At 68.4% G+C, this 57,671-nt stretch carries 46 protein-coding genes and 2 pseudogenes (1 of these 48 running past the window's edge); 29 read left to right on the forward strand and 19 right to left on the reverse strand.

All coding sequences use genetic code 11. From position 1 onward, the window contains the following. Window positions 1–75 precede the first annotated feature (75 nt). Together AB0F61_RS29615 and AB0F61_RS29620 are read right to left on the reverse strand one after the other, a co-directional pair. On the reverse strand, window positions 76–537 hold the full coding sequence (locus AB0F61_RS29615) for an SRPBCC family protein (RefSeq protein WP_357816305.1): 462 nt from the start codon (window positions 535–537) through the stop codon (window positions 76–78). A 35-nt stretch (window positions 538–572) separates the two neighbouring features. After that, the gene (locus AB0F61_RS29620) at window positions 573–1,400 is read right to left on the reverse strand and encodes an NAD(P)H-binding protein (protein ID WP_357816307.1); all 828 of its coding nucleotides are present in this window, start codon (window positions 1,398–1,400) and stop codon (window positions 573–575) included. A gap of 95 nt (window positions 1,401–1,495) precedes the next feature. Here AB0F61_RS29620 and AB0F61_RS29625 point away from each other — a divergent pair, with 95 nt between their 5' ends. Continuing rightward, window positions 1,496–1,900: a helix-turn-helix domain-containing protein gene (locus AB0F61_RS29625; RefSeq protein ID WP_357816310.1), complete on the forward strand. Its 405-nt coding sequence runs from the start codon at window positions 1,496–1,498 to the stop codon at window positions 1,898–1,900. An 81-nt stretch (window positions 1,901–1,981) separates the two neighbouring features. Further along, window positions 1,982–3,496: a cellulose binding domain-containing protein gene (locus AB0F61_RS29630; protein WP_357816312.1), complete on the forward strand. Its 1,515-nt coding sequence runs from the start codon at window positions 1,982–1,984 to the stop codon at window positions 3,494–3,496. Window positions 3,497–3,557: 61 nt separating this feature from the next. Here AB0F61_RS29630 and AB0F61_RS29635 read toward each other — a convergent pair whose 3' ends face one another. The 4 genes from AB0F61_RS29635 to AB0F61_RS29650 form a co-directional block, all read right to left on the reverse strand. Beyond that, window positions 3,558–5,999, reverse strand: a complete 2,442-nt coding sequence (locus AB0F61_RS29635; protein WP_357816315.1) for an XRE family transcriptional regulator — start codon at window positions 5,997–5,999, stop codon at window positions 3,558–3,560. Window positions 6,000–6,252: 253 nt separating this feature from the next. Then, a complete protein-coding gene (locus AB0F61_RS29640) occupies window positions 6,253–7,140 on the reverse strand; it encodes an SDR family oxidoreductase (RefSeq protein ID WP_357816318.1) in 888 nt (295 codons plus the stop codon). Between the two features lie 40 nt (window positions 7,141–7,180). Next, the gene (locus AB0F61_RS29645) at window positions 7,181–8,188 is read right to left on the reverse strand and encodes an alcohol dehydrogenase catalytic domain-containing protein (RefSeq protein ID WP_357816321.1); all 1,008 of its coding nucleotides are present in this window, start codon (window positions 8,186–8,188) and stop codon (window positions 7,181–7,183) included. Between the two features lie 163 nt (window positions 8,189–8,351). After that, window positions 8,352–9,188, reverse strand: a complete 837-nt coding sequence (locus AB0F61_RS29650; RefSeq protein ID WP_357816323.1) for an alpha/beta hydrolase — start codon at window positions 9,186–9,188, stop codon at window positions 8,352–8,354. Window positions 9,189–9,694: 506 nt separating this feature from the next. Here AB0F61_RS29650 and AB0F61_RS29655 point away from each other — a divergent pair. Further along, window positions 9,695–10,204, forward strand: a complete 510-nt coding sequence (locus AB0F61_RS29655; protein ID WP_357816325.1) for an SRPBCC family protein — start codon at window positions 9,695–9,697, stop codon at window positions 10,202–10,204. Window positions 10,205–10,234: 30 nt separating this feature from the next. On the opposite strand, the gene AB0F61_RS29660 is transcribed toward AB0F61_RS29655, so the two are convergent. Together AB0F61_RS29660 and AB0F61_RS29665 are read right to left on the reverse strand one after the other, a co-directional pair. Further along, window positions 10,235–13,030: an AAA family ATPase gene (locus AB0F61_RS29660; protein WP_357816327.1), complete on the reverse strand. Its 2,796-nt coding sequence runs from the start codon at window positions 13,028–13,030 to the stop codon at window positions 10,235–10,237. 410 nt (window positions 13,031–13,440) lie between these two features. After that, window positions 13,441–14,415, reverse strand: coding sequence for a helix-turn-helix domain-containing protein (locus AB0F61_RS29665; protein ID WP_357816330.1), 975 nt, complete (start codon window positions 14,413–14,415; stop codon window positions 13,441–13,443). A 146-nt stretch (window positions 14,416–14,561) separates the two neighbouring features. Between AB0F61_RS29665 and AB0F61_RS29670 the strand changes: the two genes are divergently transcribed. Continuing rightward, a complete protein-coding gene (locus AB0F61_RS29670; RefSeq protein ID WP_357816333.1) occupies window positions 14,562–15,200 on the forward strand; it encodes an HD domain-containing protein in 639 nt (212 codons plus the stop codon). A gap of 171 nt (window positions 15,201–15,371) precedes the next feature. Here the strand turns inward: AB0F61_RS29670 and AB0F61_RS29675 are convergent, their stop codons facing one another. After that, entirely contained in the window at window positions 15,372–15,734 is a 363-nt protein-coding gene (locus tag AB0F61_RS29675) for a helix-turn-helix domain-containing protein (protein ID WP_357816335.1), read from the reverse strand. 95 nt (window positions 15,735–15,829) lie between these two features. Here AB0F61_RS29675 and AB0F61_RS29680 point away from each other — a divergent pair, with 95 nt between their 5' ends. After that, window positions 15,830–16,645, forward strand: coding sequence for an alpha/beta hydrolase (locus AB0F61_RS29680; protein ID WP_357816338.1), 816 nt, complete (start codon window positions 15,830–15,832; stop codon window positions 16,643–16,645). 162 nt (window positions 16,646–16,807) lie between these two features. Here the strand turns inward: AB0F61_RS29680 and AB0F61_RS29685 are convergent, their stop codons facing one another. Then, window positions 16,808–18,172: a BNR repeat-containing protein gene (locus tag AB0F61_RS29685; protein ID WP_357816341.1), complete on the reverse strand. Its 1,365-nt coding sequence runs from the start codon at window positions 18,170–18,172 to the stop codon at window positions 16,808–16,810. Window positions 18,173–18,929: 757 nt separating this feature from the next. Between AB0F61_RS29685 and AB0F61_RS29690 the strand changes: the two genes are divergently transcribed. The 4 genes from AB0F61_RS29690 to AB0F61_RS29705 all read left to right on the forward strand — a co-directional run bounded on the left by AB0F61_RS29690 (window position 18,930) and on the right by AB0F61_RS29705 (window position 29,627). After that, complete coding sequence (locus AB0F61_RS29690) at window positions 18,930–21,629, forward strand: RICIN domain-containing protein (RefSeq protein WP_357816344.1); 2,700 nt, start codon at window positions 18,930–18,932, stop codon at window positions 21,627–21,629. A gap of 135 nt (window positions 21,630–21,764) precedes the next feature. After that, on the forward strand, window positions 21,765–24,650 hold the full coding sequence (locus AB0F61_RS29695) for a glycoside hydrolase N-terminal domain-containing protein (protein WP_357816347.1): 2,886 nt from the start codon (window positions 21,765–21,767) through the stop codon (window positions 24,648–24,650). Between the two features lie 451 nt (window positions 24,651–25,101). Then, window positions 25,102–27,960 (forward strand): glycoside hydrolase N-terminal domain-containing protein, encoded by a 2,859-nt coding sequence (locus AB0F61_RS29700; protein WP_357816349.1) that lies wholly within the window; start codon window positions 25,102–25,104, stop codon window positions 27,958–27,960. Window positions 27,961–28,499: 539 nt separating this feature from the next. Beyond that, entirely contained in the window at window positions 28,500–29,627 is a 1,128-nt protein-coding gene (locus tag AB0F61_RS29705) for a hypothetical protein (protein ID WP_357816351.1), read from the forward strand. A gap of 25 nt (window positions 29,628–29,652) precedes the next feature. On the opposite strand, the gene AB0F61_RS29710 is transcribed toward AB0F61_RS29705, so the two are convergent. The 3 genes from AB0F61_RS29710 to AB0F61_RS29720 form a co-directional block, all read right to left on the reverse strand. After that, window positions 29,653–30,828 (reverse strand): zinc-dependent alcohol dehydrogenase, encoded by a 1,176-nt coding sequence (locus tag AB0F61_RS29710; protein ID WP_357816354.1) that lies wholly within the window; start codon window positions 30,826–30,828, stop codon window positions 29,653–29,655. Next, window positions 30,825–31,181: a hypothetical protein gene (locus AB0F61_RS29715; RefSeq protein WP_357816357.1), complete on the reverse strand. Its 357-nt coding sequence runs from the start codon at window positions 31,179–31,181 to the stop codon at window positions 30,825–30,827. Before AB0F61_RS29715 ends, AB0F61_RS29710 begins: the two co-directional genes overlap by 4 nt. 287 nt (window positions 31,182–31,468) lie before the next feature. Next, window positions 31,469–32,311 carry an aldo/keto reductase gene (locus AB0F61_RS29720; RefSeq protein WP_357816359.1) on the reverse strand — a complete coding sequence of 281 codons (843 nt, stop codon included), beginning with the start codon at window positions 32,309–32,311 and terminating at the stop codon, window positions 31,469–31,471. Window positions 32,312–32,546: 235 nt separating this feature from the next. Here AB0F61_RS29720 and AB0F61_RS29725 point away from each other — a divergent pair, with 235 nt between their 5' ends. The 5 genes from AB0F61_RS29725 (at window position 32,547) to AB0F61_RS29745 (ending at window position 36,913) form a co-directional block, all read left to right on the forward strand. Continuing rightward, window positions 32,547–33,128 carry a type 1 glutamine amidotransferase domain-containing protein gene (locus AB0F61_RS29725; protein WP_357816362.1) on the forward strand — a complete coding sequence of 194 codons (582 nt, stop codon included), beginning with the start codon at window positions 32,547–32,549 and terminating at the stop codon, window positions 33,126–33,128. Window positions 33,129–33,437: 309 nt separating this feature from the next. Then, window positions 33,438–34,436: an SRPBCC family protein gene (locus tag AB0F61_RS29730; protein ID WP_357816365.1), complete on the forward strand. Its 999-nt coding sequence runs from the start codon at window positions 33,438–33,440 to the stop codon at window positions 34,434–34,436. Then, window positions 34,433–35,608 carry a zinc-dependent alcohol dehydrogenase gene (locus tag AB0F61_RS29735; protein WP_357816367.1) on the forward strand — a complete coding sequence of 392 codons (1,176 nt, stop codon included), beginning with the start codon at window positions 34,433–34,435 and terminating at the stop codon, window positions 35,606–35,608. The genes AB0F61_RS29730 and AB0F61_RS29735 overlap by 4 nt, the downstream gene beginning before the upstream one ends. Before the next feature lie 193 nt (window positions 35,609–35,801). Then, window positions 35,802–36,431 (forward strand): TMEM175 family protein, encoded by a 630-nt coding sequence (locus AB0F61_RS29740; protein WP_357816370.1) that lies wholly within the window; start codon window positions 35,802–35,804, stop codon window positions 36,429–36,431. A 74-nt stretch (window positions 36,432–36,505) separates the two neighbouring features. Further along, the gene (locus AB0F61_RS29745; protein WP_357816373.1) at window positions 36,506–36,913 is read left to right on the forward strand and encodes a DUF2267 domain-containing protein; all 408 of its coding nucleotides are present in this window, start codon (window positions 36,506–36,508) and stop codon (window positions 36,911–36,913) included. A gap of 218 nt (window positions 36,914–37,131) precedes the next feature. Here AB0F61_RS29745 and AB0F61_RS29750 read toward each other — a convergent pair whose 3' ends face one another. After that, a complete protein-coding gene (locus tag AB0F61_RS29750; protein ID WP_357816376.1) occupies window positions 37,132–38,142 on the reverse strand; it encodes a mechanosensitive ion channel domain-containing protein in 1,011 nt (336 codons plus the stop codon). Between the two features lie 537 nt (window positions 38,143–38,679). Next, window positions 38,680–39,336, reverse strand: coding sequence for a TetR/AcrR family transcriptional regulator (locus AB0F61_RS29755; protein ID WP_357816379.1), 657 nt, complete (start codon window positions 39,334–39,336; stop codon window positions 38,680–38,682). A 537-nt stretch (window positions 39,337–39,873) separates the two neighbouring features. Between AB0F61_RS29755 and AB0F61_RS29760 the strand changes: the two are divergent. Next, window positions 39,874–40,010, forward strand: a pseudogene (locus tag AB0F61_RS29760) (oxidoreductase); the annotation flags it as partial. 100 nt (window positions 40,011–40,110) lie between these two features. Then, complete coding sequence (locus AB0F61_RS29765; RefSeq protein ID WP_357816382.1) at window positions 40,111–40,521, forward strand: GNAT family N-acetyltransferase; 411 nt, start codon at window positions 40,111–40,113, stop codon at window positions 40,519–40,521. A gap of 288 nt (window positions 40,522–40,809) precedes the next feature. On the opposite strand, the gene AB0F61_RS29770 is transcribed toward AB0F61_RS29765, so the two are convergent. Further along, on the reverse strand, window positions 40,810–41,727 hold the full coding sequence (locus AB0F61_RS29770; RefSeq protein WP_357816385.1) for an NADP-dependent oxidoreductase: 918 nt from the start codon (window positions 41,725–41,727) through the stop codon (window positions 40,810–40,812). 137 nt (window positions 41,728–41,864) lie between these two features. On the opposite strand from AB0F61_RS29770, the gene AB0F61_RS29775 reads away from it, so the two are divergent. From AB0F61_RS29775 to AB0F61_RS29785, 3 genes are all read left to right on the forward strand, one after another. Then, complete coding sequence (locus AB0F61_RS29775; protein ID WP_357816387.1) at window positions 41,865–42,233, forward strand: peptide-methionine (R)-S-oxide reductase; 369 nt, start codon at window positions 41,865–41,867, stop codon at window positions 42,231–42,233. A 9-nt stretch (window positions 42,234–42,242) separates the two neighbouring features. Beyond that, window positions 42,243–42,749, forward strand: coding sequence for a peptide-methionine (S)-S-oxide reductase MsrA (gene msrA, locus AB0F61_RS29780; RefSeq protein WP_357816390.1), 507 nt, complete (start codon window positions 42,243–42,245; stop codon window positions 42,747–42,749). Window positions 42,750–43,053: 304 nt separating this feature from the next. Beyond that, a complete protein-coding gene (locus AB0F61_RS29785) occupies window positions 43,054–43,647 on the forward strand; it encodes a hypothetical protein (protein WP_357816393.1) in 594 nt (197 codons plus the stop codon). A gap of 79 nt (window positions 43,648–43,726) precedes the next feature. On the opposite strand, the gene AB0F61_RS29790 is transcribed toward AB0F61_RS29785, so the two are convergent. Then, window positions 43,727–44,239 carry an LURP-one-related family protein gene (locus tag AB0F61_RS29790; protein ID WP_357816395.1) on the reverse strand — a complete coding sequence of 171 codons (513 nt, stop codon included), beginning with the start codon at window positions 44,237–44,239 and terminating at the stop codon, window positions 43,727–43,729. Between the two features lie 106 nt (window positions 44,240–44,345). Between AB0F61_RS29790 and AB0F61_RS29795 the strand changes: the two genes are divergently transcribed. From AB0F61_RS29795 to AB0F61_RS29830, 8 genes and pseudogenes are all read left to right on the forward strand, one after another. Beyond that, window positions 44,346–45,425: an alpha/beta hydrolase gene (locus tag AB0F61_RS29795; RefSeq protein ID WP_357816398.1), complete on the forward strand. Its 1,080-nt coding sequence runs from the start codon at window positions 44,346–44,348 to the stop codon at window positions 45,423–45,425. An 86-nt stretch (window positions 45,426–45,511) separates the two neighbouring features. Continuing rightward, window positions 45,512–45,595: pseudogene (locus AB0F61_RS29800) on the forward strand (site-specific integrase); the annotation flags it as partial. A gap of 345 nt (window positions 45,596–45,940) precedes the next feature. Further along, entirely contained in the window at window positions 45,941–47,164 is a 1,224-nt protein-coding gene (locus AB0F61_RS29805; RefSeq protein ID WP_357816401.1) for a condensation domain-containing protein, read from the forward strand. Then, entirely contained in the window at window positions 47,161–48,426 is a 1,266-nt protein-coding gene (locus AB0F61_RS29810; RefSeq protein WP_357816404.1) for an MFS transporter, read from the forward strand. Before AB0F61_RS29805 ends, AB0F61_RS29810 begins: the two co-directional genes overlap by 4 nt. A 1-nt stretch (window position 48,427) precedes the next feature. Next, on the forward strand, window positions 48,428–49,516 hold the full coding sequence (locus tag AB0F61_RS29815) for a condensation domain-containing protein (protein ID WP_357816407.1): 1,089 nt from the start codon (window positions 48,428–48,430) through the stop codon (window positions 49,514–49,516). Further along, on the forward strand, window positions 49,500–49,730 hold the full coding sequence (locus AB0F61_RS29820; protein WP_357816410.1) for a phosphopantetheine-binding protein: 231 nt from the start codon (window positions 49,500–49,502) through the stop codon (window positions 49,728–49,730). Before AB0F61_RS29815 ends, AB0F61_RS29820 begins: the two co-directional genes overlap by 17 nt. Beyond that, window positions 49,727–50,938: a cytochrome P450 gene (locus AB0F61_RS29825; protein WP_357816415.1), complete on the forward strand. Its 1,212-nt coding sequence runs from the start codon at window positions 49,727–49,729 to the stop codon at window positions 50,936–50,938. Before AB0F61_RS29820 ends, AB0F61_RS29825 begins: the two co-directional genes overlap by 4 nt. Beyond that, on the forward strand, window positions 50,935–52,260 hold the full coding sequence (locus tag AB0F61_RS29830; RefSeq protein WP_357816417.1) for an amino acid adenylation domain-containing protein: 1,326 nt from the start codon (window positions 50,935–50,937) through the stop codon (window positions 52,258–52,260). The genes AB0F61_RS29825 and AB0F61_RS29830 overlap by 4 nt, the downstream gene beginning before the upstream one ends. Before the next feature lie 8 nt (window positions 52,261–52,268). On the opposite strand, the gene AB0F61_RS29835 is transcribed toward AB0F61_RS29830, so the two are convergent. Both AB0F61_RS29835 and AB0F61_RS29840 read right to left on the reverse strand, forming a co-directional pair. Continuing rightward, on the reverse strand, window positions 52,269–54,938 hold the full coding sequence (locus AB0F61_RS29835; RefSeq protein WP_357816420.1) for an NB-ARC domain-containing protein: 2,670 nt from the start codon (window positions 54,936–54,938) through the stop codon (window positions 52,269–52,271). A gap of 564 nt (window positions 54,939–55,502) precedes the next feature. Next, window positions 55,503–55,817, reverse strand: a complete 315-nt coding sequence (locus AB0F61_RS29840) for a hypothetical protein (protein ID WP_357816423.1) — start codon at window positions 55,815–55,817, stop codon at window positions 55,503–55,505. A 169-nt stretch (window positions 55,818–55,986) separates the two neighbouring features. Between AB0F61_RS29840 and AB0F61_RS29845 the strand changes: the two genes are divergently transcribed. Together AB0F61_RS29845 and AB0F61_RS29850 are read left to right on the forward strand one after the other, a co-directional pair. Continuing rightward, entirely contained in the window at window positions 55,987–57,072 is a 1,086-nt protein-coding gene (locus tag AB0F61_RS29845) for a sensor histidine kinase (RefSeq protein ID WP_357816426.1), read from the forward strand. Next, a protein-coding gene (locus tag AB0F61_RS29850) for a response regulator transcription factor (protein ID WP_357816429.1) crosses the window boundary here: on the forward strand, window positions 57,069–57,671 show its 5' portion. It continues 54 nt past the right edge of the window; 603 of the gene's 657 nt are visible here — the first part of the coding sequence; its start codon is at window positions 57,069–57,071; its stop codon lies off the right edge, out of view. Before AB0F61_RS29845 ends, AB0F61_RS29850 begins: the two co-directional genes overlap by 4 nt.

The raw sequence follows: 57,671 nt of genomic DNA on the forward strand, positions 1-57,671 counted from the left end.
CACCACGATGACCTGGCCGTTGATGTTGGTCTGCTCCCGCAGCAGCATCCGCACCACGCACTCCCGAACGGACGCTCACGTCTCGAGGTGGGCTGCGAGGTTGGCCAGCGAGGAGTTCAGACCGGCAGCGTGGTCGGCGGCGGAGATGCCGGCTGGGACGTTCTCCGCTCGGAACTCCACGCGTGTGCCGTGCTCCACGGCCGTGACCTCCCACGTCATCGTCATGGTGCCGGCCTGGGCCGGGTCGTCGGAGACGAAGGTGACGGCCTGTACCACCCGGGCATTGGGGACGACGTCAACGAACGCGGCCTCGACGACGTCCGAGTCTGCTGTGGTCTTGCCGCGCCCGGTCGACGCGTCGGCGTAGGTGAGCACAAGCCGGTAGGACCCACCCGGACGCGCGTCGAACCACTCGAATCGGCCGCTCATGCCGTCGGGTGGCAACCACGTTGTCAGCGCCTCGGGCTCGACGAAGGCCGCATAGACGCGGTCGAGCGGAGCCGCGATCACCCGGGAAGCCGTGTCAGTCCGAGCCATGGGCGGATTTTACAAGTGCGCACCCGTTACTCGGACTACTTGAAGGCCGATGCGTTGCGTACGGCCCATGCGGCGAAGGTGCGCGGCGCACGACCGAGAATCCGTTCCACGTGCGGGCTCACCTCTTGCTCGCCGATTCTCGGCGTGCCCAGAATGTTCAAGGTGTTCTCCACGACCGGCTCGGGCATGAACCGCAGCATCTGTGCCCGAGCCTCTGCGCGGCTCTGCTCGACGAACTGCACCGGTTCACCGAGCGCGTCGGCGATCGCCGACGCCTGCTGCCGGGGTGAGATCGGTGCGGGACCGGTAAGCACGTAGGCCTTGCCGATGTGCGTGGTGTCCCGCAACACCGCGGCGGCCACCTCGGCGATGTCGGTGGGGTCGATGGTCGGCAGGGCGACATCGCCGAACGGGGCGGCGATCATCCGTTGGCTCCGGACCATTTCCGCCCACGCGAACGTGTTCGAGTGAAAGCCTCCTGGCCGCAGCAGCGTCCATTCCAGATCCGACTGCACGACGGGGTCCTCCAGAGCGGGGGGATGGCTTCCCGTCGCGACGCCCTGGGAGGAGAGCAGGACAACGCGGCGGATCCCCCCTGCGCGCGCGGCGTCGAGAACGTCGCTGACCTTGCCTTCGGCCGACACGAAGTCGCCCGAGGTCAGAAGGAACAGCGCTTCGGCTCCGTCGAACGCGGACGGGAGACTCCCCGGATCGGCCAGGTCGGCCTGCTGATGCCGCACCCCCGCCGGTACGTCCAGCGCGGAAACCCTCCGCGACACCGCCGTCACGTGTTCGCCGGCCTCGGCGAGCGCCCGCACGAGCGGCCGTCCAACATTGCCGGTCGCCCCGGTCACCACGATCATGTCTGCCCCCTGCTGTCGAGTTCTTCGGCTCGACGGAAGCTATCAACGCCGTGATAGTAGGTACCTACAGGAAAGTATTGGGAGAGAGGCCAATTGTGACCCACGACATGGACCCGGCGGCTCGTACCGAGGTCGCCCCGGAGCAGGCGTGCCCGATCGCCCCGGTGGTCGACATCGTCTTCAGTCGGTGGACCACCCCGATCCTGTGGGCCCTCAACGAATACGGGCGTCATCGATTCGTGGAACTGGAGCGCCGCATCACCACCATCACACCGAAGGTGCTGACCCAGCGGCTACGGCAACTGGAACGCGACGGGCTCGTCACGCGCACCTATCACCCAGAAGTTCCACCCCGCGTGGAGTACGAAATCAGCGAGCTGGGACGCAGCCTGGCACCGCTGTTCGCCACCCTCGCCCACTGGTCGGGCAACCTGGACAAGGTCGAGCAGGCCCGGCGGCACTACGACGCCAGGCAACGAGTCGGCAGCCGCCGGAGCTGAGCCGGCAGGACCGCCGGCATGTTGACTCCTGCCGGGCGTCCTGCCTGTCTCCGGGCAGCGGACGTTGCTTGACTCAGCGGCATGACATCAATTCGGAAAGCGATCACCTGTACGGTGGTCGTCGGGGCACTGGTCGGCGCGACGGCGCTCACCAGTCCCGCCTCCGCTGACGCGGAGTCCGGCCAAGCGGGGGCCGCCGGGGCCGCCAAGTCCCTCCTCGACATCATCCCGGCACCGACCCTGGACCGGATGGTCGCCCAGGCCCCACTTGTCGACGCGGCCAATGTCATCCGCACCGCTGTGGACCGCGCGCCGGCACGCGGCTATGCCGGCATCGGCCTGGTCGACGACCACGTCACCCTGTGGTGGAAGGGTGCGCCGCCCACCGACATCGCCGCAGCCGTCACCGCCGCCCGCCGCACCGCGCCGGTCCAGGTGGCCAAGGCCACCTACTCCCGCGCCGACCTGAGCAAGGCGGCCGCCGCCCTCACCCCGGTGGTGAAGGCCAACCCGGCCGACGCCAGCCACTCGGTGCGGCTGCGCACCGACGGCACCGGCATCGACATCGGCGTGGACTACACCGCGGGCGCCAAGCTGCCGAAGCTGCCGGCCACCGGCGTCCGTACCAGCTTCGTCAGGAGCGACCGGATGGTGGAACGGTCGCGGGCCAACGACGCCGCGCCGTTCGACGGCGGGGCGGGCATCGGCTTCACCACGCCCGGATGCACCGCCGGCTTCGGCGTCCGCAACGCGGACACCAACGCCGGTTACGTCCTCACCGCCGAACACTGCGGAGCCATCGGCTCGCCCTGGCACGTCGGCTGGAACACCACCACCGGCACCGGCACCCTGGTCGGCTACGCGGTCGACAGCAACGACGACCACGACACGATGATCATTTCGACGGCCACCCCCGGCGAGCACCTCTACGTCGGCGGTCAGCAGGACGAGGTCCGCGCCCAGGTGGTCGGCTGGACCGAGGTCTTCCCCGGCCAGCTGCTGTGCCAGTCCGGGTACACCTCCGCGGGTGCGATCGGCGGCCCGGTCTGCAACCTGCGGGTCGACTTCCACTACGACGACATCGAGGACCTCGTCGAGGCAACCCAGCTCGACGGCCAGGAGGCCGCACGGGGCGGCGACAGCGGCGGCCCGGTCTACGCCGTCAACGCCAACGGCACCGTGCTCGCCGCCGGCACCACCACCCGATCGGCCGGTAAGGGCTTCGGCTTCCAGGACTTCGCCACCGCCCGCGACGACTACGGCAACATCGTGCCGGCAACGCCGATCGCCAGTACCTGCCGGGTCTCCTTCGTCGTCACCAACTCGTGGGGCACCGGCTACAGCGCCAGCGTCACCGTCTACAACGACGGCCCGGCCACCAACGGCTGGTCGCTGGGCTGGGCCTTCCCCGGCGGGCAACTCGTTGAGGGCCACTGGAACGGCGTCTTCCAACACACCGGCTCGGCGGTGACAGTCACCAACGAGAGCCACAACGCCAGCATCCCGACCGGCGGGGCCGTCAACTTCGGCTTCACCGCGGCCGGCTCCCCCGCCACCCCGGTCCCGTTCACCCTCAACGGCACCACCTGCAACTGACCCCTGTCCATGCACACCGGGCCCCGCCGCGTCGTCGGCGGGGCCCGGTACGTGTCCGGGATCAGGACTCGGCCAGTTCGCGTCGCAGGGTGGCGCGCAGGCTCCGTACCTCCGGGGCGTCCAGTTCGCCGCACCTGTCGAGCGCCCGCTGGCGCAGCAGGCGGGCGTCGGCGGCCCGGCCCGGAGCCGAACCGGCCAGCTCCGCGAGCGCGGACAGCGTCTGCGCCTCCCACCACGGGCAGGACAGCGCGGCATACATGGCCAGCGCCGCCCGCAGCGCCTCGGCCGCCGCGTCGGCCTCGCCCAACGCCTGAAGCGCGAGCCCGTAGCGATGGACGGCGGTGGCCTCGCTGAACGTCGCGCCGCACCTGTTGAACACCCGCCGGGCGCGGGCGTACTCGTCAGCGGCGTTCCGCCAACGGCCCATCCCGGCCAGGTCCGCGCCGAGGCTCATCATCGCGCCGGCCCGGGCCACCGCCGCGCCGGTACGGCTGAGACCGTTGCCCTGGACGTAGAACGCCAGCACCTCGCGGTGCAACTCGGCCGCCTCGGAGAACCGGCCGAGCGCGGCCAGCGCTCCGCCCAGCGCGCTCGCCGCGCTGTGCTCGCCGAGGGCGTACCCGATCTCGCGGAACAGGCCCACGGCCCGGCGGCAATTGTCGATGGCCGACCCGCCGCGGCCGGTCCGGATGAGGATGGCGGCGGTGTAGGTCAGCGCCCACGCCTCCTCCCGGCGGTCCCCGATCCGCCGGGCCAGTTCCAGTGCCCGGGCCAGGGCGGCCAGCCCGTCGGTGTTGCGGTCCCGGCAGAAGTACCGCGCCCAGCCCAGGAAGTTCAGCAGTACGGCCTCGTCGCGGGGGCTACCGGCAGCCCGGGCCGCGGCCGCTCCCAGCGAGAAGATCTCGTCCCAGGAGTGCCGGTGACTGTTGGCGTCCGAGTACCAGTGCAGAGCCCTGGTGACCGCGACCACGTCGGCGTGCCGACCGCGCCGGGCCGCGTCGCGCAGCGCAGCCAGCCAGTTGCCGGACTCCCGATCCAACCAGTACGCCGCCGCTGCATCGTCGTCGAACGGGGAGTCGACCCGGCAGGCGACCGGTTCGAACATCAAGCCGGCCTCCCGGGTACGCCGCAGCAGCCAGCCGACCATCTGATCGTGCGCCCCCGCCCGGCAGGCCTGTTGTTCCTCGGCGTCGAGGCGTTCCTGGGCGTAGAGCCGGACCAGGTCGTGGAACTGGTACCGGTCCCCCACGGTGAGGAGGACACCGGCCTCGACCAACTCCTCCAGGGCCGCCGCCGCGGTCTCCTCGCCGGTGCCGGCCACGGCGGCGACCAGCGCGGGTTCGAAGTCGGTGCCGGGAATCAGCGACGCCCGCCGGAACACCCGCGCGGCCATCGGGTCCAGTTGCCGGTAGGAGACCTCGAACGCGGATCGGACGCCCAGGTCTCCGGCGGTCAGCACGGTCAGCCGCTGACGCTGGTCGCGGAGCAGGTCAACCAGCCAACCGACCGACCACTGCGGTCGGCTGGCGAGGCGGTTGCCGGCGATCCGGACGGCCAGCGGCAGCCGACCGCAGAGTTTGACGAGTTGGTCGGCAGCGGCCGGCTCGGCGTCGATCCGGTCGGCACCGACGATCGCCGCCAGCAGCAGTCGAGCGGCTGCCGGGGCGAGCAGGTCGAGCGGCAGGCGGACCGCACCGGCAAGACCCGTCAGTGGACGCCGGCAGGTGACCAGCGCGAGGCATCCCCGCCCGGCCGGCAGCAGGGGGCGTACCTGTGCCTCGCTTGCGGCGTTGTCCAGGACCACCAGCAGCGGCCGGTCCCGGGTGAGGGTGCGGAACAGACCACCACGCTCGGCCGGCGACACCGGCACCCGGCTGTCCGGCACCCCGAGCGACCGCAGCAATCCGGCCAGCGCCTCGGCCGGGTCGAGCGGGCCGTCCGGCGAGGCGCCCTGCAGGTCGACGAAGAGCTGTCCGCCGGCGAAGGCCGGGCTGAGTCGATGTCCGGCGGCGACGGCGAGGCTCGTCTTGCCGATCCCCGGCGGCCCGTGCAGCACCACCACCGAGGCGGTGTCCGGCCGCCCTGCGGTGACGTCGGCGGCCAGTGTCGAGAGCCGTTCCAGGATCTCCGCCCGACCGGCCAGGTCCGGAACGGCGGCGGGCAGTTCCCCGGGTACGACCACCGCCGGGCGATCGTCCGGCAGGCGATCGCCCGGCACCTCCACGCGGTCGTCCGGCACCTCCGCGCGGTCGTGCGGCTGCCGCTCGACCCGGGCCAGGGCGACGAAACGGTCGCGGTCCGCCCCGGCCAGCCGCAGGGCGTCGGCGAGCAGCACCACCGTCCGTCGTTGCGGGCTGCGCACCCGGCCGCGCTCCATCTCCCGGATGCCGCGGACACTGGAGCCGGCCGCTTCGGCAAGCTCCTCCTGGGTCAGCCGCCGCTCCAAGCGGAGGGTCCTGAGGAGGCCCCCGAACTGGTCACGCCGCACCTGACTCTTGGGCATGCTCCCCCAACCACCCAACGTCCGCACTTACGTAACGTGCATCGATGCTCCCATGTGCGTGACGAGTTACGGCCCACTGTGCACCGAGTGTGAGTATCGCCATGGCGAGTCCTCGACTCGGCGGACGCACCCGGAATGGGGATGATCAGTTCACCTGGGCGCAGCGACCGGCGCGCCGCCGCGTCGGTCGCCGCCGCCGATGAGCCGTTCATTGGATCGGGGATGTGTTTGTCACAGCCATTCGGGTCGTCCGTCAGTTGTGCGGGTGGAGCAGGTCGTCGAGGCCGATGCGCGTGAGGAACTCGGCTCGGATCCGGTCGGCGACCACACTCACCACCTCGGAGCCGTCGTCGACGGGGTCGACGTGGACCCGGAACGGCCGCTTGCCGTGCGGCGTCTCCACGACTCGCACGACCGCCGCGGCCACCTCGGCGACGTCGGCGTCCGGCGGCGCGAGTTCCGCCAGCCGCTGTGAGACCTGCGCCATGAGGCCCCCGTACCGTTCCTCGTACGCGTCGACGGTCGCCTGGTCCGCCGGGCGGCCGCTGTGGGCGAAGTGGTTCGTGCCCTGGGTGAAGGAGCCCGGCACGACGATGCTGGTCTCGATGTTGAAGCGGGCCAGCTCGCCGGCGTAGCTGATCGCCAGGGCGTCCATGCCGGCCTTGGCCGCGAAGTACGGGCCGAGGTACGGCGGGGTGCCGCCCCGGGTGCTGCTCGAACCGATCCAGACCACGAGGCCGTTGCCACGGGCACGCATGCTCGGCAGCGCGGCCCGGTTCACCCGCTGGGTGCCGAGCACGTTGATGTCGTAGACGTCGGCGATCTCCTCGGGCGTGAACGCCTCGGTCGGCCCGGTGACCATGTGCCCGGCGTTGTGGACCAGGACGTCGAGCACACCGTGCTCGGCGACGATTTCCGCGACGGCGGCGTCGGCGGACTCCTGCGACTGCACGTCGAGTTCGATGGTGCGCAGGTCGACGTTGTTGTCGCGGGCGAAGGCGGCGGTCGCCGAGACCGCCGCCGCGTTGCGGCCGGTGGTGGCACGCATGCTGGCGTAGACGGTGTGGCCGGCGCGGGCGAGCGCCTGGGCGGTGAGCGCCCCGAAGCCGCTGGAGGCACCGGTGATCAGTACGACGGACATGAGGTGTCTTCCCTTCAATGATCGATGCTGACCGTGGTGGTCAGAAGACGATGACGCTGCGGCCGTGCGCGGTCCCCGACGCCATGGCCGCCAGCGTCGCCGGCGCCTCGTCGAGGGAGATGCGGGTGATCTCGGGGAGGATCCCGTGCGCGGCGGAGAAGGCGAGGGTGTCGCGGAGGTCGTGTGGCGACCCGGACGGGTTGGCCATCACGTGCAGCCGGTTGAGGACCATCGGCTGGGTGGGCAGGCTCAGCGGGGTGTTGTCGTAGCCGCAGAGGACAAGCGTGCCGTCGGGGGCGAGCCCGCCGAACGCGGCCGCCGCGGCGGCGGTGGTGGGCGCGGCGTTGAGGATGACGTTCGCCCCACCGTCCCAGTCCTTCAGCGCCGCGGCGGGGTCCTGCTCGCTGGACACGATGAACCGCTCCGCGCCCAGCGACAGCACCTGCTCCTCGGCGCGGCGGGAGTGACCGAGGACCGCGACGCGGGCGCCCATCGCGGTGGCGTAGCGGATCGCCAGCGCTCCGATGCCTCCGGAGCCGATGACGGCCACCCGTGACTCCGGGCGGGTCCCGGCCTGCCGAAGGCCGTTGAACGCCGTGATGCCCGCGCACATCAGCGGTGCCGCCGCGACCGGGTCCAGTCCGGCCGGCAGTGGAGTCACAAACCCGGCCTTCAACACCGCGAACTCGGCGTACCCACCGTCGACGACGATGCCGGTGATCCGCTTGGCCGGGCAGAGGATCTGGTCACCGCGTACGCAGTAGTCGCAGTGCCCGCACGAGTCGGCCAGGAACTGCGCCCCCACCGCCGTACCCACCGTCGGGAAGGCGACCCCGTCCCCGACCGCCTCGACGACACCGGTGATCTCGTGGCCCGGCACCACCGGGAAACGAGCGAACGGGAAATGGCCGCGGACCAGGTTCAGGTCGGTGAAACACACCCCACAGGCGGTCATCCGGACCAGAACCTCGCCGGGTCCGGGGGTGGGGACATCACGTTCGACGAGCGACAACGGGGCGTCGACAGCCGTCGCGACAGCAGCGTGCATGGTTGATTACTCCTTCTGGGTCAGTCGATCGGCCGTCCGTCGGGCGGCTGACTTCGGGCAGCGGCGGCGCGCCGCGTGGGACGCGCCACTGTGGTGCGACGGTGGCGGGCGGGAGCGGAATCGCGGCCTGCCCGCCCGCCACCGTGAGCCGTTCTTCAGGCCGTCACTTGGCGAGGAAGGCGACCAGTGCGTTGTTGACCTCGTCGGCGTGGGTCCAGAGCAGGCCGTGGGGCGCCCCGTCGATCTCGACGTAGTCGGCGCTGGGAAGCGCCTTGTGGAACGGGCGTCCGGTGGAGTCGATCGGCAGGATGCGGTCGCCGGTGCCGTGCAGGATCAGGGCCGGAACATCGATCTTGGGAATGTCGTCCCGGAAGTCGGTGATCCAGGTCAGCGGGGCGGCGGCGGCCGCGTACCAGCCGCCGCTGGCGGCGACGGCCCAACTGTTCCGGACGGCCTCCTCGCTGATCCTGGTGCCCAGGTTCTCGTCGAGGTTGTAGAAGTCGGCGTAGAAGGCCGTGTAGTAGGCGTACCGGTCCTTGCGCACCTGCTCGGTGATGCCCTCGAAGAACTCCCGGGGCGCGGCGCCGGTCGGGTTGTCGTCGGTCTTGAGCAGGAACGGCTCCAGCGAGGCGAGGAAGGCCACCTTCGCGACCCGCGCTGATCCGTAGCGGCCCAGGTAGCGGGCGGCCTCACCGGTGCCCATGGAGAAGCCGACCAGTACGGCGCTGGTCAGGTCGAGCTGCTCCATGAGGACGTTCAGGTCCGCGGCGAAGGTGTCGTAGTCGTACCCGAGGACCGTCTGGCTGGACTGGCCGAAGCCACGGCGGTCGTAGGTGACGACCCGGTAGCCGGCACGGAGCAACTCGGCCGACTGCTTCTCCCACGAGTGCCCGCTGAGCGGAAACCCGTGGATCAGGACGACCGGCTGACCGGTGCCGTGGTCCTCGTAGTACAGCTCGATCGCCGTGTTGTTCTCTTCGCCCACTGTGATGTACGGCAAGTGCTTTCCCTTTCCCTGAGTGACCCCTCGCTGTGGAGGGGCGCCGCAGGCGCCGGTGACACGGCGTCGGCGGAGCGCCGTTGCTCCGCCAGCCGCACTCGTCGTTCGGCGCGCTCTGCGGTGATCACAGACTCGGTCACCGGCGCCGGTGACCGCACCCGTCACATGACTGGACGCGCGTCCGTGAGTTGGCAGGGGTTATCTCCGGACCCGGTGACGTACTCGACCGGCACATTGACGTACGCCACCGGCCGGGCCCGGCGGACGCAGTGCGGCCGCGGTCGGGGCGGCAGGAGGTACGACGGTCTCGCCGTTCGTGCTCGGACACCGGCGGCTGGCCGGTTACGTCCTCGGTGGCGGCCTGTCCCGTCGAAGGCCAGTCATCCGCTAAGTCGTTTGACCGGTCACCTGGCGAGCCACCGGGGACAAGCTGGGTCAGGCAAGGTGTGGAGGTTTCGGCACCCCCGCGATCAGTGGGTGCCAGGAGTAAGGGAACGGAGAACCACATGCGTCATCCACAGGCCGGCGCAGGCGTGTCCTGGGCGCGTACGGACAGCTACCGCTCCACGGATTTCACGGCCCCCGGCACGGAATCCTCGATGCACGGCGAGACAGTCATCGCTGCGTCACCGGAACGGGTGTACGCCCACCTGGTCGACGTCCAGCGGTGGCCCGACTGGGTTCCCGAGGTACGACGAGCGCACGCCCCGAACGGGATTCAGCTGGGTGCGGAGTTCGAGATCGAGATGTACGGGATCCATCTGGAGGCCGTGGTGTCCGAGTACCAGCTCAACGCCCGGTTCGGTTGGATCGGCTCCTCGCCGGACATGAGCCTCTACCAGGCGTGGGAACTCGTCCCGTTCCCGCCGGGCACCCAGGTGATCGCGAGGAAGGTCGAGCGCGAACTGACGACGGTGGTGGTGGGCGGCTCCCGGGTGGAGGCGCTCTACTACGCCCACCAGAACACGCTGCTGCGACTGCGGCAGTTGGCGGAGGCTGGCGGGCCGTCGGCGTGAGGGCGGTGCCGGGTACCGCACACGTCCGCACTACGGTTCGGGTGCCACTTCGATTTCCCGGGCCGCATCCTCGTCCGGCGCCAGGAGCGCGTCGCGGAGCGCGGCCCGGGAGGTGATGCCCAGCTTGGGAAAGATCTGGTACAGATGGCTGCCGACCGTCCGGTGCGAGAGGAACAGCTTCTCGCCGATCTGCTTGTTCGTCAGACCAGAAGCCGCCAGTTGCGCGATCTCCCGTTCCTGAACGGTGAGCACGGCGGGACGTGGGTCGTTTCTCGGCTTCGTGAGACCGGTGGCACGCAACTCGTTGCTCGCCCGTTCGACCCACGGCCGGGCGTCCAGCCGCTCGAAGGTGTCCAGGGCCGTCCGGAGTTGGGCCCGGGACTTCGCCGTCGCTCTGCTGCGGCGCAACCACTCCCCGTACGCCAGACGCACCCGCGCCAGATCGAACGGCCAGCGCTCGATGTCGGGCAGCGCCAACGCCACCTCGAAGAGCTCCTCGGCACGGTCGTTCGGGGCGGCGAGGGCCGACGCCGCCGCGCCGAGCAGCCCGAGCCGCGGCGACAGCGCGGCGAGGTTCGCCTCCTTGAGGGTGGCGGCGTGCGCCGCGGCCTCGGGGAGCCGGTTGGTACGGGCAGCGGCCTCCACCAGATCCAGGCAGCCCCACAGGGCGTGCGGCACGTACGGCGCGAGCGTGCCCGCAGGACTGAGCAGCGTCGCGTGCTGGTACGCGCTCTCGAAGTCACCTCGCGCCAGATCGTTCAGACCCCGCACGTGGTAGGCGTAGAACTCCGCCGCCCGCGCGCCGCGGGGTACCGCGAAGCGCAGAATCCGATCAGTCAACGCATCACTGGCCTCGGCGTCTCCCCGTACGGCGGCGAGCAGCGCCTGGATGTACTGGAAGTACCAGCCGAAGAACCGGAACCCGTGCTCGTCGCACAGCCGGATGCCCTCGTCGGCGAGATCCGCGGCCTCGCCCCACCGCCCGCTGTGGTAGTCGTCCATGCAGAGGTGCAACAGCACGCCGAGGTGGCGGCGAGCCGGCGCGGCACCCTCCCGACCGAGGCGGACAATCCGCCAGTCGGCCTCTCGACAGGCCCACAGCCGGTCCAGGTAGATCGCGGCGATGCCGATGCGAACGATCTCCGTGGGGTCGACCTCGGCGCCCGTTCCGGCGACGAGCGCGTCGAGGCGGCCGGCCACCGCATGGCCCATGCGTGCCGGGTCGCTGAAGGTGCCGGCCGCCACCGTGAGCAGCTCGGGCGCCTTGGGCGTCAACCGGTTGAGCGCGGCGAAGAACGGCTCCCAACTGCTGGGCTCACCCGTGAAGAAGCAGAGCAGCAGAAGCGTGTGCAGCACGTCGATCAGGGCCTCGTCGTCGGCGTCGTAGCCGTGCCCACCCGCCTCGATGGCGCCGACCAGCAGTCGGTGCGCGGTCCGGACGTCGCCGTCGCTGTTGAGCAACAGGTGCACGGCGGCTGCCGTGGCGTACAACGAGCCACCCGGGCTGGCCCGACGAGCGTCGTCCAACAGTTGCGAGGCGTTTGTCAGTTCGCCGCCGGCGTCGGCGCCGATGTAGGCGGCCTGCGCAAGCCGTCGACCGCGCTCGGCAGGATCCGGTGTCAGGTCGGCGGACCGGGTCAACGACGCCACCGCGCCCACGGCGTCACCGCGGCGCAGGATCTGGTGCGCGGCCTGCTCCAGCAGAGCGGCGACCCGCTCGTCCGGCCCGACCGCCGCCTCGCCGAGGTGCCATGCCCGACGCTCCGGCTGCCCGACGAGTGTCCGGGCGAGGGCGCTGTGCGCCCAGCGCAGTTCGCCGCTGGTGGCCACCTCGACGACTGCCGACTCGATCAGAGGGTGCCGAAAGGCGAACCGACGGGTGCTGCTGTGGACCCGGACCAGCTGGTCGCGCTCGGCCGGTTCGAGATCATCAAGGTCGTGGTCGCTCGCCGCATCGAGGAGCACGCCGAGTTCGCCCGTACCGTCCAACGCGCCGAGCAACAGGAGCCGGCGGCAGGCTTCGGGCAGGTGGGACACCCGCGTCGCGAAGAGTGCCTGCAGCCGTCGGGTCAACGGCAGGACGGCGGGCAGGGAGGCCGCAATGAGACGTTGCGACCCGCTCAACGCGGAGGGCAGTTCCAGGAGGGCGAGCGGGTTCCCGCGTGCCTCCGAGAGCAACCGTCGCCGGACCGCCGGGGCGAGTTCGGGAAAACGCTGGTTGATCAGTTCGCTGGCGGCGTCCGGCCGCAGGGGCTGCAGTTCGAGTTCGGGGAGTCCGCCCTGCTCGAAGAAGCTCGCGGTGTGCGACCGGGTCGCGGCCAGGAAGCCCACGCTCGTGCCCACCAGCCGGCGCGCGACGAACCCGAGCACCGCCGAACTGGACCGGTCGAGCCACGGGAGGTCGTCGACGATGAGCAGCAGCGGCCGGGCCGTGGCCATGGAGCGAAGCAGGAGCAGCACCGCGTTGGACACCAGCAACCGGTCCGGCGGCTGGCCGCTGCCGAACCCGAGCGCCACCCGGAGCGCCTCACGGTGCACGGGCGGGAGTTCGGCGAAGGCGTCGTAGAGCGGAAACAGCAGCTGGTTCAAGCTGGAGTAACTGATGTCCGCCTCAAACGCGACGCCGGCCGCACGGAGCACGCGCATCCCCGTCTCCGCGGCGGACTCCGCGACCGCGTCGAGCAGTGCCGTCTTGCCCACCCCGGGCTCTCCGGACACCACCATTGACCCACCGTTGACCGTCGCCCGGCGCAGAAACCTGCGGGCCACCGCAAGTTCCTCGTCACGGCCGATCAACGACCACGTCGGCGCTTCGGAACGATCCATGCCGGGCACCTCCTGGCTGCGCTCGGAGCGACTCGAACCGCTGCCCCTTGATCGTTTGCGTCCGCTCGGAAGGCCGCCCGGCACCAGCGGGGGTCCGTCAGGCGTTGAGCTGGGCGTCGCCCAGCGGAGCGGTCGAGGAGTAGTAGATGACGGAGAGCTTGGTCATCGGAGGCACCCTCTCGGCAAGGTAGCTGCCGGTGATAAATTTGCTTTAGCAACGACATGACTCTAGCAACGGCAGCGAGGCGACGTCCCCGAGGGCGGGATCGCATCCTCCGGCGCCGACGACGGATCGGCGGTCTTCACGGTCGGCTCCGGCCCGTACCGGTACCGCCGGGGTTGACCGGCCGCCGCGCGCCTGATCATCGGTGGGTCGACCCCAGCGGGCAGCGGAACCCGGGTCTCCGGAATCACCAGGCGGTGGTGGTTGTGGTCCGGAACCGGCGCTGGTAGACCGACGGCGGGATGCCGTACGACGCGGTGAAGGCCCGCCGCAGCGTTTCGTCGCTGCCGAACCCACTGCGCCGGGCCGCCTCGGTGACCGTGCCGCCCCGCTCCAGCAGCGCGCGGGCCGCCTCGACCCGGGCAAGTTCCAGGTAGCGCGCCGGGGTGAGCCCGAACTCCTGTTGGAAGAGCCGCCGCAGGTGGCGGGGGGTCATCATCGCGTCGTGCGCCATCGCCTCGATCGGGTACGCCCGGGCCGGGTCGGTGGCGACCCGGTCGGCGACCCGGCGTAGCCGCTGGTCGAGGGTCGGCGGCAGGTCCTGCCGGACGGAGAACTGGGACTGCCCACCCGGGCGCTGCATGAACACCACGAGTTCCCGGGCGACCTCGCGGGCCAGGTCGGCACCGTGGTCCTCCTCGACAAGTGCGAGGGCGAGGTCGATCCCGGCGGTGACCCCGGCGCTGGTGGCGAACCGGCCGGAGCGGACGTGGATGGCGTCCGGCCGGACCTCGATCTCCGGGAATTCGGCCTGTAGGCGGCCGGCGTGCCGCCAGTGGGTGGTGGCCGGGTGGCCGGCGAGCCAACCGGTCCGGGCCAGCACGAACGCGCCGGTGCAGACCGCGGCGAGCCGGGTCGGCGGCCCGATCAGTGGACCCAGTCGGGCACGTAGGTCCTCGGCGTCGGGCAGCGCGGTCAGGTCTTCGGCTCCGGTCAGCACGAGCGTGTCCAGCGGCGTGGACTCGGCCACCGTGGTGTCGGCGGACAAGCGAACCCCGGACGCGGTACGCACCGAATCCGACCGCCAGCCGAGCAGGGCCACCGCATAGTCGGCGCCGCGCTGGGTAGCCCCGGTGAAGACGTCCACCGGCCCGGAGACGTCGAGTAGCTGCACCCCGTCGAAGACGAGCACCCCGACGCGGTGTGACCGCCCTCGGCTCATCCGACCCGCTCCCTCCAGCCGATCCGATGTCCGCATCTGTGGGATGACGGTCCTTCTGGACATGGCCCGGCCGAGTCTAGCCCGGCAGCATCGGTGGCGAACCTCAGCACCAGCAGGAACCTCCGTAGGAACAGGATGAACACACCATGGCCGAAACCATCGCCGGGATCACCATCCCGGACACCCCGCTCGTGGCTGCCGCTACCGACCTCGTCCGGGCAGCCACCAACGACCTGTTGTTCCGGCACAGCCGCCGGGTGTTCCTGTTCGGCGCGCTCCAGGGTGAGCGGCGTGGTCTGAGCCCCGACCTCGAACTGCTGTACGTCGGTGCCATGTTCCACGATCTCGGCCTGACCGAGCGGTACGGCAGCACCGACCTGCGGTTCGAGGTCGACGGAGCACATGCCGCCGAGCGGTTCCTGCTCGACCATGGCCGACCTGCTGCACAGGCCCGCAAGGTCTGGCTGTCCATCGCGTTGCACACCACGCCGGGGGTGCCGGAGTTCCTCGACCCGGAGATCGCACTGGTCACCGCGGGAGTGGAGACCGACGTGCTGGGCATCGGTTACCGCGACCTCGATCCGGAACGGATCGCCGAGGTCACCGCCGCCCATCCGCGCCCCGACTTCAAGCGGCAGATCCTGGCCGCCTTCAACGAGGGCAACAGGCACCGCCCACAGACGACGTTCGGCAACGTCAACGCGGACGTGCTCGCCCACTTCGACCCGAACTTCGTCCGGGACGACTTCGTGGAGGTCATCCTGCGCAACGACTGGCCGGAGTGACGGTCCGCTCGGAGGGAACGTCCGCTCGGGGTGGCCGACCTGTCCGGTGTCGGACGTCGGCGACCGCCGGGGGGCGTTCCGGCCCGAGCCGGCCCGATTCGCGGCTCGGGCCGGCTTCCCACAGGTCCAGCGTGCGGTCCGGTCAGCTGTACCTGCCCCGCCGGGGCGCCACTACTGGTCAGGTTTGCGACGGCACTCTTCGATTGTTGATATGTGCTGCTCGGCCCACGCCCGGACCGCTGCCAGCGGGGCGTCCAGGGAGAGACCCAGGCTGGTGAGCGCGTAATAGACCCGCGGCGGCACGCTCGCCTCGACCCGGCGGGTGACCAGGCCGTCGCGGCACAGGCTTTGCAGCGTCTGCGACAACATCTTGTTCGACACCCCGGGGGCGCGGCGGCGTAGCTCCGCGAACCCGAGCTCCACCGGGTGGTTCTCCGCCAGCACCTTGATCAGCATCGACGTCCACTTGTCGCCGATCCGGTCGAGCAACTGCCGGGTCGGGCAGGCCGGGCTGAAGAGATCCCCGGTTACCACGGGCTCACCAGGTGACGCAAAAGTGCCGTCTTGCGAAGTCATCCGGCGTCTCCCAAGTTAAGTAGGTAACCAATGGTAACCAGCGGGAGGCACACGTGGAGTTGCGCAGGATCCGGACCAACGGCACCGAGCTGAACGTCGCCCTGGACGGCGCGGGCCCACCGGTGCTGCTGATGCACGGCTGGCCGCACACCTGGCAGGTCTGGCGCGAGATACTGCCGTTGCTGGGTGGGCGGCGCCGCGTCATCGCGCCAGATCTGCGCGGGCTCGGGGACAGCGCTCGCGCGGCGGACGGGTTCGACGCGGTGACCGGGGCCGGTGACATGCTCGGCCTGCTCGACGCGCTGGGGGTCGAGCAGGCCGAGGTCGTGGCCTTGGACGCAGGCGTGCCCGCCGCTTTCCTGCTCGGCACCCTGCACCCGGCCCGGGTGCGTCGCCTGGTGCTGATGGAGGCGACGCTGCCCGGCCTGCCTGGTGGCTTCCCGGCACCACCATGGTGGTTCGGCTTCCACTCCGCCCCTGGGCTCGCCGAGACGGTGCTCGAAGGCCACGAGGCCGAATACCTCGACTGGTTCCTCGTGGCCGGCACCTTCGAACGTCGGGGCGTGCCCCCGGAGATCCGCGACGCGTTCGTCAGCGCGTACACCGGTCGTGAGGCGCTGCGCTGCGGCTTCGGTTACTACCGCGCCGCCGAGCAGAACGCGGCGGCGATCTCCGCGGCCGGCCGGCTGACCACGCCCACCCTGGCCGTCGGCGGCAACACCGTCGGCGACCTGCTCCACCGGCAGCTCACGCCCATTGCCGATGACCTTTCCGGTGAGCTGATCCCCCACAGCGGCCATCTCGTGCCACTGGACCGCCCGGACGCGGTCGCGCAGTTGCTCCTCATCGACTCCGCCACGTCCCGTTAGCCGATCGGCGCAGTGGTTCGGCGGTCGGGCACCGCAGCTCGACCCGCGGACACCAATCCTCGACAAGCCGGCGACCAGGGGCATCCGCCGGATCAAACGATGACTGCGCCACGAGCGGGAATCCGTTTCCGCTCCCGCTCGTGGCCACCCCCGCAGGGTCAGTCAGTTCCCGGCGCTTGTGAAGTTCAGGACGTCGATCCGGCTGCCGCCCTGGTGCGGTGCGAAGACGCTGGCGATGTTGTTGGACTTCAGCAGGCGGTGGTCGAGCAACGGATCGGAGGTGAAGGTCGCCGTGGACCGGTAACGCACGGCCCAGTCCGACCAACCCGAGGCTCGGGACGCGGTCGCGACCTGCAACACTCCCGTGTTCGAGGCGGCGCTGACCACGAACAGATTGTCACGGGAATCGACGCCGATGTCGCCGCGGCTGACGCCCGCCTGGTAGCCGAGGATCCGCTGGCGCCACTGGCCGGTCGCAGCCTCACGCCAGTAGTGAACGAGCACCGCGCTGGTGCGGGCGTTGGTGAAGACGGCGTCACTGGGCGCCGACGGCGGCAGGTGGGAGGCCAGGACGTGCACGTTCCCCGCCGAGTCGACGGTCTGCGATTCCTGGTTCATCAGACCGCGGTTCTGCCCGATGGTCCAGAACCGCGCCGCGGCGTTGGTCGTCGAGATCGGGCTGGAGTCGGCAGTGCCGATCAGCGCACCCGAACCACTGCGCCACGTTCGGCCCCGGTCCGTGCTGTACGCGTAGTAGAGATCGTGGTTGGTGCTCGCGTCCATGGTCTCCCGGACGGTCCAGGTCATGTGCAGCACGCCCTGCCCGTCGTACTGGAAGCCGAACAGATAGGCATTGTTACCGAGCGTGGTGCCATCCATGATCTTGCCGACGAAGTTCCACGAACCCGCCCGATACTCGAACAGGACCTGGTTGCCGTTCCCACTCTCCCCCGTACGGATCGTCAGTTGCAGACTGCCGTCCGGCATGGTGGTGAACTGCGGATAGGTCATGACCGCCATGTCGCGTCCGGCGAGGTTGTTCTGCACGGCGCCGAAGATGCCCGGTGACCAGGTGGCGGTGTCCGGTGAGGTGGCGATTCCGGCCACCGACTTGCGATAGCGAAACCGCTGGGAATGCATGTCGAACGACAGGTGGATGCTCCCGTCCTCGTGCGAGAGCCCGATGCTGATCACATTGTGTGAATCGGTGGTGGTGGTCCGGTAGTCCGTCAGGCGGATGGTCTGCCACGTGCCGTTCGTCGGACGCCGGGAGACGTTGACGTAACCCTGCTCGTCCCAGAACGCCGCGTACTGCCATCGCTTGTGCGAGACGATGCCGTCCTGCTGGAAGGATTCGCCGTTCATCAGGCCCGTGTAGCTTTCCGCGGTACGGCCCTGGGTGGTCAGCGTGGTCGTGGTCGGCGCACTCACCGTCGGCGACGCCGCCGAGGCAGCGGAGCCGGAGCTGACGACCAGCAGGAGCCCGGCCAGCGCCGAACCGGCCTGGTAACACTTCAAGACCGTCATCGAAGATCCTCTCTCGGTGGGCGTCCGGACGCCACACGTCGCCGCCGCCCAAGTCTCGACGCACTCCACTCCCCTGGAAGCGAGATACCGGCCAGCTGGCAGCTCGAGAGGCTCCCGAGGATCGTCGTCGACGAGCAGTCGGGACCCTGGGGTCCGGCGCTGGCGAACACCACCGCTACAGCCGCGGCACCGGTGGTGAGTGCTGTCCGCCGTTGTGACTGCCTTCCAGCAGCGGCCGCCTCGATGCGGCCGATTGACTGTGGTGCACACCGTAACGGGCGTACACCACAGCGCGCGACCGCTGTCACCCCGGTCAGGAGATGCAGAACCGTCGGCTCGCTGAGGCCGAGATCCTTGCAGTCCCAATCGCTGTCCTGGTCGTAGTACCTCCAGCCCGTGCCGGCCGCGTAGTGGAACAGGTAGACACCGCGGGCGAAGCACTCACGACGCCAGTGGTCGCGCGACGATGCGGTTCCGGCGGGGCACGGCGACCAGGAGGCGACAGGCCTTTCGTCCTACCTTTGCTGCGGCTTTTGTTGGGCATTGGTGGAATTTCAGGCGTCGGCAAGAGATAGATGAGTCGAAATCCTTGACTCGGTGCCCGTGTTGCCGGTTAATCACATCTACATGTCGGCTGTGTTCCACCCTCCCGGGTGGTCGATGACGCCGGTCGATCGTCGAATCGATTCGACTACCGCCGGCGCATATGCCTTTGCTCGAAGCCATGAGGCCGTCGGGTGAGTCACAGGAGGTTTCCGTGCATCGTACGAACGTCCACTGGGGTGGCCGAATGTCGGCGCCGGCCAGGGGGCTGGCCGCGACCGTGGCGCTCGGCCTGACTCTGACGCTGGGTGGCCTGACCCTGGCGACCCCCGAGCCGGCCCTGGCCGCACCGGTCGCGACGCAGAGTGTCGCGGCCGCCGGACTTGACGGTGTCGCCGCCGGTAACGCAGCGATCGCCTCGGTCGATCTGAGCGGGACGTGGAGCTTCACGCCCTCGGGTCGGGCGACGACCTCGATCACGGTGCCCGGTGGCGGCTGGTACAAGCAGGGCTTCACCGACGTGACCGAGGCGGTGTACTCGCGCAGCATCACCGTGCCGGACTCGGGGCAGCCGCAGTCGACCTGGATCGAGTTCGGCGCCGTCAACCACCAGGCGACGCTCTCCGTCGACGGTCGGGTGGTGGCGACCCAGACGACCGCGTTCACCCCGTCGAACTTCGACATCAGTAGCTACGCCGCACCGGGCACCACCCACACGATCAGCGTGCAGGTGAAGGGCCGCGGTGCGTTGAAGTCGTCCGACGGCAAGTACCTGGTCCCCATAGCGGCCGACTGGTCCGAGGCGATACCGCAGGGCATCTACCGGTCCGCGTCCCTGCGGGTGTATCCGGCGGTGTACGTCAGCGACGCGTTCGTCCGCACCTCGGTGGCGAACCGCACCCTCAGCTACGACGTGTCGGTGACCAACTCCTCGGCCACGACCAGAACGGTCACCCTGAGCGGGTCGCTCACGTCCGACGGCGCGGGCTCTTTCAGCTACCCGCAGCTGCCGCAGCAAACCGTGACGGTGGCGGCCCGTTCGACGGCGAAGGTCACGGTGGGTCCCGTGGCGTGGGACCTCGGCGCCACCTCGTACTGGTGGCCCAATGTGCCGTACCGGTCCGGGTACCGGGCCCAACTGCACCGCCTGGCGATCCACGCCACCGCTGACGACGGCCGCACCAGTGACGCCACGTACCGCTTCGGGTTCCGGGAGAGCACGCAGAACGGCGAGTACTACTACCTCAACGGCGTGCGGGTGAACTTCCGTGGCGACAGCCTGCAGGGCGCCGACTACGACCGGGTCAACAACGGCGGTAAGGGCGACGCGTACGACACCCTGCCCGGTTTTCTGCCGCCGTCGTCCGGCAACGGCGGCTGGCCCGCGGCGGTGAACAACTACCAGCGTCTCAACTACAACGTGGTACGCATGCACATGGAACCGGCCAGCCCGTACATGCTCGACGTGGCCGACGAGATGGGCCTGATGGTCATCGACGAGACCGCCATCCGCAGTGGTTCCCAGGACTTCGTGTCCGGACGCAACAACATGATGGCCCACGCTCGGGCGCTGACCCTGCGTGACCGCAACCATCCGGCGATCATCCGCTGGAGCCAGATCAACGAGCCCAGCTCCAACAACAACGACTCGCAGCAGTTCCAACAGGACCTGTACGCGGCGATGAACGGCAACGACGGCACCCGGCCGATCAGCATCGACGCCGGCCCGGGCGCGGACTCGCCCAGCCGGTACCCGGCCATGACCTACTCCAACTTCGCCATCTTCGGGCACTACCTGGACGGCGTCGGCCGCTACGGCGAGGCCCTGAATCGCCATTCCGGGCGCCCGGACGGCGAAGGCGAGTACATCTGGCCCGCCTGCAGCACCAAGCAGGGCTTCACGTGGTTCGCCACCGCGACTGCTGCCAAGCGCGGCAAGGACGCCAGCGACCTGCGCCCGTACACGCTGCTGTCCGCCTGGGCCAGCGTGGTGCCGGGCGTGCGAACCACCGACTTCACCACGGAGGAGAACAGTCGCCCGGTCTACGGTGCGGACAACCTGCCCGACCCGTGGAGCAACGCACAGATCCAGCGCGTGCAGGCGGCGTTCAACCCGGTGGCCGCGGTCGACCTCCCGTACTGGTCAGCCTCCGGCAATTCGGACTCGAACGGCAGCTTCCCGCTGCCGCAGGCGGTGCCCAGCTACGCCCGCAACGCCACGGTGACCCGCAACATCACCGTGTTCAACGACGACCTCACCAACACGTCGGTGACCTTCGCCTGGACCGCCCGGCTCGACAGCCCGACCGGCACTGTCGTCGGGTCCGGCAGCAGCAACCTGACCATCCCACTCGGCTCGCGGGTGACCCAGCCGGTGTCCTTCACCACCCCCGCCACCGGTAGCCGCGTGTACCTGCAACTGTCGACCACGAAGTCCGGCAGCACCACCTTCACCGACTCGGCCGAATACCTCAACCTCGGCGGAGGCGGCGGCACCGGGCCGACTCCCGGCACCTACCGCATCGTCAACCGCAACAGCGGAAAACCCCTCGCCATCGCCGGCAACTCCACCGCCGACGGTGCCAAGACGGTCCAGCAGAGCGGCACCCCCACCTGGACGATCAGCGCCACCCAGGACGCGTACACCCTGCGCTACACCGCCTCCGGAAAGGTGCTCGACGTCAACGCCGGCAGCACCACGACGGGCCTGCAACTACAGCAGTGGTCGGCAAACGGCGGCACCAACCAGACGTGGTACCTGCGGCCCACCGGTGACGGCTACTACACCATCGTCAGCCAGGCCAGCGGACTGGCGGCCGACGTCTACGCCGCCTCGACAAGTGACGGCGCGCAGGTCGTGCAGTGGACCGCCAACAGCGGGACCAACCAACAGTGGCAGTTCGTACCCGCCTGACCAGTGGCAAAGGTGGTTGACAAGTCCGACCGCCGGTGACCGCCTGACGATCGTCGTGAGGCCTACTCGGGCACGGGGGTTCCCGCGCCCGAGTAGACCACAACCCTTCAGCCTCGGTGTCGAGAGGAACTACTGATGTCAGACCTGCCCGTGAGCCGTAGGCGCCTACTCGTCACCACCGCGCTGACCGCCGGCTCGGCGGCCCTGATCCCGGCCGTGGGCGCCGGACGGGCCGCCGCCGCTGCGCCTCAGGTCACCATGCCCGAGCGCGGGATCTACGACGCGACCGCGGCGACAACCTGGACGGACGGGTTCCTCATCGGCAACGGCGAGTACGGCGCCGTCCTGTACGGAACGCCAGCCCTCGAGAAAGTGATCTTCAATCACCACCGCTTCGTGCTGCCCAACGGCAGCCGGGGCGTGACCCCGCCAGTGATCTCCGGGCGGCTGGCCGGCGTGCGGGACAAGGCGCTGGCCGGGAACTACGCCGGAGCCAACACGGACTTCGCGGCCGGCTGGAGCCTGCGCTGGACCCAGACCTACCACCCCGGCTTCGAGTTGCAGATCAGCACGCCCGGCATGACCACCGCCAACGGGTACGCCCGCATCACCGACTTCCGGACCGGGGAGGTCACCTCCACCTGGACCGACAGCAACGGCACCTGGACTCGCCGCGCCTTCGCTTCCCGAGCCGACAAGGTCGTCGTGCACGAACTGACCCCAGCCGCCGGACGGTCGATCGACGCGACGCTGAGCGTCAACACATCCCTGGCCGGCGTCCCCGGGTCGGTCCGTTTCACCACCCTGTCCAGCGTCATCGACGGTTCCGGTTACCTGAACCTGCGGGGCACCTACCCGTCCGGGCAGGGAGCGTTCGGCTTCGAGGGCGTCACCCGGGTCGTCGCCACCGGTGGCACGGTAGCCGCGAACGGGTCGACCATCGTCGTCACCGCGGCGACCAGGCTCGTCCTGCTGACCAAACTCGACAGGTACGAGTCATCCACCGCTTGGGACGGCAAGCCGTTGCACGCGGCGCTGGCGGCGGTGAGCGCCGACTACGGCACCCTGCGGACCCGGCACGTCGCCCTGCACTCGGCGATGTACGACCGCTCCCGCCTGGACCTGAACGTCTCCGCCGCCGACCGGCAACTGTCGACCACCGAGCTGATCGCCCGGCAGAACGCCAACCGCAACACCATCGATCTGGCCCTGCTGGAGCGCCTCTACGACAGCGGCCGTTACCTGTTCATCAGCTCCAGCGGCGTGCTGCCGCCGCGGTTGACCGGAATCTGGGCCGGCACCTGGAACGGCGCCTGGGCCGACGACTTCACCACCGATGCCAACATCAACCTGCAGGTCGCCGGCGGCAACATTCTCGACCTCACCGATGCCATGCAGGGCTACTTCAACCTGATCCTCGGCCAGCTCGCCCACTGGCGCACGAACGCTCGCAACCTGTACGGCGCTCGCGGCTTCCTGGCCCCATCGCGAACCGACGGCGAGTACGGATACATGCTGCACTTCGACCCCGGCTTCCCCGGCCAGTGCTGGACCGGTGGCGCGGACTGGCTGCTCTATCCGCTGCTGGAGTATTACCAGGTCACCGGGGACCGGACATTTCTGGCCGAGAAGCTGGGACCGGCGCTGATGGAGCTGGCGCTGTTCTACGAGGACTTCCTGACCCGCACCGATTCGGCCGGCCGTGTGGTGTTCGTGCCGTCGTTCTCGATGGAGAACTCGCCGGCCAGCACGAACGTCCTGCTGGCGATCAACGCCACCGGCGACATCCAGGCCGGCAGACACGCCCTGCGGGCGGCCGTCGAGGCCGCCAACGCGCTCGGTGTCGAACAGGGCGCCGGCCAAGGTGTCGCACGCTGGACGGCCCTGCTGGCGAAGCTTCCGCCGTACACGGTCAACGGCAGCGGCGCCCTTGCCGAATGGTCCTGGCCGGGCCTCACGGACCGCTACAACCATCGCCACGTCCATCACCTGTACGGCGCGTGGCCCCTGCACGAGATCAATCCCGAGGAGGCGCCCGGTCTGGTCACCGCCGCACTGAGGGCCTTGGCGCTGCGCGGTGACGAGAACACCTCGGCGCACGGCAGCCTGCATCGAGCCCTCGCCTCCGCCCGGCTCAAGGACGGCGCCGGCGTCTACAACAATCTCCGGAAGATCATCGGCAACAACATGATCTTCCGGTCGCTGATGACGGCACACAACCCGAATCTGGAGACCTACAACGCCGATGCGGCCAACACGCTGCCGGCCGTGCTCAGCGAAGCGCTCGTGTACACCAGGCCCGGCATCATCGAGCTACTGCCCGCCGTGCCCGGCCAGCTCGCCAAAGGCACCATCACCGGGGTCCGCGGACGCAACCAGGTCCGCATTCACAGCCTCTCCTGGGATCTGCCTGGTCGCTCAGTAACCGTGGCACTCACCTCGACGATCACCCAGGCGATCACCCTGCTCAGCCGGCGCGGGATGGCATCCATCACCACGTCCGCGACGGTCACCCCCTCGCCGCTCGGCTCGCATGCCCGGGTGATCTCGTTGACGGCCGGGCAACAGGTACAGGTCGTCGTCGGTCTGCCGGCCACCGGCGGCGTCGTTCGACTGGTCAACCGGCGCAGCGCAAAGGTGCTGGACGTCAACGGCGGCTCCACCACGGACGGGGCAACTGTCATCCAGTGGCCGTGGACTGGCGCGACCAACCAGCAGTGGCGGCTGCTGCCCAACAGCGATGGCTCATTCCGGCTGTCCGGTGTCAAAAGCGGGAAAGTCCTGGACAGTCCAGGTGGATCGGGCCAGGGCGCGGCACTCGTTCAATGGGCCGACAACGGCGGACGTAACCAGTGGTGGAATCTCGTCCCGGCGACGACCAGCGGCTACTACCGGTTCGTCAACGTGAGCAATGGCTGGTGTGTCGGCGTCGAAGGCGGCTCCACCGCGGACGGCGCCAGGGTGGTCCAGCAACCGGTAAGCGGCGAGATCAGCCAGGAATGGCAGGTCCTTGATGCCTGAGCGGTAGGTCGGCCGCTGGGACCGGCCCGGTCCAGAGCGCACGTCTGACCTTTAGGGAGTACCGGTCAGTCGATCGCCTCTTGCGCGCCGACGCCGCAGGGCGATGACGCGAACAGTAAGGTGACGCGCCGCCCATGCAAACTGATGCCGACGCGAGCGAAGTGGCACCCCGTGCGGCACGGTGAGGTGGACGGGCAGAGCGGGTGTGGGCTGGCTCTGCGAGCCCTGGACGGTCGGGACGACAGCACCGTGTGTGACCCCGTGGCAACGCATTGACCGTCTTTTATTTCAGTGGTTAACATGTGACGTCTGATGAATGGTGGACGCCGTAACACCCCCGAAAAACTCAGGCGATGTCCTCGTCAACGTTCCGCTTCTCCTGCCCTTCGATCGTCACGACCGGGGCGGCTGGGGCCGCCGCTGCGTCGCTCGGCTGGGTGAAGGAGACAAGATGTCTGAAGTGACACGAAGGAAACTACTCGGAGCCGGGGCAGCTGGGGCTGGTGCCATGCTGCTGCCGGCGGGTTGGACCGCAGCCGCTCGGGCCGGGTCGGCCGCACCCCCAAACGTGCTGGCAGCCAACGACCTGGCGTTGTGGTACGACGAGGCGGCGGGTACGGATTGGCTACGGGCTCTGCCGATTGGTAACGGCCGGTTGGGCGCGATGGTGTTCGGGAATGTCGACACCGAGCGGTTGCAGCTCAACGAGGACACCGTGTGGGCCGGTGGCCCGTACGACTCGGCCAACACCCGTGGTGCGGCCAACCTGGCGGAGATTCGACGGCGGGTCTTCGCCGACCAGTGGACGCAGGCGCAGGATCTGATCAACCAAACCATGCTGGGCAGTCCCGTCGGGCAGTTGGCCTACCAGCCGGTCGGCGACCTGCGGCTGGCCTTCGGCAGTGCCAGCGGGGCGTCGCAGTACCAGCGGACCCTCGATCTGACCACGGCCACCACTACCACCAGCTACGTGCTCAACGGGGTGCGCTTTCAACGTGAGGTCTTCGCAAGCGCACCGGACCAGGTGATCGTGATCCGGTTGACCGCTGACCGGGCAAACGCGATCACGTTCACCGCCACGTTCAGCAGCCCGCAACGGACGACCGTGTCCAGTCCGGACGCCGCCACGATCGGCCTCGACGGTGTTTCCGGCAACATGGAGGGCATCACCGGGCAGGTCCGGTTCCTTGCCCTGGCCAATGCCTCCGTGAGCGGCGGTACGGTCAGCAGCTCCGGTGGCACGCTGCGGGTCTCCGGCGCGACAAGCGTCACCCTGTTGGTGTCGATTGGTTCCAGTTACGTCAACTACCGGACCGTCAACGGCGACTACCAGGGCATCGCGCGGCGGCACCTCGACGCGGCCCGCACCGTCGGCTTCGACCAGTTGCGCGGCCGACATGTGGCCGACTATCAGGCGCTGTTCAACCGGGTGTCGATCGATCTGGGACGCACGACGGCGGCCGACCAAACCACCGACGTACGGATCGCGCAGCACGCGAGCGTCAACGATCCGCAGTTTTCCGCGCTGCTGTTCCAGTACGGTCGCTACCTGCTGATCTCCTCCTCACGGCCGGGCAGCCAGCCGGCGAACCTGCAGGGGATCTGGAATGACCAGATGGCTCCCTCCTGGGACTCGAAGTTCACGATCAACGCGAACCTGCCGATGAACTACTGGCCAGCCGACACCACCAACCTGGCCGAGTGTTACCTGCCGGTCTTCGACATGATCCGAGATCTGACGGTGACCGGCGCCCGCACTGCTCAGGTGCAGTACGGCGCAGGGGGTTGGGTCACCCACCACAACACCGACGCGTGGCGCGGCTCGTCGGTGGTCGACGAAGCCCTGTGGGGAATGTGGCAAACCGGCGGCGCCTGGCTGGCCACCATGATCTGGGACCACTACCAGTTCACCGGAGACGTCGAGTTCCTGCGCGCCAACTACCCGGCCATGAAGGGCGCCGCCCAGTTCTTCCTCGACACGCTGGTCAGCCACCCGACGCTCGGCTACCTCGTCACCAATCCGTCGAACTCGCCCGAGTTGCGTCATCACACCAACGCCAGCGTGTGCGCGGGGCCGACGATGGACAACCAGATCCTGCGTGACCTGTTCAACGGCGTCGCGCGGGCCGCCGAAGTCCTCAACGTGGATGCCACCTACCGGGCCCAGGTACTGACGGCCCGGGACCGGCTGCCGCCGACGCGGGTCGGGTCCCGCGGCAACGTCCAGGAATGGCTCGCCGACTGGGTGGAGACCGAGCGGACCCACCGGCACGTCTCCCACCTGTACGGGCTGCACCCCAGCAACCAGATCACCAAACGCGGCACGCCACAACTGCACCAGGCCGCACGACAGACCCTGGAACTGCGCGGCGACGACGGCACCGGCTGGTCACTCGCCTGGAAGATCAACTATTGGGCACGACTGGAAGATGCCACCCGCGCCCACAAGCTCCTCGGCGACCTGGTACGCACCGACCGGCTCGCACCGAACATGTTCGACCTGCACCCGCCCTTCCAGATCGACGGCAACTTCGGCGCCACCTCCGGCATCGCCGAAATGCTGCTACAGAGCCACACCGGCGAACTACACCTCCTGCCCGCACTACCATCCGCCTGGCCAACCGGGCAGGTCACCGGGCTCCGCGGCCGCGGCGGATACACCGTCGGCGCCGCTTGGAGCAGCAGCCGAATCGAGCTCGTCGTCACTCCCGACCGCGCCGGACCCATCCGCGTTCGCAACCGGATCTTCGCCGGCACCTTCGAACTGCGCGACGAGACGAGCGGCGTCGTCGTCCAGCCGACGCGGATCGAGGCCGATCTCGTGGAGTTCACCGGACAGGCCGGCCACACCTACCGCGCGGCCGGTGTCAACTCGGGGCCGGTCGAGGCTGGTGCGTACTACCGGCTCGTGGCCCAGCACAGCGGCAAGGCCGCCGACATCAACGGTGCGTCCACCGCCGCCGGCGGATTGCTGATCCAGTGGGCGAGCAGCAGCGGACAGAACCAGCAGTTCGAGTTTCTGTCGGCGGACGGGGGCCACTTTCGGATCAGGGCGCGGCACAGCGGCCTGTTCCTGCAGGTCGCCAGCAACAGCACTGGCGCCGACATCACCCAGCAACCCGACTCACCAAACGCCGCCAGCCAGCAATGGCGGATCGACGACCAGGGCGGCGGGGTTTTCCGACTCATCAACCGGCAAAGCGGTCTGGCAATGGACGTTTGGCAGGCTTCGACCGCCGACGGTGCCCGCATCTCCCAGTGGACACCCGGCACGGGTACCAATCAGCGATTCAAACTTCAACGAATCTAGGGGCCTTCAGGGCTGTCTCACAGCTACAGCTCACGCACGGTCAGGTAGGTCCACTGCGCTTCGGAATATCGCGTGAGTGTCAGAGCCGCCTCAATCGCGGCTCTGACACTCACGCGTTCGCCCTGGCGTGTCGCGTCCACTGGAGCCCGACGGGACGCGCAGGTCATCGATTCCATCGGTCTCGCGCGTAGTGCGTCAGCGGGGCTGGGCCCAAGATGCTTCAGCAGCGCGAGGCACCCCGGAGCCGCCTGGGCCGGACGCTGGAAGTAGCCCCCATCGGTGCCCCCACTGAGGTGGTGCGAGCCTCCTGAACGCCTTCCACCGAATCCGCTGCACCATTCAAAGAGGTCTTTTAGGCTGCGTGGGCGGGCCGCCCGGTTCGATGCAGGCGTCGCGTTGGCGCTGTACGGACTGGTCGCGGCGCTCCCCTCGGCGGCCTGGCTCTACCACCACGTCAGTCGGCACGGGAGCTGCCGCGACGGCGTGACGCCCCGGTTTCGCCGTCGGCGGCTGAGTCCGGCTACCGGTGAGGAGCAGCGGTGACGCAGAGCAAACGACAACGGCCGGAGATCGTCGTGGGGCTGGTGGCAACCCCACCGGACTACCCGGCCCGGGTGGCTGCGAGGCTCGCTGCGGAGCTGGTCCGCGGGCTCACGGAGCGGGTCAGCGCGGATGTGCGGTGGACCGTCCGGGAAGGCTGGGGGGAGGTGGCGCCACGACGCGACGGCGGCGCCGAGGCCCTGCTAGACGATCTTGCGAGACGGCGCGCCGACGACCAGTGGGACATCGGAATCTGCCTGACCGATCTGCCACTGCATGCCGAGCGGGTGCCCCTCGTCGCGCAGACCTCCGGACGACGCCGAGTCGCGATGGTGTCCCTGCCCGCGCTGGGACTGCACCAGCTGCGAGCGGCCCGAACGGCCATCCCGCATCTGGTGAGCAGGCTGCTGACCGATGCGTCCGACCAGCGGCTGCCGCCGGCCGATCGGGCACCAGCCGAGATGACACGCCGGGTTCCCACCGTCCACCGGGTGATCGGCGAGGCTGACGCCGGTGAGCGGCGATACCTCGCCTCGGGGCTGATCGGTCGGGCGCGTCTGTTGGCCGGCATGGTCCGAGCCAACCGCCCGGGGCGCGCCCTGCTGGGCCTGTCCAAGCTGCTGGTCGGCGCGTTCGGCACCGCCGCGTTCGCGCTCACCACGGACACCATCTGGCAGATGGGCGATGCGCTCGACGGACTCCGGCTCACCGTGATCATGCTGCTCGGGCTGACGGCGTTGGTGGCCTGGCTGATCGTTGCGCACGACCTCTGGGAGAAACCAGACCGCGAGACACCAACCGAGCTGGCACGGCTGTTCAACCTGGGGACGATCCTCACTCTCACGCTGGCCACGGCGGTGTCCTACGTGGTGCTGTTCGTGGGTACGGTGCTCGTCGAGGCACTGCTGATCGACACCTCCGTGCTGGAACAGACCCTGCAACGGCCAGTCGACCTCACCGACTATCTGACGCTCGCCTGGATCACCAGCTCACTGGCCACCGTCGGCGGCGCGATCGGCTCCGGGCTGGAGAACGAGGAGACAGTGCGGGCCGCCGCATACGGCTACCACCCCCAACCCGACGGCTGGCGAGACGACAAAGGCGGGCAGCCCCACAGCGGAAGATAAGAGGGCAGAGGCCAAGTCGCGACGGTCAGCTGGTGGGTTGGAAGACGGCCCGCACGCATCCGTCGAGTTTCTGTTTGAACATCTCGTAGCCGCGCGGCGCTTCGTCCAACGGCATGGTGTGCGTCGCGAGATGTTCGGTGACCAGCTCGCCGCGGGCCATCCGCTCCAGCAGCATGGGAATGTAGCGCTGTCCGTGCTGCTGCGCGCCGCGCAGCGTCAGCCCCTTGTTCATCACCGCTCCGAGCGGGAACTTGTCCACCAGGCCGGCGAACACGCCCAGGATGAACACACTGCCGCCCTTGCGGCAGTTGTAGATCGCCTCCCGGGCAGCGATCGGACGGTCGGACTCGATGCGCAGCTGCTGCTTGACCTGGTCGTACAAGAATTGCGGACCGCTGCTGTGCGATTCCATACCGACCGCCTCGATGCACACGTCCGGGCCTCGACCGCCACTGCGCTCCAGCAACTCGCCGCTGACGTCCTGCCGCTCGTAGTTCAGCGTCTCGACGCCGAGATGCGTCCGGGCCATCTCGAGCCGGTTGTCGAGGCGGTCGATCACGATCACCCGGTCGGCGCCGAGCAGCACGGACGCCCGAGCCGCCATCTGCCCCACCCCACCGGCGCCCCAGACCGCCACGACATCACCCGGTTTGACCCCGCCAAGGTCGGCGCCCATCCAGCCGGTCGGCGCGGCGTCGGAGGCGAACAGCGCGCGCTCGTCGCTCACCTCGTCCGGGACGGTGAAGGCACCCTGGTCGGCGTACGGGACGCGGATATATTCGGCGTGGCTGCCGGCGAAGCCCCCGAGTGCGTGGGAGTAGCCGTAGCAGCCTCCGGGCGCGGAACCCCAGACGTTCTCGGTGATCATCGGGATCGTGTTGCCGTTGTCGCACAGCGAGAACTGTTGTTGCTGGCAGTACCAGCACTTGCCGCAGGAGACGAACGAACAGACGACGACCCGGTCGCCTACCTTGTGGTTGCGTACCTGAGGGCCGACCTCGACGATGTCGCCAAGGAACTCGTGCCCGAGGACATCGCCTCGTTCCATGAACGGGATGTACCCGCCGAGCAGGTGCAGGTCCGAACCGCAGGTCACACTCCGACGGACCCGGACAATGGCGTCCTGATCGTTGCGGATCTGCGGGTCCGGAACCTGCCGCACCGCGAGCTCGTTGGCTCCCTCCCAGACCAGCGCCTTCACAGTCGTCCCTCCCGCCGACCCTGCTGGGTGGCCATCCGCAGTGGCTTGTTCATCGGGGTCGGCTCGGTGGTGGGCGGATAGTCCGGGTGCAGGACCTCAGTGGTCTCGATGAGCTGCTTCGACTCTCGCAGCGCAGCCCGGATCGCCTGCTCCGGATCCCGGCCGGTGGCCCGTCGAGCGGCGGCGGCAACAGGTAGGCGGGAACCATCGCGCAGCCGTACGGCGATCTCTGTCCCCCGGTCGCCGGGGGCGGGCCGGAGCTGGACCTCGACGGCGTCGCCAAGCCCGGCCAGCGGCTCGGGGAGCTGGCCGCCGGGAGCGACGTCATTGGCTGGTCGGTTCACCGTCGCCATGTGCCACCGCGGCCGGCGCCTCCGTGTCTGACCCCGTTGCCAGTGGCCGTCACCCTGGTCAGTCCCGCCGAGCAGGCGCCGCGCGACCATCCCGCCGGCAACCACGACCGCTCCGCCGATCAGCCACCTCATGTCCGCCCCTATCGCTTCATCCACTTGTGTGCGTGCCGTCGATAATTAGCGACCTTCCAGAACAAACCCTTTCATAAAGGATGACCCGCGCGGGACACTTCTGGCACTGAACGGGACCTGCTGTCCGGTGACTCCCGCCGGAACGTCCGCTGGCCCTACAACATCTCCAGCGGTTGCGGGCCTGTCGGCGGCGGGAACGCCGTGTCGAGTGCCGCCACGTCCTCCTCGGTCAACTGCACCTCGCGCGCTTCGGCGTTCTCCCGGGTGTGTTCCGGCTTGGACGATCGGGGGATGGCCGCGACCATCTCCTGCCGTAGCAGCCAGGCCAGCGCGACCTGAGCGGGCGTGGCCTCGTGCCGGGCGGCGGCCTCCGCGACCTGGGGGTGGCCGAGCAGTCGCCCCTGCTCGATCGGCGAGTACGCCATCACCGGGATCCGATGCTCGCGTAGCCACGGTAGGAGGTCGTACTCGGGACCGCGGCGGGTGAGGTTGTACAGGATCTGATTCGTCGCGCAGGCGCTTCCCCCGGCCTCAAGGAGGTCGGTCATGTCCGAAAGATCGAAGTTGCTCACGCCCCACTGCCCGATGTCACCGGCATCGACGAGTTCGGCGAACGCCTCGATCGTCTCCGCGAGTGGATGCGTGCCCCGCCAGTGCAGCAGGTAGAGGTCGATGTGGTCGACGCCGAGCCGTTGCAGGCTGCGGCGGCAGGCCTGCACGGCGCCCCGTCGGCTGGCGTTGGACGGCAGCACCTTGTCGACCAGAAAGACGTCGGCTCGTCGCCCGACGATCGCCTCGCCGACGAGTTCCTCGGAAGCGCCGTCACCGTACATCTCCGCGGTGTCGATCAGGGTCATGCCCAGGTCGAGCCCGGTGCGTAGGGCAGCCAGCTCGTCCGGCCGCCTCGCGGGGTGCTCGCCGAGGTACCACGTTCCCTGGCCGAGCACGGGCATGGTCTGGCCGGACGGTAGCTCGATCGCGTCGGCAGGCAGCGTCATGTCGACCTTTCCGGGTAACAGTGGGTGGGTGGTCTGGGTTACCCGCCGCGAGGGGCAGCATTCGCGCGTAGCGCGGCCCTCTCCCCGCAGGCAGTCGCTGTGCGGCGGGCCCTTCCGGATTGTCCGCCCCTCGAGCGGCTTCGCTGCCCAGTTTGCCGATTCCCGCACCGGGAAGGCGACCGCGCACTAGGGATGCGCCGCCGACGGGGCGGCGCCGCACAGGGAGGCCGCAGAAATGGCGCAGGACCAGCAGCCACTGACCGGCAAGCGAGTCGCTTGCCTCGCCGCCGACGGGGTGGAGGACGTGGAGTACACCCAGTCCCGAGCCGCCGCGGAGCAGGCGGGAGCCGAGGTGCACCTGATCTCGTTGCAACCCGGCGAGATCCAGTCAATGAACCAGGACATCAACCCGGCCAACCACTACCGGGTGGACCGGACCGTGAACGACGTCAATGCGGCCGACTACGACGCCCTGTTGCTGCCGGGCGGGACCGTCAACCCCGACCGGCTCCGGATGAATCCGCAGGCGATGGACTTCGTCCGGGCGTTCTTCCAACAACAGAAGCCGGTAGCGGCGATCTGCCACGGCCCCTGGTCGCTTGTGGAGAGCGGCGTGGTCAATGGCCGGACCCTCACCTCATTCCCCAGCCTGCGCACCGACATCCGCAACGCCGGCGGGAATTGGGTGGACCAGCAGGTGCAGGTCGACAACGGTCTCGTCACCAGCCGCAGCCCCAGCGACCTACCGGCCTTCTGCGCCAAGATGGTCGAGGAGTTCGCCCAGGGGGAAAACGTCCGCCAGATGGCGACGGCCTGACCGCCGGGCTCGGGGCCGGGATGATCGGCCGGTCCTGAGCCCGCGTCGGCGCCTCCGCCGGCTGGCGCACTCGGTACGGGTGCACGGCGGGTATGTGATCGACGATCTGGTTGCGTGGCAGGCCTTACCGGTGCTGGTGATCATGCCCCTGACGTCATGCCGAGCAGAGGGACAGGGATTGCCTCCGTACCGCGGCCGATGGGCGGGTTGAGGTGATTTTCCAGGGGTATTCCGGCCTTTACGGGTCGCACCCCGGACCGTCGTGAACCGGGATGCTCGGCCGGGTGCGACCGGATACGGAGGCTACCCGTGACTCAACTTGCCACCCGAGAGGCAGTGAAGGCCAAGCAGGACGACGTGCAGCGGCGAGGGCGCCGGCTCGGCTGGATGAGTCTCGGCCTGGGCGTGGCACAGCTGGCGGCACCGGACACGGTGCGCCGGATCAGCGGCGTGGACGACTCCCCGACGACCCGGACGGTGGTGCCGCTGGTCGGGGCGCGGGAGTTGATACACGCGGCCGGGCTCCTGACGAGCCGGCGAAAGAGCACCTGGGCGTGGACCCGGGTCGTGGGCGACGCGATGGACCTGGCCTCCCTCGGGGTGGCCATCGCCCACCGCAACGGGCGCCGCCGGCGTCGCCTCGTCGGTGTCACTGGCGCCGTCGTCGGGATCACGGTGGTGGACCTGCTGACCGCCGTGCAGGCCACTCGGGCGAAAAGGATCGGCTCAACGAGGGCGGTACGAGGCTCGCGCGAAGGAGGACCCATGGAGTTGACAGCCACGACAACCATCCGCAAACCCCCGCCCAAGGTCTACGCATTCTGGCGCGAGCTGGACAATCTCCCGACGTTCATGGCCCACCTTGAGGAGATCCGTACCACCGGTGACCGGACGAGCCACTGGTCCGCCAGCGCTCCGTTCGGCAAGAACGTCGAGTGGGACGCGGAGATTGTCGACGAGACGCCGGGCGAGAAGATCGCCTGGCGGTCGACCGGGAACGCCGACGTGCCGAACGCCGGTACGGTCCGGTTCGTGCCCGCCCCGGACGGGGTCAGCACCGAGGTGCATGTCGTTCTGTCGTACAACATCCCGGGCGGCGCGATAGGCAAGGCCGTCGCCAAGTACTTCGGCGAGGAACCGCACCAGCAGCTCGACGACGACCTGCGCCGGCTCAAGCAGGTGCTGGAGACGGGCCAGGTGGTCCGGTCCGAGGGCGCCCCGTGGGGCAAGCGGGCCCGCAAGGAGTTCCCGCAGCGTCCGGCGCAGCCGCTGTCGGATTCCGAGTTCGCGAAGGGGGCCGACTCGTGAGGGCGAACACCTGGGCGGGCCGCAACAAGGTCAAGGTCCGTGACGTGCCGGACCCGAGGATCCTGAACGAGCGCGATGCCATCGTGCGGATCACTTCCACCGCGATCTGCGGCTCGGACCTGCACCTGGTCGACGGGTATGTGCCCACGATGCAGGACGGTGACGTCATGGGCCACGAGTTCATGGGCGAGGTGATCGAGGTCGGTGGGGGCGTCGATCCGGATCGGCTGCGCGTCGGGGACCGGGTGGTCGTGCCGTTCCCCATCGCGTGCGGGGCGTGCGGTGCCTGCGCCGCCGAGCTGTACTCCTGCTGCGAGAACTCCAACCCCAACGCCGGGATCGCGGAGAAGATGTTCGGCCACCCGGTCGCCGGAATTTTCGGTTATTCGCATCTGACCGGCGGCTTCGCGGGCGGTCAGGCGCAGTACGCGCGGGTGCCGTTCGCCGACGTCGGGCCGCTGAAGATTGAGTCGGACCTGACCGATGAGCAGGTGCTGTTCCTCTCCGACATCCTGCCCACCGGCTACATGGGTGCCGAGATGTGCGACATCCAGCCGACGGACGTGGTGGCGGTGTGGGGCGCCGGCCCGGTTGGCCAGTTCGCGATGGACAGTGCCAGGGCGCTTGGTGCCGCGAAGGTCATCGCTATCGACAAGGAGCCGTACCGGCTGCAGATGGCCGAGAGGGCGGGCCACACGCCGGTGAACTTCGAGGAAGTCGACGTGCGGTCTCGGCTGCTGGAACTGACCGGTGGGCGGGGACCGGACAAGTGCATCGACGCCGTCGGCATGGAGTCCAGCCACGGCAGCGCGCACGTGCACGCGTATGACCGGATCAAGCAGGCCGTCCGCTCGGAGACCGAGCGACCGCACGCGCTGCGGCAGGCGATCCTGTCGTGCCGCAGCGGTGGCATCGTGTCGGTGATCGGCGTGTACGGCGGCTTCCTCGACAAGTTCCCGGCCGGGGCATGGATGAACCGGGCGCTGACCCTGCGTACCGGTCAATGCCACGTGCAGCGCTACATGAAGCCGCTGCTGCAGCGCATCGAGCGTGGGGAGATCGACCCGACCCGGGTCATCACTCACACCCTGCCGCTTGACCAGGCAGAGCGCGGCTTCGAGATCTTCAAGAACAAGCAGGACAACTGCGAGAAGGTCGTCCTCAAACCCTGACCACCACCCGCACCCGGCCACCGCGGCACGCCCGGTGGCCGGGCGCGGCGTCTGTCCACAGGCACTGATCTGCGGGTTGCGCTGCATTCGCTACCGAACTGCCCATCTGTTTGCCGCAGACGACCCTGGGTAGGCGCACCCGGTGAGCGGGCCAGACACAGACCTAGGCACCCGATCGGACACCAGCCGTGCCGTGGCGTTCAGCGATGCGATCTTCGCCATCATCATCACGCTGCTGGTCCTGGACCTCCGGGTACCGGACGTCCCGCCTGGTCGCCTCCTGTCCGGCTTGCTCAATCAGTGGCCGTCGTACGTCGCGTATCTCGCGTCCTACTCGTACGTGGCCGTCGTCTGGCTCAACCACAAGGCGGCGTTCAACCGCATTCGAGAGGCCGATCGCGGCCTGCACTGGGTGAACCTGTTCGTGCTGTTCACCACGGCGCTGCTGCCGTTTCCGACGATCGTCGTGTCGCACGCGCTGCAGGAGCACAACAACGCCGACCAGCGTGTGGCAATCGCCTTCTACGCGCTGATCAGCGCGTTGCTGTGCGCGACCTGGCTGGCGTTCTACCACTACCTGGCCCGGAACCCTGATCTACTGAAGGACCAGGTCAAGGGCAGCTTCTTCCACGTCGAGCGGTTCCGGGCCCTCGCCGGGGTCGTCTTGTACCTTTTCGCGGGGATGATCGGCTACCTGGGGGCCCCCGTGATCGGCCTGGTCATCTTTCTCCTCCTACCCGTCTTCTATGCCATCACCAGCGCGGGCCTGTATCAGTTGCGGGTGACCCGACGTATCACCCACCGCCGTCCGCCACCACCCTGAGGTTGGGCGAGCCGCCGTTTCACCCGGGCGGGGGCGGGAACCCGCCGCAATCCGGTTCGGAGAGGGGATCCGAGGTGAACTACAGCGAGTTCATTCAGTCTGTGGCAGCACGACCCAAGGTTCCGCCGGGGCAGGCGGAACCGATCACCCGCGCCACGCTCGAGACTATGGCAAAACGGATCACTGGTGGCCAGGCAAGGGACCTCGCCTCCCAGCTCCCCGAGGAGCTACGCGGCCTGGTGTCCAGGCCCACCGAAGATCCGGAACGATTCGGCCTCACCGAATTCTTCGAACGGGTGCAGTCCCGGGCAGGGGTGGATCGCCAGGTGGCCGCCGACGGAGCGCGGGCCGTGTTGGATACCCTCCGTGAGGCTGCCAGCGCAAAGGAGTACGGAGACTTTGTCGACCAGTTGCCGCAGGAGTTCTGGCAGTTGACCGGGCCAGGGTCGGGACAGCTCCAGCCCCGCCGGATCGGCACCTAGGCCACACCCTGCGGTGAGGCTCCCTGTCTCCTCGGTTGCAGCCGTGCCGTTTGATGCGTGGACGCACGGGTAGATCGCGACCGGGTCCGAGGGGACGGTCCGGGGATCGGAGCCACATAACCGATGGCGGCGTCCCCGTGGTGGTGGCATGGCAGATGGTCAGGTCAGATCGTTCTCAGATGAAGCCGCATGGTGATCGGTCCGTCGGACCCGCCCGGTCAGGGCTGATACTGACCGCGAGTGCGTGGCAACCACTGGGGATGATTGTCGCGCAGGTAGGCGACAAGTCCCTCGCGCAGGTCGCAGCGCAGGTCCCAGGCGCTGGCCCCGTCGGCGGCCGATGCCTGCACCTCGATGACCACCGTCTGCGGGGTGGAGTCGACCATCTGGAGCACCCACTGGTGTCGATCCCACAGCGGTGAGGACTTGACCAGCCGGCGCGCCTCCCGGCGCAGGTCGGCCAGGTCGGCGGTGTGGTCGACATGAATCTGGATCTTGCCGACGACCCTGGACTCGTTCCGGGTCCAGTTCTGGAACGGCCGCTCGGTGAAGTAGGTGGTCGGCAGGATGAGCATCCGCTCGTCCCAGAGCCGGATCACCACGTTTGTCAGCTTCACCTCCTCAACTCGGCCCCATTCGCCGTCGATCACCAGCACGTCGCCGACGTGCAGGCCGTCGGCGAAGGCGACCTGAACACCGGCGAACGCGTTGCCGAGCGCGGTACGGGCCGACAGGCCGATCAACGCGCCGACCACCCCCGCCGACGTCAGCACGGAGACGCCGAAGAGGCGTACCGGCCGAAAGGTGATCAGGATCAGGCCGATCGCGACGATCGTGACCACGGCGACGGTGAGCCGCCGCACGGGGCGAATCTGGGTGCGAGCCCGCCGGACCCGTCGACTGGCGACCTTGTCATCCCGCAGTCGACTGAACGCGACCCCCTCGGCGACGTGCAACGCCTTGATCACTAACCATGCCCCGGATACCACCAGAGCCACCAGGACGACGTGCCGCAGAGGACGCTGCCACCCGGCCCGTCCCATCGGCAGCGTGTGGTACAGCGCCCCAACCAGCAGGACCGCCGCCGCCGGGCGGCGGCAGGCATGCCGCAGCGGCTCCAGCAGCCACCGGTAACGGCCACGGGCCACACGGCGGACGAGCACGCCAGAGATCAGGTCCACGACCACCGCCGCTGCCAACGCGGCTACCACGATCAACGCGGTACGCATCAGAGGCCGTTCACCGTAACCCCGATGCCAGATTCCCCCGGCTCACTGCCCAGTCCACGTGCCCAGGGTGCCACCCCGCCCAGTGGCAGGCGGCCAACATCGGCGAACATCCCCTGACCACACCTGCGTCAGCCGCCCGACGGCCGCTTTTCGGTTCATCCTCGCTGGCGTGGTCAGTGACGCGAGCGCGCGGCAGGCCGCGGCGGAACGCGCCTACGACGTGCCCGGCGTCTCCGACATCTGCAACACACTCCGGCTCAACGGCCCACGGCGTTGCCACTGGTGACCGACGATCGCCAGTGACTCCGGCTCAGGAGGGACTACACCGAGGCCCGACGACCTTCGCCGGCTGGTGTTCCCTCTCAACGGACCGCGGGCCGAGGTCCGCGACGCGCACCGGGATCACCTCGACGAGCGCTTCCTCCCCCTGTACAGGAACCCGGCCGGCAGGACACGACGGTCGCTCATGATGCCGCCGGCGATCGGCAGGTAGTCCCGGCGTAAGCGTGACCCCTGATCACGATGAAACCGGCTCAATCAACCTCTCGGCTCGCCGGACGGCTCCACAAGGAACGATTTGATGTGTTCCAGCGCCATATCCAGTGCAACTTCCATGGGTGCGACGTCGTGCGCGGCGTTCGCCAACAGATAGCCGCCTTGCAAAGCTGCCATCAACCCCGTGGCCAACTTCTCCGGGTCGGCGTCCTGGCGCAGTGCACCGCCGTCCCGCATCCGGTGCAGACCATCGCTGATCAGCTTTTCCCATGCCGCGAACGTCTCCAACAGAGTCGATCGAGCCTGCTCATCTTGATCGGACAGCTCGACAGCCATCGACCCGAGGCCGCACCCGTATTTGCCGTAGTTCAGCGAGTTGGCCTGGACCAGCGCGTTACGCCACCGGACCAGCCCTGAGAACGATCTCAGCCGTTCGAGCCCTCCGCGCTCACGCTGGAGCACAAGCGCGCCTCGGTATCTGACCAACGCGCGCACGAGCTCCTGCTTGTCGGCGAAGTGGTGGTAGAGCTGAGACTTGCTGGTCTGGCTTGCCTCGCGGACGTCGTCAAGGGTCGTCGCGTTCACTCCGCGCACGAACATCAGCCGGTTCGCCGCCTCGAGGATCCGCTCTCGCGTCGCGATGCCCCGTTGACTGATCCGCCGCGGATTCGTCGGCGCAGCCACCCGCTCGTCGCTCATCGGTCAAGTGTATCCAGCGCGCCAGATAATCGATGGAGAATGGGACCTTGGAGTCCAGGCTGCGCCATGTCCCATTCGTGCGTGGTGACGGACGAACGCATGGGCGGGTCGTTTGACTGAACGTGCGGTGCCCGCGAGATCATCGACAGGGCGGACCGAAATCATGGACCATTTAGTCCCGTTGATAGGAAGCCGCCAACTCCGGGGCCGATCAGCGATGTGTCGTGAGCGACGCCTTGAACACGACCACGCTCCGCCAACCGTTGGTGCCGGTGACCGCCGGCTGTGTATTAGCCACACCTGTGGACCCTTGGGTCCACCCTAGTCCCGGATATGGAGGCACTCGCCGAACATCGGGAACCGGTTACGACCACCAGGCGCTGCCAATTCCTTGAACCTGCTGATGGTCAGCGGGGTTTGCAGGCCGATGCCCTGCCAGCTACTCTGGACGCGATAGTCCAGTTACCTCTCCCGGATCAGGGACGGCCACGACCAGGCTGCTCTACGACGACTGGACGCGGAAGCCCTCGCGTCGCGTGGCCCTGCGACGCCGACGATGTGGCGTTCGTCTGCGGGCTCACCGGGTTCGTCGAGACCGTTGCCGACCTCCTCGTCGGCATCGGCCACGACCCGCGAACATCCGCACCGAACGCTTCGGGCCCACCAGAGGATGACCATGTCGTCATTCGCGTGAGGCGCGATACCCCTGCCACTTCATCCGACCTGACTGGGCACTCCCAGGTTGCTGACCAGACGCGAGATTCAGGAGACAACATGGCGGACAACGCCGAGGACATGATCACGTTGACGAGCGCCGAGCATGATGTGGCTGGCTCGAACCTTTCGGGAGCCAGCGGGCCCGAGGCGGAAGAGATCGTCATCACCGACAACAGTGCGCTCGGCATCTACGAGGCCACGATAGGGGGCCAGTCAGCCGCCGGACTCGTCTACAGCAAGGTCGGGAGCCGCGTCGTACTGATGGGGACATCCGTGCTCCCCGAGTTCCGGGGAAAGGGGGTGGCCTCCAGGCTCATCGGCGGCGTCCTCGACGAGCTGCGCAAGCGAGGAAGGACCGCCACCGTCACGTGTCCGTTCGCGGCAGCGTTCGTCACTGCTCATCCGGATTACGCTGACGTTCTGGACCCGGCATTCCCTCGGTCGAACACAGCTGGGCGCGGGCATTGAGCCACGCGCGGGCTGCGGACGCGCACGGCACGTCCGCAGCCGCCAGCGCGATCTCAACGTTACGTTTCAAGCGTCGGTTGCCGCCGGCGGTCATCAAGCTCGACCTGTCCGCCAGCAGCAGGAACAACACCGCGTTCGTATGGACTCCGGGCTGCGGGGAGCTGGTCACGCCGGGTGCCCACCCAGTGGCGGACCAGTCCGATGACGTCGTCCGGCACGAGTCGCCCGATCCGGCCACGCGGTTGCTGCTGATCCACAGGGAGACCAGGACGGCTCGCTGTCCCGTTCTTACGGACGGACGCGGATGACCGTCTTCCCGACGATCCGCGAGGTCGGGTTGAGGGCCGCAACGGCGTCCTCGAGGCTCGCGACGTTGCCGATGTTCGTCCGCAGGCGTCCGTCCCGCACCCGCCGGACGATCTCACCCAGTTGGGCGCGATCGGACACGACGACGAAGTCGACCGCCAGGCCGTCTGCGGGCCGCGCCTCGGGCGGCCCGACGACAGACACCAGCGTTCCTCCGGCTCGAATCAGGCCTGCGGACCGCTTCCCGATGTCGCCGCCGATGACATCGAAAACCAGATCGACTCCGCCGACGTCTTCAAGGACGTCGTTGCCGAGGTCGACGAACTCCTGCGCGCCGAAGTCGAGCGCGGTCTGACGGTCGGCAGCGCGTCCGGTGCCGATGACGTACGCACCGAACTCACGGGCGAGCTGCGTCACCATCGACCCGACTGCCCCGGCCGCGCCGTGCACGAGGACGTTCTGCCCCGACTGAAGGCGGCCGTGCTCAAACAGTCCCTGCCATGCGGTCAGGCCCGAGATCGGTAGGCTCGCGCCCACCGTGAAGTCGACGTCGCCAGGCAGCGGCGCGAGGTTACGCGCTTCGACGGCCACATACTCCGCCAGGGTCCCGTCGCGAGTCCAGTCCGTGAGGCCGAACACCCGCTGCCCCACAGACAGACCCGTCGTGCCATAGCCGAGAGCGGTGACCACTCCGGCCAACTCGTGCCCGGGGATCGACGGCGTCCGGTCACGGCCGAGGCGATCGGTCCAGGTCGAGGGCCACGCCATCTCGGTCGGGACGAATCCCGACGCATGAACCCGAACGACGACGTCGTTGAGCGACGGTTCCGGCTCGGGCCGCTCCACCAGCCTCATCCCGGCCGTCCCCGCAGGCTCGTCCGTCACCACGATCGCCTTCATCCGGCACCTCCTTGTATTTGGTCCCCGTTCGTACCGGTCACGAGGAGGGGCCGAGACCCGCCGCAGGGCCTCGGCGTTACGGCACCCGGTGCTCCCGGAGTGGCGCGACGTCGTTAGAACTCGGCGCCGATGGGCAAGTGGGACATTCGTGGCCTGCGGAGCCACACGGCCGGACGTCCCGAACCTATTCACCGCAGAAGTGGTCTGTCAAGTCCAGAGTTGGTGCGAGCGGGTGCTACCGTGAAGGCAGGATAACCCAGGCCAACCGCCATGAAGAGGGCACTCAGCCGACCATCTTCGGGCACCTCCATGGACCCTATAGTCCACGGAAAGTAGGGGCCGTAACGCGGCTCGACCCGGAGCAGTACCGCGTGACCCAGCAGGACGGCACCGAGCACCCGTTCGCCAACGCCTACTGGGACAACCATGAGGACGAGCTGGAGAACGCAGGGTACGGCGAATACCGCACCATGTTCACGAGTACCACCAACACCGACGTCAAGTAAGGAGACGACGTGACCACCGAAAAGGCGATCCTTGCCGGCGGCTGCTTCTGGGGCATGGAGGAGCTGTTCCGCAAGCAGCCCGGCGTGGTGTCCACGCGCGTCGGCTACAGCGGCGGCGACGTCCCGAACGCCACCTACCGCAACCACGGCACCCACGCGGAGTCCATCGAGGTCGTCTACGACACCGAGAAGACCGACTTCCGCACGCTGCTCGAGTTCTTCTTCCAGGTGCACGACCCCTCGACGAAGAACCGCCAGGGCAACGACATCGGCATCAGCTACCGCTCGGCGATCTTCTACGTCAACGACGAGCAGAAGCGGGTCGCCGAGGACACGATCGCCGACGTCGACGCCTCAGGTCTGTGGCCCGGCAAGGTCGTCACCGAGGTGACCCCGGCGGGCGACTTCTGGGAGGCCGAGCCCGAGCACCAGAACTACCTCCAGACCTATCCCAACGGATACACCTGCCACTTCCCCCGGCCCGGGTGGAAGCTCCCGAAGCGGGCGGCGGCCTGACACCCCGGCGCGCGGACCCCGGGTCTGCGCGCCGGCCGCAGGGCCCAGGTGGTCGGTCTGGACGAGGAGTCGGCCGTATTCCGGCGTCGGTGCCGAGCGAGACAGCAGCCGGGGGTCGTGGTCCGTTCAAACGCGGCGGACCACTCCTCGGTGAATGTGCGGCCGCTGCGATCATGGAAACGTGGGATCCATAAACGATCGGCTAGCCGCGCAATTTTGATCATTCGAATCGTGCTCTTGGCGCTCGTGCCCGATCGTGTCGCTGATACGGGCGAAATTTGCCTCCATACGACACACTCATCGCGTGAGCAGCGATGCTATCTATATCACCGCCGCCACCAGCGGAATCATCACCGTGATCCTGGTGGCAGCGTTCTTTTACGTGCGGAAGCACAGCGACAAATGGACGATCATGTCGTTCGCGGCGGCAGCCCTCTTCGGATTCGCCACGGTCGCCCAGGTTGCCCTGGCCGCGGCACCGGCAGAACCTGATGGCGTGAGCCCCTCCCCCACGTCCAGTCCGACCTTGGAGGACCTGCGCTATCAGCTCAGCTCCTCGCCCGGCGACTCACACAGGGTCAAGGTCACAGCTACGGCATCCGGCGAGCCAGAGCCGGGGCTGACGTACTGGTTCATCCTCGAGGTGAACTGGGACGACGGAAACATCGACTACTACCCCCGCAGGAAGATGACCGGGAGGTCAGCATCCTTCGACCTGACGATCCCGGCGAACGCAGAGACCAGGCACCTCCGGAACGGCCGGATATATGGCCTGGACAGTGCCCAGAGTGCCCAGGCCGAGGACCTGCTGAAGCGGCAAGGAGCCACCGGCGTGGACGACTTCTTCGATGAGGCAACCGGCCAGCCGGTATCGGACGCGGTCAAGCTCCCCTACTGACGCTGGCGGCCCAGCTGAGATCTCCGTCCGTCCGCACCGGGTGGTCGAACCATCAGTAGCGCGGCTGCCTTCCGAGGGGTCAGTCCTCGTCGTCCTTCTTGTCGCGGTCCATGGCCAGGTCGAGCGCGAGGACGCTGCCGATGATGAGCAGCGGGTCGACGTCGGCACTGACCTGCACGGCGTAGGTGTCCCGGATCGTCAGCCACCGTTTGGAGACCGCGGCCACCTCGACGCCGTCGCGCTCGATCACGTACTCGTGGTCGAGCAGGTCACCCTTCATCTCCAGGTCGTCGGACCCCGGCACATCGATTGTGAACTTCTCACGGAACGGCGTGAGGAGCTTCTTGCGGACCTCGGCGGCCTTCTCGCCGCCGATCCGGATCTCGTAGGTGGGACGCAGCGCCACGAGGTGCCGGTGCAGCGTGGCGACCTCATGCCCGGAAGCGTCCTCGATGACGACCTTGTTGCGAACGCTGAAGACCTTGCCGTCGATGTGGAAAACCTTGGTGCCGTGCTCGTCGAGCACGTCGAAGTCGTCGCCGATCGAGAAGAACCGCTCCCTAATGACAAACATGCCTCGATTCTCCCTCACCGAGTACGGAGCGGCACCCCGGCTCTTTCGTGAGTGTCTGTTGTCGTTAGCGGCGGGCGCGGTCAGTCAGTACGGTACGTCGGTGGGTAGACGCTCGACGCGATCCATGACCGGTGATCGCACCTCTGTGATCACACTGGTCCACGGCACGTTCGCGCGCGACGCACCGTGGACCCGACCGAACAGCGCACTGAGCACGTCGCTGGAGCGGGCGGGCTGCCACGTGACCCGGTTCCCGTGGTCGGGTCGAAACTCTCATCGAGCGCGTTCGGACGCCGCAGAGGGCTTGACCGAGCACTTGCAGCGGCAGCTCACCGAGCATCCCCTCGCCAGGCACTGGGTGATTGCGCACAGCCACGGCGGCAACGTCGCCCTGCACGCCGCCGACCGGCTGCGTACCGAGCGTGGTCGCGCAGCGCGGGTGACGACGGTGACACTGGCGACGCCATTCCTGCACGCGCGCCCTCGGAGCATCACTGGTTGGCCGGTGTTCGTCATCGTCCTGTTCAGCGCGCTGCTGCTCGGGTCGGCTGCCGCGACAGCGGTGACTGGCCCGCAGTCGCCCGCTGACGCGGCGCTGGTCATCGGTGGCAGCATATTCGCGGCGATCCTGGCGCTGTGCGTCGCCGGGGCGGTCCTGCATCGGCGGTCCCTGGGGCCAGGCTGGCGGAGCCGGCTCATCGGCGCTATTCACGCACCCACCGCCCGACCCGACGAGACCGTCGTCATCCGAGCCGCTGGGGATGAGGCATCGGGACTGCTTGCTGCCGGCCAGTTCGTCGGCTGGCTGAGCGCGGCGGCGACCCGGCTGCTTACCAATCTGTGGTTCTGGACCATCCTCATAGCTGTGCCACAGTTCGCGTTTGTCGTGGCCAGCCTCGTCGGCCGCGGCGGGCGGTTGGCGTTCGACCTGCTGGTCTACGGATTTGCTGCGCCAGGCCTGGTGATGGTCGCGGTGGCGGCGGCGATGGCCGGGTCAGCAGTGGTATTTGGTATCGACGGGCCGTTCGCGGGTCTGGTCGCCTCGTGCTCGGCCGAGGCCGCGCCGCCGGGTGCGGCGACGCTGCTGCAGCTTGAGCCGCGTGCCGACCCAACCCGGAAAGGACTCGCGCACTCCAGCCTCTACAACGACGATCAGGTCATCCGCTACATCCTGTCGGCCGTCCAAACGTCCTCCCGCAGCTGATCCCACCGTTGAGGTCATCTCCGAAGGAGACTGGAGACTGCTCAACCCCTGACCGAGAGACGTCGCTCCTGACCACCGGCGCACCGGACATCGTCGGCCTCAGGCTCGCCACCGGCGCCCGCATCGGCGAGATCCTCGTCCCGAGATGGGAGGACCTCGACCTCGCCGCCGGATCGACAGCGGCGCGGTGGTATCACCCACCTCGCTCCACAACAGCCTGCGAAGGGCGCGATTCTCACGCTCCTGCGGATCAGGCCCCGAGTTCCTCGGTTGAGCGGCGACCCGCATGATCTCGCACGCTTTCGGACACTCGCGTACGGCCCCTTCCATTGACGCTGCTCGCCGCCGGGTGTCAGGGTCGACGGTGTTCCGAACACCAATCCGGAGCAACGGGGGAGGTGAACAGAATGGTGAAGAACGACTGCGCTGGCTGAGTCCGGCAGAAACCATGCTCGTAGGGTCGGGGCGGCCGGTGCGACAGCCGCGACCGCCCCGATTCCTGTGGAGATATGGTGGTGGCTGGAAACGTGGAGAACATTTATCCGCTGACTATGGGGCAGTTGTCGCTATGGCAGGACGCCGTGCGTCGCCCCGCCGATCAGCGCTGGGAATCAAATATGAACCCGGTCTGGGCCGTGCCACCGGGCATTGGCACGGATGAAGTCAGGTGGGCCCTTGCCGCGCTTGCGGAGCGGCATGAATCCCTACGGACGCATTACGTCAGGGACGGCGGCTCCAGTGACGTCCGCCAGGTTGTTGCCGCCTCCGCTCCAGCCGCTTACCAGGGAACCGTCGAGCAGGAACAGTGGTCGACGATGGCTGCCGAGCAGCTTCGGCTTCCGTTCGACCTGACCGAGCAGGCGCCGTGGCGGGCCTGGGCGGTCCAGAAGAACGGATTGACGTGTGAGGTCCAACTGGTTATCCACCACCTTGCCGCCGACGGCGCGGCCCTGACGGTCCTTCAGCAGGACTTTCAGTCACTGATCGAATCGCGACAGGCAATGCGGCCGGCCCCCACGCCCCGAGGGCTGGCCGCACGTCAACGAGAACCGGTATACGTGGCGAGGCTCGCGGCTGCCGCCGAGTATCGCGAACAAACGATTGCTGCCGCGCCACCGGAGACGGGGATTGTGCGCCAGGGCCTTTTGCGGGCCTGCGCACATACTGGGATCTCTTTCCGTCTTGCGCGGCAAACCGCACAGAAACTCGAAGTTACGTTACCCAATCTGCTCTTCGCGGCCTACTCGCACGCTCTCGCCAGCGCGGCCGGGGCAGACCCGCCCCTGCTGTGCCTGCTGTCCGCGAACCGGCTGGAGCCATCGGTACGAAACCTTGTCTCGTCGATGACGCAGTGGGTTCCGGTCCGCAGCGCCGAAGATGCGGGACGCCCGTTCGCTGCCGTTGCCGCCGATGCCAACATCAACGCGATACGCGCCCTTCAGCACGGGATCGTCGATCCCGCTGCGGTCGCGCCACTGGACCTCGACCGGGGATGCTTCTTCACGTTCGTCTCACCGCCACCCCGAACTGGTGCCGCGGCCGGTGGTGGTCTTGGGCACAGCCGGATTGAGTGGTTGCCGGCACGAGGACGCAGCGGTCCGAGCTTCTACCTCATTGCCAGCGTCTTTCCTGAGGTCACTCTGACCCTTCGTGTCATGCGATCGGGTTATGAGCGGGAGGACCTGGAGAGATTGCTGAGTTCGATGACGGCGATGTTGCGGCAAGAGGCGGCGCGATGAGTCAGAGCCTTTGGCGTCACCGCGATTTTATGGTGCTCTGGTCGGGGCGGACGTTGAGCGAAACCGGCGATGCGATTTCGTTGCTCGCCATTCCTCTCCTTGCGGTAACCGTTCTTGAGGCGAGCGCGCTGGAGGTCGGCGTGCTAACCGCGACAAGAATGGTCGCCTATCTGTTGATTTCACTGCCGGCGGGGGTCTGGGTAGACCGCTGGCCGAAACGAATGCTCATGATCATTTGCCATCTTCTGCGGGCCGGACTGGTGGCCACGGTCGCCGTAGGCGCCTGGTCGGGCTGGGTCACGATGGCGCAGCTTTGGATTGTCGCGTTGCTTTCGGGCGTGTGCACGGTGCTCTACGAAACTGCTCACCACAGTCTGGTGCCGACCATCGTGCCACCTGAGCAATTGCTTGACGCCAACGGGAAGATGAGCACGACCTATTCGGTTTCGATGATCGCCGGGTACAGTGTCGGCGGCGCGCTCATTTCGGTGATGGGTGTGGCAAGAACGGTGGGGTTGGATGCCGTGGCCTACCTCGGCAACGCCTTGTCGCTGCTGTTGATTCGCCGAGACGAGCCAGCGCGGGCTGTGGCGCGCGAACGGCATTTCCGCCGCGAGTTGGCCGAGGGGCTCTCGTTTGTGTTCCGTCATCCCATCATGCCGAGGCTGGTCGCGGCGGCGGCGACCCTGAACCTGTTCAGCCAGATGATTTTCGCTCTCTCGGTGCTGTATCTGGTGCGGGTTCTGCAGCTGTCCGAGGGACAGGTCGCGCTGACTCTCGCCTTGGTCACCATCGGTGGTGTCAGTGGGGGGCTGGTATCGGGACGGTTGGCCCGTGCAGTGGGCTCGGCGAGGATCATCTGGGCCGCACCGCTCGGCCTGGGCTGGCTGGTTCTGCTCGTCCCCGCGTCGCGGCCGGGCTGGGGCATGGCGACCTACACCGTCGGCATGGCCGCACTCAGCGCTCTGTTCGCCATCTACAACGCCGCATCGATCAGTTACCGCCAACGGGTCTGCCCACCGGAACTGCTCGGCCGGATGACGGCCTCGGTGCGGTGGGTCATCTTCGGGGTGATGCCGTTGGGCGCGCTCCTGGGCGGCGCGCTGGGCTCCTGGATCGGCGTCCGGCCGACCTTGTGGATCGCCGCAGCCGGAGTGTGGGCCTCAGGACTGTGGGTGCTTCTCTCGCCTCTGCGTTGGATGCGCGACCTGCCCGCTGACCATGCCGGAAAGCGCAACGAGGAGGCGATACACGTTGGCTGAGATGCCATACGGACAGCAGATTCTCGCGTGGGCCGGTAGCGGGATTCCCGCCGAGCGGTTCGTCGCCGTTGGCGGCGTGCGGCTGCCGGAGAAGCCGGATCTCGACTGGATGCAAGACCGCCTCGACGCAGCCGTGCGCCGGCATCCCGTGCTCGGCGCCGGCCCGGTGCCACTGGCGGACGTCGACGATGTCTGGGCGGCGTCGGCGGCGGCAAGCTATCCGCCGGAGTCGCCGTGCCTACTCTGGGCGTACGTGAACGGCTGCGAACTACTGCTCGTGGCGCACCACACGGTGTCCGACCCCTGGTCGATGCGTGTCCTGATGTGTGACGTGCTCGCGGGGGACGGCACTCCGGCCCCGTCCTACCGACACGAGGTGTCGGTGAAGCAGCTCAAAAGGATGCCCCGGGCCGTCCCGTTCTGGGAGCACGCGCTCGCCGATGTCCCGACGCTGACCACGGACGGTGGCTCCGGCGGGCCCGAGACCACACGAGAGCTGCGGATCAGGACCGATATCACGGTGGCCCAGGCGGATGTGGTCGGCCGCGCGGCGCGAAGCACCGCGTTCGTGGTGCTGTTCGCCGCATTCGCCCATGCTCTTCAACCGCTGAGCGCAGGCCGAGATTTGCTCATCCCGGTGCTGACCTACGGGCGCGACCGGTCCGAGTGGGACACCGTGGGCCTTTACATGAACGTGTTGCCGGTGCGGCTGACGACAACGGACCTGCCCGCGGTGCAGCGAGCCTTCATTGCGGCCTACGCCCAGGAGATTCCCTTCCCGGTGCTCGTGGAGACGGTGCCTGCTGCCGGCGCCGTCTTCGCCCGCGGTGGCCCGGCCCTGGCTCAGTTCGAGGTGATACAGGTTCCGGCTGACGGCAGTATCGAGCCCCTGACCATTCCCGCTGGCCTGGGTCTCGGCGGGCCGATACTGCCCGTCAACGGGCTCGCCTTCTGGCTGGAGCTCGGAAACGGCGGCGTCTACACCGTGTGCCTGCGCTACCGGGATGATCTTTATCGCGAAGCTGGGATGCGGGCTCTCGTTCAGCGGTTCGTCGACACGTGGGGAGACCTCTATGCAGCAGCAAGCTGAACTCCAGGGCCGGCTGATCGAGCTGTGGAGCAAGAAACTAGGTGTTCCCACGGTCACCGTCGAGGACAACTTCTTCGCCCTCGGCGGCGACTCCCTTCTGGCCGCGGACCTGCTGATGGACATCTACGAAGAGTTCGGCATAGAGATCGACGCGGCGGTTCTGTTCCTCAGGCCCACTATCGCCGACCTTCTGCAGGAGGTCTCGGCGGTATGAACCTGGTCCCGTCAACCGATGTGGCAGCCATCGACCTCGCACGGATCGACCTCAGCGACCCGGCGCTGTACGCCGACGGCGACCCGCACGCGGTATGGCAGGCGATGCGCGAGCGAGAACCGGTGCGGTGGCAAGCTGTCGACAGCAAGGGCTTCTGGGGCGTCTCCACGTTCGACGGCGCCGAGAGGGTGCTGTCGGACCATGCCACCTTCTCCTCCACCGGTGGCGTCATGCTCAACATGCTCGGCCGGCCGGAGCCCGCCCAGGGGCAGCAGTTCTCTGCGACCGACCCGCCGGAGCTCGCCCGAATTCGCGGACCCCTACAGCGTGACCTGGCGATGCGTGCTGTCCAGCAGCATGCCGCCGTCGTCCGGGACCATGTCCGAGATCTGCTCGGGTCGCTGTCGGGCAGCTTCGACTTCGCGACCGCCATCTCGCCGCTCCCGATGGCGTTCCTTGGGCCGCTCATGGGCATCCCGGCCCAGGACTGGCCGCTGATCGCTCGCCTGGTGGCGATGTCGGTCGCCGAACACGACCCGGACACCGCCGTCGAAGAGGGCCCTCAGGCGACCCTCGACCGGGGCCACCGCGAGCTGTTCGCCTACCTGCTGAACCTGTCGGTGGAACACCGTAAGCGTCCACGTGGCGACCTGGTGGACACGCTGTTGGCGCTTCCGATCAGCGCCGGTGGAGTAGTGGCCAACTGTTACAGCCTGATTCTGGGAGCTGCGGCCTCCATCGCTCACGTTCCCACCGCGACGCTCGCCGAACTGCTGCGCACCGGTCAGTACCCGACGTGGGCCGCGCGGCGCGCTCTCATTCCCGGCGCAGTAGAGGAAGCGATCCGCTGGACCTCTCCCGCCGGGCACTTCCTGCGTACGGCGACCCAGGACACAGCCATCAACGGAAAGGCAATCGCCGCCGGAGATGCGGTGGTGCTGTGGATTGGGTCCTCCAACCGCGACGAGCGCTACTTCCCCGACCCCCACCGGCTGAATCCCTCCCGCCGAGGGCAGCGCCACCTGGCCTTCGGCGCCGGTGCGCACTACTGCATCGGGGCGGCGCTTGCGCGGCTGGCGCTGAGGATCGTCTTCGAGGAGATGTTTCAAGGGTTCACGTCTTTCGAGCTTGCCGGCGACATCGTCCACGTCCGCTCAACGTGGCTTGCCGGCATCAAGAGCCTTCCCGTGGTGGGCCGACCGCGATGACCAGCGATGTGTTGGCGATGATCCGGGCACGCATGCGGGAGATGCCGGCTACCACCGCGCTCGTCGACCGTCACGGGTCAACGACGTACGGGGACCTGGAACGCGTGTCGGGCTCCATAGCGAACTATCTGAAGACCCGGGACGTGGCCGTGGGCGAGCCCGTTGGTGTGCACGCCCCGCTGTCCCGATGGGCAGTCGCCGGGATGCTGGGGGTGCTGCGGGCCGGCGCCCGATACGTGCCCATCGACATGGCGTTTCCCGCTGAGCGGCAGCAGCAGATGAAGCAGCGCAGCGGGGCACGTATCCACCTCACCCAGGACCTGATCGCGACACTGCCCGAAGGGACAGCGCCCTGGCGGGACGGCCCGTACGCCTACACCATCTTCACCAGCGGCTCGACTGGCAACCCTCAAGCGGTGACAGTCTCCCGGACAGCGCTGAGCTACTCCACCACAGCCCGGATCGAGTACTACCGTGAGCCACCACACCGGTTCCTGTTGTGCTCGTCCATATCCTTCGACAGCTCGGTGGCGGGCATCTACTGGACGTTGTGCACTGGCTCGACACTCATCATCCCCAGCGACAGGCCGGCAGACCTGCCCGCCGTTCTGAGGTCCGGTCGGGAGCACCAGCCGACCCACGCGCTCATGGTTCCCTCGCTCTACCGGCTCCTGCTGCGTGCACCGATTGAATCGCTCACGACGGTGATCGTTGCCGGGGAGACCTGCTCGCCCGAACTTGTTCGGCAGCATTTCGAGATCGCGCCACGAACCGCCCTGTTCAACGAATACGGCCCAACCGAGTGCACGGTGTGGAGCACGGTGCACAAATGTGCCCCTGGCGAAAACCCCGTGCCCATTGGCAGACCTATCCCCGGGACGACGGTGTCCATCCAAGATGGCGAACTCGTCATCTCCTCGCCCGGGGTGGCGAACGGGCATCGCGAGTACCGTACCGGGGACGTCGTCAGCCTCGGTGACGATGGCCTGTTGCGGTATCACGGCCGCGCCGATGATCAACTCAAACTGGGTGGGATGCGTATCGAGCCTGCCGAGATCGAAAGCGCTCTGCTCACCTTTCCCGGAATTACCGATGCGGCCATCGGCGTACACGATTCCCGGGTCGCCGCCTTCCTCACCGGCCTGTCCAGCATCGACGAAGGAAAGCTGAGAACCCATCTGCTGCGGCGACTTCCAGCAGTCGCGGTACCCAGGGCGTTCCGACCCGTCGCCAGCCTGCCCTCGCTCCCGAACGGAAAGCTGGACCGTGCAGAGCTGGCAAACCGCGCGGCAGCGATCTTCGGCGGCGTGCCGTCGCAGTGACGCAGGTATCACCCCACGCGCGGCGGCGTCGGTTCCTGGCGGCACTCGGTCGCGTGCGTCGGGATGTACGGGAGGAGTTCGGCGAGTCTGGCGGTGTCGCCGAGCCGGGTGAGGATGGCCGCGGCCTCCTCGAACGCCCCTCGCGCGGCCAACGGTTCGGTCTGCGCGTACGCCTTGCCCAGATTGGTGAGTGCGGTGGCCTGCATCGAATGCCACCCGCGGGTGCGCCAGATCGCGACCGACTCCTCAAGGTGAGCGATCGCCCGTGCGGGGAACCCGTCGGCCAACTCGATTTCGCCCAGCACCTCCAACGCCTCGGCCAGGTGGTGGCTCATGTGGTACTCCCGGCTGAGCGCCACGGCCGTCTCTGCCGTGCTGCGCGCGGCCGGATCACCGCGCTGGAGATCCAGCCGAGCCAGCGCGAGCAGCGTCAGGACTTCGGTGTAGGTGTCGCCGTAGTGACGCGAGATCGTCAGCGACTCGCGGAGCATGTTTTGACTGCGCTCAAGGTTGCCGAGCTGGCGATGGGCGATGCCGGCGAACTGCAGAACGGTCGCAACCCAGCGCGGATTGTCCAGGGCCCGCGCCTCGTCCAGCGCGTCGACCAGGCCAGCGGCGGCCTGGTCGAACCGCCCCTGCTCGTACTGGGCGATGGACAACGCCAACCGGGCGCGGATCCGGCCGCCCTGGTGCTCGGACTGGTTGGCCAACTGAAGGGCGCGGGTGGCGTAGGTGATTGCCGCGGAGTGGTCGCCGGCGGCGGTGAGCGCCCAGGAGCACATCACCGCGGCGTCGCAGATGCCCTGCTCGTGCCGCAGCAAGGTGAACATTTCCAACAACCGGAACGCGTCGTCGTGCATCCGGGACATCGCGTCGCCGTCGCCGCCTTCGGTGATCCACGTGGTCACGTCGATCAGGCCGCGTAGCATGACCGCCTCACCGAGCAGGTTGCCTGCCGCGCGGCACGCCGACATGACCTCGGTGTTGGTGTCGACCCAGTCGCTGTACATGCCGCGCACGTCGAAGTATTTCTCCAGGCAGCCGGCCAGGTCGAACGCCACGTCGTCGCGGCCGAGCAGACATGCCTGCCGGATCAGGGACAGCAGCGCCGATCGCTCGGCGTCGAACCACAGGCCCGGGTCGGCACTCGGCGCGTACCGCTCGGCCCAGCCCGTGGCCGGGCGCGGTCCGGGCCCACTGATCGCCGCATAGCACGGCCCCGGGATGTGTCGAGCCATCCACTCGGTGAGGGCCAGCCAGCCACCGAATCCACGGGTGAGCGCGCTGGCAAGCGACTCGTCGGTCTCCTCGACCTCTGCGCGTTCCCGAGCGAATATTCGTACCAGGTCATGGAAGCGGTAGCGCTGCTGCCCGGCCGCATCGGTCTCAGCCGCGGTGAGCAGCTGTGCATCCACCAACGTTTCGGCGTGCTCGATCCCCGTGTCCAACGTCGACTCGAGTAGGGCCGCGGCGAACCAGGCCGGAAAATCTGGCAGGTCGAAGAGGCCGAGCAGCCGGAACAGCCGCCGTACCGTCGGATCGAGCCCCTGGTAGCTCAGCGTGAGCGACGCGCGCACCGCCAGGTCGCCGGCTGTCAACTGGTCCAGACGGCGTCGCTCGTCGCCGAGCATCGTCGCCAGGTGTCCGAGGTGCCAGGTGGGTCGGGCGGCGAGGCGTGCACCGGCGACGCGCACCGCCAGTGGTAGCCCACCGCACAACGCGACGATCTCTGCAGCCCCCGTGTGCTGCGCGGCCACCCGCTCCTCCGTGGTGATCCTGGACAGGAGCCGGATCGCCGTGGTAGCTGGGAACACGTCGAGGTCGACGCGGCGAGCACCCTCGATGCCGGTGAGTCGTGCCCGGCTGGTCACGATGACAGCACAGCTCGCCGTGCCCGGCAGCAACGGTCGGACCTGTTCCTCGGTGGCGGCGTTGTCCAGAACCAGGAGTACGCAGCCGTCGGCGAGGCGACTTCGGTACAGCTCGGCGCGTTCGGTCTCGTCGGCCGGAATCACCTGGTTCGGTACGCCCAGCGCGCGCAGGAAGCGAGCCAGGACGTCGCCGGGCTGCAGCGGCGACGCGTCGGCACCGCGCAGGTTCACGTAGAGCTGACCGTCGGGGTGGGTGCCGGCCAGCCGGTGTGCGACGTGCACCGCGAGGGCGGTCTTGCCGATGCCACCCATGCCGCTGATCGTCGCGATGGCCGGCGCGTGGTGGTGGCGGTCGGTATTCGTCGCGCCCGACAGGAACTGGTGCAGCGATGCCACGTGATCCTCGCGACCGGTGAAATCGGCGATATCGGCGGGCAGCATGGCAGGCAGGGATCCACCGTTCGGTGCAGACTGCGACGCGTCGTACGTGACAGGTGCCGCGGCGGCCGGCTGGGTGGATGCGGCGGCGAGCGTGTTGCGCGCCATGACCCACATGGCGACGACCGTGTCGTCGAGCCCGCAAGCCCGGACGAACGTCGCGACGACGTCGCTCCTGGGCAGGCTCGAGCGGGCGAGCATCGAGGCGGTCGTACTCGCTGGCAGCATCTCGCCCACGGCCTCCGCCCGGCGGGCCAGCTGCCGATATGACAGATCCGACCAGGCCCGCAACTGGCGGAGGGCGGCAACGTACTCGCCCGGGCCGGTGAGCCCGATGGGGCTCGGCAACCCATCAACAAGCTCAGTCATACGTTCCCCCGTACTGACGTTGCTCTGTAGATGATCACCATAGTGGCCGATCGATGGTGCGACCAGCGGTGTCCGAGGCTGTCTCGGATGGACCCGAACGCCCAATCCATTGTGGTGCTCGTGCGCAGCCGATTCGATTGCCGCACATCCAACGCTGTCGCTCGGTGGGAACCGCGGTGGTGAAGCCCTACGTTCACGCCAACAGGGCGGACATCGCGACCGCAGTGAGGATGGACAGGTTGCCCTGGATCGAGGGCTAGCCCGGATCGTTGGACACGGTGACCGTCCACCGGCGGGTCCCGGTTGATCGACTCGGCTTCCTGCAAGTCGGGGCATCCGGGTTGCAGGGACGCCCCCACTTCGTGAAACCCAAGTCAACCACCTGGTCCGCCGCCTCGCCGCGTGCGGTGCACCTCGGAGCAGCCTTCGGCGGTGTGTCGAAGGCGGCTCGTGAGCCTGCACTGACAGCAAGCGTGACCTGCGGGAACATTGCGGGCACACCCCCGCTCGTGCGCCACACTCCGCACCCGTCGTCACCCATCTGGTCACCCGGGCGGGGACTCGTCACCACCTGCGGAGATTCCCGATATCCCGAGCCGCCTGTCGGATGAGAGCGCCGACCTTCCGGGTGTCGACGCTGCCTCTCGCTGCGCCCGAGTACCGAGAGGTCTGCCGCACCAGGAGAGCCGCACCAATCCAGCCCACCATGATCCCCAGCACCATGGTGACGAAGAGCAGCATCACGATCGGCACAAGTACGTTCGGCACAACGCCGAGCCGGGCGAACACCATCAACACGAGCGTTACCGGGAAGAGCAGAGCGAGGCGCATCCCTCTTACGAACAGGCGGTATCGATACGACTCCACGATTCCGGACATACCGGGGCCGTCCAAAAGGGCTCTCCATTCCGTTTCCCAGGCTGTTCGAACTACGCGGAGGTGGCATACGGGTCAGAGGCGTCCTGTTCTGCGGGTGAGCGGCTCACGCGAGGCGGATACGACGTTCGTAGTATGTCGACGGGTGCGGCAGTCCGTACAGTCGGGCGGTATGCGGCGTTGGGTCGTGGAGACGATGATCGTGGCGGCCGCGGGCGGGCTGACTGCGTACCGGCTCGCGACGACGCCGGTGGCGCTGGGTGACCGAGTGCCGGACCTGTGGGCGTACGGTGCCGCCGCCGTGATGGTGTTCGTGCTGCCCGTTCGACGGCGGTGGCCGGTCGGTGTGCTGATCCTCGTGGGCGGGCTTTATCTGGCCTACCACATCCACCACTACCCGGGTGGCGCGCCGGCGGTGCCCGCGTGGGTCGCGCTGTACTCCGTCGGTGCGGCGTCGCGGCAGCGCGTGGGTCTCATCGTCGCGGCCCTGTTCGTGCTCCTGGATGCCCAGGGGCGGGTGGCGGTGGCCGGCGCGAGGCCGTTCGACGCGTCGCTGGACAGCTCGACTGTTGTATTCGTGGCGGCGTTGCTGCTCGGCGAGGTGGTGCGCGGGCGCCGGACCCAGCTGGCGTTGCTGGCGGCCGACCAGAGCCGGGCCGCCGAGCAGCGGGTCGTCGAGGAGCGTATCCGCATCGCCCGGGAGCTCCACGACGTCACGGCGCACACCTTGGCCGTGGTGTCGGTGCAGGCGGGCGTCGCGGCCGACGTGCTGGACGAGGATCCCGCCCAGGCCCGAATCGCGCTGCGCGAGGTACGCCGGGCCAGCCGCGAGGCGATGGTGGAGTTACGCGCGGCGGTGGGCGTGCTGCGCGACGGCACCCCGGGGGCCGGGCCGGAGCCGCCGACGCCCACGCTCGATCGGCTGCCCGCGCTGGCCGAATCGACCGGTGCGGTCGTGACCTGCGATGGCGAGCCGCGCGCGTTGCCACGGGCCGTGGAAACCACCGCTTACCGCATCGTCCAAGAGGCAGTGACGAACGCGTTGCGGCACGCCGGTGCGGCCCAGATCGAGGTGCGTGTCGGATACCGTCCCGACGGACTGTCGGTGACGGTGCGCGACAACGGGCGGGGCGGCGTCCCGGTAGCCGGCAACGGGCTGCGTGGCATGGCCGAGCGCGCCGGCGGGCTGGGCGGGTGGCTTCGGGCGGGGCCGGCCGACGGCGGAGGCTTCGAGGTGCGGGGGTGGCTGCCGGTATGACGGTTCGAGTCCTGCTGGCCGACGACCAGACCCTCGTACGCGCGGGCTTCCGGGTCCTGCTGGAGCGGGCGCCGGACATCGAGGTTGTCGCGGAGGCAACCGATGGGGAGGAGGCGATCGCTCTCACCCGAGCCCACCGGCCGGATGTCGTGTTGATGGACATCCGGATGCCGGGCACGGACGGTTTGACGGCCGCCCGGCGCATCCTCGCCGATGCCAGGTTGCCCGACGTACGTGTTGTCGTGCTGACCACATTCGAGTTGGACGAGTACGTCTTCGCGGCGCTGCAGGCCGGCGCGAGCGGGTTCCTGCTCAAGGATCTGGAGCCGGACGAACTGCGCCGGGCGGTACGCGTGGTCGCCGCCGGTGACGCGCTGCTGGCGCCCGCCGTGACCAGACGGCTCATCGCGGCCTTCGCCAGCGGACCAGAAGTACCGGGCCTCGACAGCCTGACCTCGCGGGAGCGGGAGGTGGTCGCCCTTGTCGCCGACGGCCTGTCGACAGTGGAGGTGGCGGACCGGCTGAGGATGAGCCCGGCCACGGCGAAGACCCACACCAACCGGGCGATGACGAAGCTCGGGGCTCGCGATCGGGCACAA

The organism is Micromonospora sp. NPDC023888 (assembly GCF_040639415.1).
Taxonomy (GTDB): Bacteria; Actinomycetota; Actinomycetes; order Mycobacteriales; family Micromonosporaceae; genus Micromonospora.

Coding starts and splice junctions, on each gene's coding strand:
- AB0F61_RS29685 (WP_357816341.1), bottom strand. CDS start 18,172: ATGACGGTCTTGAAGTGTTACCAGGCCGGTTCGGCGCTGGCCGGGCTC.
- AB0F61_RS29665 (WP_357816330.1), bottom strand. CDS start 14,415: ATGAGCCGAGGGCGGTCACACCGCGTCGGGGTGCTCGTCTTCGACGGG.
- AB0F61_RS29830 (WP_357816417.1), top strand. CDS start 50,935: ATGACCAGCGATGTGTTGGCGATGATCCGGGCACGCATGCGGGAGATG.
- AB0F61_RS29810 (WP_357816404.1), top strand. CDS start 47,161: ATGAGTCAGAGCCTTTGGCGTCACCGCGATTTTATGGTGCTCTGGTCG.
- AB0F61_RS29630 (WP_357816312.1), top strand. CDS start 1,982: ATGACATCAATTCGGAAAGCGATCACCTGTACGGTGGTCGTCGGGGCA.
- AB0F61_RS29835 (WP_357816420.1), bottom strand. CDS start 54,938: ATGACTGAGCTTGTTGATGGGTTGCCGAGCCCCATCGGGCTCACCGGC.
- AB0F61_RS29720 (WP_357816359.1), bottom strand. CDS start 32,311: ATGACGCTGCCTGCCGACGCGATCGAGCTACCGTCCGGCCAGACCATG.
- AB0F61_RS29715 (WP_357816357.1), bottom strand. CDS start 31,181: ATGGCGACGGTGAACCGACCAGCCAATGACGTCGCTCCCGGCGGCCAG.
- AB0F61_RS29770 (WP_357816385.1), bottom strand. CDS start 41,727: ATGAAGGCGATCGTGGTGACGGACGAGCCTGCGGGGACGGCCGGGATG.
- AB0F61_RS29795 (WP_357816398.1), top strand. CDS start 44,346: ATGACCGGTGATCGCACCTCTGTGATCACACTGGTCCACGGCACGTTC.
- AB0F61_RS29755 (WP_357816379.1), bottom strand. CDS start 39,336: ATGAGCGACGAGCGGGTGGCTGCGCCGACGAATCCGCGGCGGATCAGT.
- AB0F61_RS29840 (WP_357816423.1), bottom strand. CDS start 55,817: ATGTCCGGAATCGTGGAGTCGTATCGATACCGCCTGTTCGTAAGAGGG.
- AB0F61_RS29615 (WP_357816305.1), bottom strand. CDS start 537: ATGGCTCGGACTGACACGGCTTCCCGGGTGATCGCGGCTCCGCTCGAC.
- AB0F61_RS29620 (WP_357816307.1), bottom strand. CDS start 1,400: ATGATCGTGGTGACCGGGGCGACCGGCAATGTTGGACGGCCGCTCGTG.
- AB0F61_RS29825 (WP_357816415.1), top strand. CDS start 49,727: ATGAACCTGGTCCCGTCAACCGATGTGGCAGCCATCGACCTCGCACGG.
- AB0F61_RS29660 (WP_357816327.1), bottom strand. CDS start 13,030: ATGGATCGTTCCGAAGCGCCGACGTGGTCGTTGATCGGCCGTGACGAG.
- AB0F61_RS29640 (WP_357816318.1), bottom strand. CDS start 7,140: ATGTCCGTCGTACTGATCACCGGTGCCTCCAGCGGCTTCGGGGCGCTC.
- AB0F61_RS29750 (WP_357816376.1), bottom strand. CDS start 38,142: ATGCGTACCGCGTTGATCGTGGTAGCCGCGTTGGCAGCGGCGGTGGTC.
- AB0F61_RS29820 (WP_357816410.1), top strand. CDS start 49,500: ATGCAGCAGCAAGCTGAACTCCAGGGCCGGCTGATCGAGCTGTGGAGC.
- AB0F61_RS29815 (WP_357816407.1), top strand. CDS start 48,428: ATGCCATACGGACAGCAGATTCTCGCGTGGGCCGGTAGCGGGATTCCC.
- AB0F61_RS29635 (WP_357816315.1), bottom strand. CDS start 5,999: ATGCCCAAGAGTCAGGTGCGGCGTGACCAGTTCGGGGGCCTCCTCAGG.
- AB0F61_RS29695 (WP_357816347.1), top strand. CDS start 21,765: ATGTCAGACCTGCCCGTGAGCCGTAGGCGCCTACTCGTCACCACCGCG.
- AB0F61_RS29700 (WP_357816349.1), top strand. CDS start 25,102: ATGTCTGAAGTGACACGAAGGAAACTACTCGGAGCCGGGGCAGCTGGG.
- AB0F61_RS29645 (WP_357816321.1), bottom strand. CDS start 8,188: ATGCACGCTGCTGTCGCGACGGCTGTCGACGCCCCGTTGTCGCTCGTC.
- AB0F61_RS29725 (WP_357816362.1), top strand. CDS start 32,547: ATGGCGCAGGACCAGCAGCCACTGACCGGCAAGCGAGTCGCTTGCCTC.
- AB0F61_RS29655 (WP_357816325.1), top strand. CDS start 9,695: ATGCGTCATCCACAGGCCGGCGCAGGCGTGTCCTGGGCGCGTACGGAC.
- AB0F61_RS29845 (WP_357816426.1), top strand. CDS start 55,987: ATGCGGCGTTGGGTCGTGGAGACGATGATCGTGGCGGCCGCGGGCGGG.
- AB0F61_RS29765 (WP_357816382.1), top strand. CDS start 40,111: ATGGCGGACAACGCCGAGGACATGATCACGTTGACGAGCGCCGAGCAT.
- AB0F61_RS29670 (WP_357816333.1), top strand. CDS start 14,562: ATGGCCGAAACCATCGCCGGGATCACCATCCCGGACACCCCGCTCGTG.